49 protein-coding genes and 3 pseudogenes (2 of these 52 running past the window's edge) are annotated in these 57671 nt (G+C 66.3%); 23 read left to right on the forward strand and 29 right to left on the reverse strand.

Translation table 11 applies throughout. From position 1 onward, the window contains the following. The 3 genes from LG391_RS20870 to LG391_RS20880 all read right to left on the reverse strand — a co-directional run. Positions 1–652, reverse strand: partial view of an ABC transporter ATP-binding protein gene (locus LG391_RS20870; RefSeq protein ID WP_304608532.1) — the 5' portion only. It extends 365 nt beyond the left edge of the window; only the first 652 of its 1017 coding nucleotides appear in the window; it begins with the start codon at positions 650–652; its stop codon lies beyond the left edge, outside the window. Positions 653–663: 11 nt separating this feature from the next. Then, positions 664–2565, reverse strand: coding sequence for an ABC transporter permease subunit (locus LG391_RS20875; RefSeq protein WP_225769975.1), 1902 nt, complete (start codon positions 2563–2565; stop codon positions 664–666). A 70-nt stretch (positions 2566–2635) separates the two neighbouring features. After that, positions 2636–3949 carry an ABC transporter substrate-binding protein gene (locus LG391_RS20880; RefSeq protein WP_225769976.1) on the reverse strand — a complete coding sequence of 438 codons (1314 nt, stop codon included), beginning with the start codon at positions 3947–3949 and terminating at the stop codon, positions 2636–2638. A 229-nt stretch (positions 3950–4178) separates the two neighbouring features. Here LG391_RS20880 and LG391_RS20885 point away from each other — a divergent pair, with 229 nt between their 5' ends. After that, positions 4179–5450, forward strand: a complete 1272-nt coding sequence (locus LG391_RS20885) for an ROK family transcriptional regulator (protein WP_225769977.1) — start codon at positions 4179–4181, stop codon at positions 5448–5450. A 52-nt stretch (positions 5451–5502) separates the two neighbouring features. On the opposite strand, the gene LG391_RS20890 is transcribed toward LG391_RS20885, so the two are convergent. Then, positions 5503–6501, reverse strand: coding sequence for a Gfo/Idh/MocA family protein (locus tag LG391_RS20890; protein WP_225769978.1), 999 nt, complete (start codon positions 6499–6501; stop codon positions 5503–5505). Then, positions 6498–7475: a Gfo/Idh/MocA family protein gene (locus LG391_RS20895; RefSeq protein ID WP_225769979.1), complete on the reverse strand. Its 978-nt coding sequence runs from the start codon at positions 7473–7475 to the stop codon at positions 6498–6500. Before LG391_RS20895 ends, LG391_RS20890 begins: the two co-directional genes overlap by 4 nt. Positions 7476–7575: 100 nt before the next feature. Here LG391_RS20895 and LG391_RS20900 point away from each other — a divergent pair, with 100 nt between their 5' ends. The 9 genes from LG391_RS20900 (at position 7576) to LG391_RS35070 (ending at position 16351) form a co-directional block, all read left to right on the forward strand. Next, positions 7576–8292, forward strand: a complete 717-nt coding sequence (locus tag LG391_RS20900) for a FadR/GntR family transcriptional regulator (protein WP_225769980.1) — start codon at positions 7576–7578, stop codon at positions 8290–8292. Between the two features lie 25 nt (positions 8293–8317). After that, positions 8318–9895, forward strand: a complete 1578-nt coding sequence (locus LG391_RS20905) for an ABC transporter substrate-binding protein (protein ID WP_225769981.1) — start codon at positions 8318–8320, stop codon at positions 9893–9895. Between the two features lie 61 nt (positions 9896–9956). Beyond that, entirely contained in the window at positions 9957–10916 is a 960-nt protein-coding gene (locus LG391_RS20910) for an ABC transporter permease (protein ID WP_225769982.1), read from the forward strand. A gap of 1 nt (position 10917) precedes the next feature. Continuing rightward, positions 10918–11802 carry an ABC transporter permease gene (locus LG391_RS20915; protein ID WP_225769983.1) on the forward strand — a complete coding sequence of 295 codons (885 nt, stop codon included), beginning with the start codon at positions 10918–10920 and terminating at the stop codon, positions 11800–11802. Positions 11803–11816: 14 nt separating this feature from the next. Then, positions 11817–12743 (forward strand): dihydrodipicolinate synthase family protein, encoded by a 927-nt coding sequence (locus LG391_RS20920; protein WP_225769984.1) that lies wholly within the window; start codon positions 11817–11819, stop codon positions 12741–12743. Between the two features lie 7 nt (positions 12744–12750). Then, complete coding sequence (locus LG391_RS20925; RefSeq protein WP_225769985.1) at positions 12751–13767, forward strand: ABC transporter ATP-binding protein; 1017 nt, start codon at positions 12751–12753, stop codon at positions 13765–13767. A 2-nt stretch (positions 13768–13769) separates the two neighbouring features. Continuing rightward, entirely contained in the window at positions 13770–14738 is a 969-nt protein-coding gene (locus tag LG391_RS20930) for an ABC transporter ATP-binding protein (protein ID WP_304608533.1), read from the forward strand. Next, positions 14735–15670 (forward strand): dihydrodipicolinate synthase family protein, encoded by a 936-nt coding sequence (locus LG391_RS20935; protein WP_225769986.1) that lies wholly within the window; start codon positions 14735–14737, stop codon positions 15668–15670. Before LG391_RS20930 ends, LG391_RS20935 begins: the two co-directional genes overlap by 4 nt. Before the next feature lie 390 nt (positions 15671–16060). Then, a complete protein-coding gene (locus LG391_RS35070; RefSeq protein ID WP_225770210.1) occupies positions 16061–16351 on the forward strand; it encodes a cyclophilin-like fold protein in 291 nt (96 codons plus the stop codon). Positions 16352–16804: 453 nt separating this feature from the next. Here the strand turns inward: LG391_RS35070 and LG391_RS20950 are convergent. The 7 genes and pseudogenes from LG391_RS20950 to LG391_RS20980 form a co-directional block, all read right to left on the reverse strand. Beyond that, positions 16805–17757: pseudogene (locus LG391_RS20950) on the reverse strand (IS481 family transposase). Between the two features lie 83 nt (positions 17758–17840). Continuing rightward, positions 17841–19955: a beta-galactosidase gene (locus LG391_RS20955; RefSeq protein WP_225769987.1), complete on the reverse strand. Its 2115-nt coding sequence runs from the start codon at positions 19953–19955 to the stop codon at positions 17841–17843. 88 nt (positions 19956–20043) lie between these two features. After that, complete coding sequence (locus LG391_RS20960; RefSeq protein ID WP_225769988.1) at positions 20044–21792, reverse strand: ABC transporter ATP-binding protein; 1749 nt, start codon at positions 21790–21792, stop codon at positions 20044–20046. An 11-nt stretch (positions 21793–21803) separates the two neighbouring features. Further along, complete coding sequence (locus tag LG391_RS20965; RefSeq protein WP_225769989.1) at positions 21804–22979, reverse strand: ABC transporter permease; 1176 nt, start codon at positions 22977–22979, stop codon at positions 21804–21806. Further along, a complete protein-coding gene (locus tag LG391_RS20970) occupies positions 22979–23965 on the reverse strand; it encodes an ABC transporter permease (RefSeq protein ID WP_225769990.1) in 987 nt (328 codons plus the stop codon). Before LG391_RS20970 ends, LG391_RS20965 begins: the two co-directional genes overlap by 1 nt. A gap of 32 nt (positions 23966–23997) precedes the next feature. Next, the gene (locus LG391_RS20975; RefSeq protein ID WP_225769991.1) at positions 23998–26106 is read right to left on the reverse strand and encodes an alpha-amylase family protein; all 2109 of its coding nucleotides are present in this window, start codon (positions 26104–26106) and stop codon (positions 23998–24000) included. 79 nt (positions 26107–26185) lie between these two features. Then, on the reverse strand, positions 26186–28114 hold the full coding sequence (locus LG391_RS20980; RefSeq protein ID WP_225769992.1) for an ABC transporter substrate-binding protein: 1929 nt from the start codon (positions 28112–28114) through the stop codon (positions 26186–26188). A gap of 240 nt (positions 28115–28354) precedes the next feature. On the opposite strand from LG391_RS20980, the gene LG391_RS20985 reads away from it, so the two are divergent. After that, complete coding sequence (locus tag LG391_RS20985; protein WP_225769993.1) at positions 28355–29371, forward strand: LacI family DNA-binding transcriptional regulator; 1017 nt, start codon at positions 28355–28357, stop codon at positions 29369–29371. Positions 29372–30512: 1141 nt separating this feature from the next. Here the strand turns inward: LG391_RS20985 and LG391_RS20990 are convergent. Further along, positions 30513–31418, reverse strand: a complete 906-nt coding sequence (locus LG391_RS20990; protein ID WP_225769994.1) for an AraC family transcriptional regulator — start codon at positions 31416–31418, stop codon at positions 30513–30515. A 99-nt stretch (positions 31419–31517) separates the two neighbouring features. On the opposite strand from LG391_RS20990, the gene LG391_RS20995 reads away from it, so the two are divergent. Then, entirely contained in the window at positions 31518–32267 is a 750-nt protein-coding gene (locus tag LG391_RS20995) for an SDR family oxidoreductase (protein WP_225769995.1), read from the forward strand. 153 nt (positions 32268–32420) lie between these two features. On the opposite strand, the pseudogene LG391_RS34745 reads toward LG391_RS20995, so the two are convergent. The 3 genes and pseudogenes from LG391_RS34745 to LG391_RS21010 all read right to left on the reverse strand — a co-directional run. Beyond that, positions 32421–32489, reverse strand: a pseudogene (locus LG391_RS34745) (hypothetical protein); the annotation flags it as partial. Between the two features lie 26 nt (positions 32490–32515). Then, positions 32516–32956 carry an SgcJ/EcaC family oxidoreductase gene (locus LG391_RS21005; protein WP_225769996.1) on the reverse strand — a complete coding sequence of 147 codons (441 nt, stop codon included), beginning with the start codon at positions 32954–32956 and terminating at the stop codon, positions 32516–32518. A 52-nt stretch (positions 32957–33008) separates the two neighbouring features. Beyond that, positions 33009–33659 (reverse strand): hydrolase, encoded by a 651-nt coding sequence (locus LG391_RS21010; protein WP_225769997.1) that lies wholly within the window; start codon positions 33657–33659, stop codon positions 33009–33011. Positions 33660–33800: 141 nt separating this feature from the next. Here LG391_RS21010 and LG391_RS21015 point away from each other — a divergent pair, with 141 nt between their 5' ends. Then, positions 33801–34694, forward strand: a complete 894-nt coding sequence (locus LG391_RS21015) for a LysR family transcriptional regulator (RefSeq protein ID WP_225769998.1) — start codon at positions 33801–33803, stop codon at positions 34692–34694. A 532-nt stretch (positions 34695–35226) separates the two neighbouring features. On the opposite strand, the gene LG391_RS21020 is transcribed toward LG391_RS21015, so the two are convergent. Together LG391_RS21020 and LG391_RS21025 are read right to left on the reverse strand one after the other, a co-directional pair. Then, positions 35227–36138: a LysR family transcriptional regulator gene (locus LG391_RS21020; RefSeq protein ID WP_225769999.1), complete on the reverse strand. Its 912-nt coding sequence runs from the start codon at positions 36136–36138 to the stop codon at positions 35227–35229. A gap of 168 nt (positions 36139–36306) precedes the next feature. Continuing rightward, positions 36307–36543, reverse strand: a complete 237-nt coding sequence (locus LG391_RS21025) for a hypothetical protein (protein WP_225770000.1) — start codon at positions 36541–36543, stop codon at positions 36307–36309. Between the two features lie 99 nt (positions 36544–36642). Here LG391_RS21025 and LG391_RS21030 point away from each other — a divergent pair, with 99 nt between their 5' ends. Together LG391_RS21030 and LG391_RS21035 are read left to right on the forward strand one after the other, a co-directional pair. Further along, positions 36643–38121 carry an aldehyde dehydrogenase family protein gene (locus tag LG391_RS21030; protein ID WP_225770001.1) on the forward strand — a complete coding sequence of 493 codons (1479 nt, stop codon included), beginning with the start codon at positions 36643–36645 and terminating at the stop codon, positions 38119–38121. A gap of 40 nt (positions 38122–38161) precedes the next feature. After that, positions 38162–38677 carry a nuclear transport factor 2 family protein gene (locus LG391_RS21035; RefSeq protein WP_225770002.1) on the forward strand — a complete coding sequence of 172 codons (516 nt, stop codon included), beginning with the start codon at positions 38162–38164 and terminating at the stop codon, positions 38675–38677. Between the two features lie 28 nt (positions 38678–38705). On the opposite strand, the gene LG391_RS21040 is transcribed toward LG391_RS21035, so the two are convergent. After that, complete coding sequence (locus tag LG391_RS21040; RefSeq protein ID WP_225770003.1) at positions 38706–38879, reverse strand: hypothetical protein; 174 nt, start codon at positions 38877–38879, stop codon at positions 38706–38708. 233 nt (positions 38880–39112) lie between these two features. Between LG391_RS21040 and LG391_RS21045 the strand changes: the two genes are divergently transcribed. Further along, the gene (locus tag LG391_RS21045) at positions 39113–39853 is read left to right on the forward strand and encodes an SDR family NAD(P)-dependent oxidoreductase (protein ID WP_225770004.1); all 741 of its coding nucleotides are present in this window, start codon (positions 39113–39115) and stop codon (positions 39851–39853) included. Between the two features lie 302 nt (positions 39854–40155). Next, positions 40156–40554, forward strand: coding sequence for a RidA family protein (locus LG391_RS21050; protein ID WP_225770005.1), 399 nt, complete (start codon positions 40156–40158; stop codon positions 40552–40554). Between the two features lie 636 nt (positions 40555–41190). Here LG391_RS21050 and LG391_RS21055 read toward each other — a convergent pair. Together LG391_RS21055 and LG391_RS21060 are read right to left on the reverse strand one after the other, a co-directional pair. Continuing rightward, positions 41191–41424, reverse strand: coding sequence for a hypothetical protein (locus LG391_RS21055; RefSeq protein ID WP_225770006.1), 234 nt, complete (start codon positions 41422–41424; stop codon positions 41191–41193). A gap of 166 nt (positions 41425–41590) precedes the next feature. Next, positions 41591–42580, reverse strand: coding sequence for an alpha/beta fold hydrolase (locus LG391_RS21060; RefSeq protein ID WP_225770007.1), 990 nt, complete (start codon positions 42578–42580; stop codon positions 41591–41593). A gap of 114 nt (positions 42581–42694) precedes the next feature. Between LG391_RS21060 and LG391_RS21065 the strand changes: the two genes are divergently transcribed. Together LG391_RS21065 and LG391_RS21070 are read left to right on the forward strand one after the other, a co-directional pair. Then, the gene (locus LG391_RS21065; protein ID WP_225770008.1) at positions 42695–43609 is read left to right on the forward strand and encodes a LysR family transcriptional regulator; all 915 of its coding nucleotides are present in this window, start codon (positions 42695–42697) and stop codon (positions 43607–43609) included. A gap of 1045 nt (positions 43610–44654) precedes the next feature. Continuing rightward, positions 44655–45551 carry a LysR family transcriptional regulator gene (locus LG391_RS21070; protein WP_225770009.1) on the forward strand — a complete coding sequence of 299 codons (897 nt, stop codon included), beginning with the start codon at positions 44655–44657 and terminating at the stop codon, positions 45549–45551. A 20-nt stretch (positions 45552–45571) separates the two neighbouring features. Here LG391_RS21070 and LG391_RS21075 read toward each other — a convergent pair whose 3' ends face one another. From LG391_RS21075 to LG391_RS21085, 3 genes are read right to left on the reverse strand one after another with little or no spacing between them, the layout of a single operon-like run. Then, positions 45572–45958 (reverse strand): cytochrome c family protein, encoded by a 387-nt coding sequence (locus LG391_RS21075; RefSeq protein ID WP_225770010.1) that lies wholly within the window; start codon positions 45956–45958, stop codon positions 45572–45574. Between the two features lie 33 nt (positions 45959–45991). Further along, positions 45992–48139 carry a xanthine dehydrogenase family protein molybdopterin-binding subunit gene (locus LG391_RS21080; protein ID WP_225770011.1) on the reverse strand — a complete coding sequence of 716 codons (2148 nt, stop codon included), beginning with the start codon at positions 48137–48139 and terminating at the stop codon, positions 45992–45994. 23 nt (positions 48140–48162) lie between these two features. Then, complete coding sequence (locus LG391_RS21085; RefSeq protein WP_225770012.1) at positions 48163–48645, reverse strand: (2Fe-2S)-binding protein; 483 nt, start codon at positions 48643–48645, stop codon at positions 48163–48165. A 1591-nt stretch (positions 48646–50236) separates the two neighbouring features. On the opposite strand from LG391_RS21085, the gene LG391_RS21090 reads away from it, so the two are divergent. The 4 genes and pseudogenes from LG391_RS21090 to LG391_RS21100 form a co-directional block, all read left to right on the forward strand. Further along, positions 50237–51145 (forward strand): alpha/beta fold hydrolase, encoded by a 909-nt coding sequence (locus tag LG391_RS21090; protein ID WP_225770013.1) that lies wholly within the window; start codon positions 50237–50239, stop codon positions 51143–51145. A 137-nt stretch (positions 51146–51282) separates the two neighbouring features. Continuing rightward, positions 51283–51408 (forward strand): hypothetical protein, encoded by a 126-nt coding sequence (locus LG391_RS34750; protein ID WP_255646781.1) that lies wholly within the window; start codon positions 51283–51285, stop codon positions 51406–51408. Next, a complete protein-coding gene (locus tag LG391_RS21095) occupies positions 51405–51791 on the forward strand; it encodes an SDR family oxidoreductase (RefSeq protein WP_225770014.1) in 387 nt (128 codons plus the stop codon). The genes LG391_RS34750 and LG391_RS21095 overlap by 4 nt, the downstream gene beginning before the upstream one ends. Before the next feature lie 44 nt (positions 51792–51835). Then, a pseudogene (locus LG391_RS21100) lies at positions 51836–52223 on the forward strand (transposase); the annotation flags it as partial. A 452-nt stretch (positions 52224–52675) separates the two neighbouring features. Here LG391_RS21100 and LG391_RS21105 read toward each other — a convergent pair. The 5 genes from LG391_RS21105 to LG391_RS21125 form a co-directional block, all read right to left on the reverse strand. Continuing rightward, entirely contained in the window at positions 52676–54328 is a 1653-nt protein-coding gene (locus tag LG391_RS21105; RefSeq protein WP_225770015.1) for an NAD-dependent malic enzyme, read from the reverse strand. 267 nt (positions 54329–54595) lie between these two features. Continuing rightward, positions 54596–55417, reverse strand: a complete 822-nt coding sequence (locus LG391_RS21110; RefSeq protein ID WP_225770016.1) for a sugar phosphate isomerase/epimerase — start codon at positions 55415–55417, stop codon at positions 54596–54598. A gap of 61 nt (positions 55418–55478) precedes the next feature. Next, the gene (locus tag LG391_RS21115; RefSeq protein ID WP_225770017.1) at positions 55479–56342 is read right to left on the reverse strand and encodes an alpha/beta fold hydrolase; all 864 of its coding nucleotides are present in this window, start codon (positions 56340–56342) and stop codon (positions 55479–55481) included. Further along, on the reverse strand, positions 56339–57262 hold the full coding sequence (locus LG391_RS21120; RefSeq protein ID WP_225770018.1) for an alpha/beta fold hydrolase: 924 nt from the start codon (positions 57260–57262) through the stop codon (positions 56339–56341). Before LG391_RS21120 ends, LG391_RS21115 begins: the two co-directional genes overlap by 4 nt. Positions 57263–57502: 240 nt before the next feature. Further along, positions 57503–57671 carry the end of an MFS transporter gene (locus LG391_RS21125; protein WP_225770019.1) on the reverse strand. Its footprint extends 1190 nt past the window's final position, so the window shows 169 of its 1359 coding nt (coding positions 1191–1359); its start codon lies beyond the right edge, outside the window; its stop codon occupies positions 57503–57505.

A 57671-nucleotide genomic window follows, 5' to 3' on the forward strand; every position in this document is an offset into this window, starting at 1 on the left:
GGTCGGCGAATTGCTGCAGCACGCCGTCATGCATCACGGCGATCCGGTCCGACAGGACCATCGCCTCCTCCTGGTCATGGGTGACGAAGATCGTGGTCACCGCCAGTTCCCGCTGCAGCCGCTTGATCTCGGTGCGCATCCGCACCCGCAGGCTGGCGTCGAGGTTGGACAGCGGCTCGTCCATCAAGAGGGCCGCCGGGTTGCGGACGATGGCGCGGCCGACCGCCACGCGCTGGCGCTGGCCGCCCGACAGCTCGGCCGGCGACCGGTCCAGCAGTTCCTCCAGCCCCAGCAGTTCCGCCGCCCAGGCCACCTGGCGCCTGATGTCCTCCGCCGCCACTTTCTGCTGGCGCAGCGGGAAGGCCATGTTGTCGCGCACCGCCATGTGCGGGTAGAGGGCGTAGTCCTGGAACACCAGGGCGATGTTGCGGTCGCGCGGCGCCAGGCCGCTGATGTCGCGCCCGTCGAACAGGATGCTGCCGGTGGTGATCTCCTCCAGCCCGGCGATGCAGTAGAGCAGCGTGCTCTTGCCGCAGCCGGAGGGGCCGAGGAAGGAGATGAACTCGCCGTCGGCGATGTCGAGGTCGAGCCCCTTCAGCACCCGGTGCTGGGCGTAGCTCTTGGACACGGCGCGGATGTTGATCGAGGTCATGGGGCCTCCCGCTAGCCCTTGACGGCGCCGGAGAGCGCGCCCTGGACGAGGTAGCGTTGGAACAGGAAGGCGACGAGCACCGGCGGGGCGATCGACAGCACGCTGGCGGCGAACATCGGCCCGTATTCGTAGAAGCGCGCCTGGCTGAGGAAGCCCGACAGCACCACCGGGATGGTCTGCGCGTTGGGCGTCGAGGTCAGGATCAGCGCGAACAGGAACTCGTTCCAGCTGACCAGGAAGCAGAAGATCGCGGCGGCGATGATGCCCGGCCGGGCCACCGGCAGCAGGATCTTCCACAGCATCTTCAGCCGCGAGCAGCCGTCGATCAGCGCCGCCCGGTCCAGGCTGGCGGGGATGCCCTCGAAATAGCTCTTCATCATCCAGGCGCTGAGCGGCAGCAGGATGCTGCTGTAGGCGATCACCAGCCCGGTGCGGGTGTCGATCAGCCCCAGGGTGCGGAAGATGACGAAGAAGGGCAGCACCAGCGTCAGCGCCGGGGTCATCCGGGTCAGCAGCAGGCCCCACAGGCTGATCCGGAAGAAGCGGGCCTTGCCGTGCCGGGCGAAGGCGTAGCCGGCCAGGGTGCCGAGCGCGACGCTGATCGTCACCACCACCACGCCGACGACGAAGCTGTTCAGCAGCGACAGCGGCACCCGCTTGGCCTGGACGCTGGTCTCGTTGCCGCTGGCCAGCTCCGGCGCCAGGACTGCGGTGAAGTTCTGCAGGGTGAAGCCGCTGGGCACGACGGTGGGAGGCATGCGGATCAGGTCCGAGGCCGGGGTGATGCTCATCAGCACCAGCGCGATCACCGGCAGGGCCGACCACAGGAAGATCAGCAGCGCGGCGAAGGCGAAGCCGAAGCGGGCCAGGGCGGCCTCGACCCGCCGGGGCAGCCGTGCCCGCGGCCGATAGGGCGGCAGCGTCACCATGGCGTGCCGCCGGCCGGCACCGACGCGGCCGCCGTCCGTGCCTTCGGATACAACAGCGGCGCGGCGGCGCTGCCGCGGCCCGAGCACCAGGAAATAGAGGATCGCCAGGACGAAGCTGAGGATGGTGAGACCGTAGAGGATCGCCGCCCCTTCCCCGAACTTCAGGAACTGGAAGGAATAGAGGTAGCCGAGCCAGGCGAAGACCGTGGTGGCGGCTCCGGGCCCGCCGCGGGTCATGATCCACAGGATGTCGAAGGCCATCAGCGAGTTGATCGTGGCGATGATGGCGATGAACAGTAGGTTGGGCTTCAGCCATGGCAGCGTGATGGCGAAGAAGCGGGCGACCGGACCGGCGCCGTCCAGCATCGCCGCCCGGTGCAGGTTCCCCGGCATCGACTGCAACCCGGCCAGCAGTAGCAGGGCCGTCAGTGGCGCCTGGTTCCAAACCTGGGTCAGGGCGACGAGGTTCAGCGCGCGAAAGCCGTCGCCGAGCCAGGGCGTGACCAGGGATCCGAGGCCGAGATCGGTCAGCAGGCCGTTCAGCGTGCCGTAGTCGCCGGCATAGACGAAGGACCACAGCACGCCGACCGAGACCGGCGCCATCGCCCAGGGCACCAGCATGACGCTGCGCAGGACGCCGCGGCCGGCAAAGCGTTCGTTCAGCACGAGGGCCATGGCCATGCCGATCAGCGTGGTGCCGATCACCGAGAAGGCGGCGAAATAGGCGGTGCGGCCCAGCGCCGCCCAGAACTCGGCATTGCCGAGCATGCCGGCATAGTTGTCGAGCCCGACGAAGATCCAGCGCTTGGTGATCGGGTTGGTGCGGTGCAGGCTGAGATACAGGCTGTAGGCCAGCGGCAGGCCGACGACAGCGATGACGATCGCCAGCGTCGGCGCCACCGCGCCATAGGCGAAGCCCGGAATCCGGCCGATGCGGCGGCGCGGACGGTCCAGGACGGGTGCTTGCGGAATGGTGATCGACACCGGGCCGCCCCTCCGACGAATGGCTCGCGAAGGACGATCGCGGCGATGCCGCGATCGCCGTTCCTGCTGGCTACTGGTACTGCTGCTTCAGCTCGGCCACCTTCTTGCCGAGCTCGTCGACGATCTGGTCGGTCGACATGGAACCGCGGATGTATTCCTGGACCCGCTGCATCATGAACAGGTCCCATTCCGGGAACCAGATCTGCTTGGCGACGTCGCGGGAGGTGGCGAGCTCGAGCTGCTTGTTGGTCACGGCGAGGTCGCGCCACCGGCCGAAGCTGGCGACGACTTCGGGGTCCGCCATCACCTCCTTGTAGGCGGAGCCGAGGCCGAATTCGAGCGCCCAGCGCTTGATCACATGGTACTGGCCGTCCTTGGACTTGCCGCCGAAGAAGCGCAGCAGGTTCCAGGTGCGGTCGACGTCGCTCGGCTGCGCCCCCATCATGTAGACGGCGGTCCAGGCGAAGGTCGATTTGGTCCTGCCCGGCATCAAGGCGTTCTTCACCTTGCCGGCGGCCTTGGAGAGCTTGGGATCGTTGGCGACCTTCTGGTCGTAGTCGTGCAGCACCATGAAGGTGTGGCGGCCGGTGGCGTAGCTGGGCACGCCTTCATTCGGCAGCGTCATGATGTCGGCGGCCACCAGCTGTTCCTTGTACAGGGCCCGGTGCGTCTCCAGCACCTTGCGCAGGGCGGCGTCGTCGACGAAGTCGTTCTTCTCGTCGAAGACCGGCGCGCCTTCGGCGTACCAGCAGGCGAAGATGCTCCAGGACAGCTCCGGCCATTTCTGGCCCCAGGCGCTGTTGTACGGCGCATCCGACACGCCGTCCTTCTTCAGCTTGCGGCAGGCGTCCAGCAGCGAATCCCAGCTGTCGGGCACCGAGAGGCCGGCCTTCTGCAGATGCTCCTCGTTGTAGATGAAGGCGTTGTGCCCGGCGTAGTAGGGCAGCCCCGCCAGCCGGCCGTCGGGCAGCGACATCGATTTGACGCTGACCGGGAACATGCCGGCCTTCACCTCGTCGACGCCGTCCAGGCCCTCCAGGTCGCGCGTCCACTCCGCCGCGCACCAGCGGGCGATGTGGTCCTCCTCGGCATACAGCATGTCGATGCGCTGGCCGCCGGTCAGCTTGGTCTCGACCACCGGGTGATAGTCGCCGGTCACCAGCTCGTAATTGACGGCCTCGTCGTACAGCGACTTGAAGGTGTTGACGTTCTCTTCGACGATCTGCGGCTGGAACTGCCAGCCGATGAAGCTCAGCGGCGTGGCCGGCGCGGCACGGGCCCACCGGCTGCCGAGGCCCGTGGCGGCGGCCCCCGCCCCCAGGGCGGCGCCCTGCAGCACACGCCTGCGGGACATCAGATAACGACCCAGCAGATCCTTATCCATTCGCCTCTCCTGTGATTTTTTGGGCTTGCTTCCACCGGCAGCGACGGTCGCGGGACGGGCTCGCTTCATTGGTATGTTTGTTATATTTCCAAACAAACTTGCCGTCAACGCGGAAGGCGTGCCACAGAACGTGCATCCGAGGAGGCGCGAGGATCGTTCCGCACCGCGCGCCCCCGCCGATAGAATGTCAGGAGGTCGGGCCCTGCCCGGCTCGTGGGAAGAGCAGGTGATGTCGACTGGAAAGATGTCAGGCCGGGTGATCGGCGCCGTCGAGGAGGACGCCCTGCCGTCACTCGGCACGCCGGCCGAGGGGGCGAAGCCACGCCCCCCCTCCCTGCTGTCCCCGTCCAGGATGGGCGATCTCAACCGCGGCCGGCTGCTGCAGTCGCTGTTCGACCTCGGGCCGACCAGCCGCGCCGACCTGGCCCGCCATATCGGCGTCAACCGCGCCACCATCACCGGCATCGTCCAGCCGCTGATCGACGACGGCATCCTGGTGGAGGGCGAGCCCGCCTCGTCCGGCGGCGCCGGCGGCAAGCCGGCCCGGCCGCTGCAGTTCTCGCGCGACGCGCCGCAGATCGGGGCGGTGGCGCTGAGCCACGGCTCGGTGCGCACCGCGCTGGTGTCCTGGACCGGCGAGATCTCCGCCCTCGAACGCGCGGCGTTCCCGACCGACGGCGGCGATCCCGGCCAGGCGGTCGCGGCCGTCGCCGGCGCCCTGGCGCACACCCTGTCGGCCGCCCGGCAACCGCCGCTGGGCATCGGCGTTGCCGCGGCCGGCATGATCGACCGCGACCGCGGCGTCATCGTCAAGGTCAACCTGGCGCCGGTCCTGTCCGGCCTGGCCCTCGGCGCGGAGTTGGAGGAGCGGACCGGCCTGCCGGTCTATCTCGACCACCATCCGCGGGCGCTGCTGCTGGCCGACCGCTGGTTCGGCACCGGCCGCAGCCTGCGGACCTTCGCGGTGCTGTACCTGTCCGACGTGATCGGCGGCGCCCTGCAGCTGGACGGGCATCTGCAGAGCGGGCCGGCCGGGGCGGGCGGCGAGCTGGGCCACACCTTCGTCCAGATCGACGGCGAGATCTGCGCCTGCGGCCGCCGCGGCTGCTGGGAGACGGTGGCGACCATCGGCTGGCTGCGGCGCCAGGCGCAGGCCGCCGGCCTGCCCGGGGCCGAGGAGATGACCCCTGCCCTGCTGGCCGGGCTGGCCGAAGCGGGCTCCGGGGCGGCGGAGCGGCTGCTGGACCTCTATGCCCGCAACATCGCGGTCGGCATTGCCAACCTGCAGCAGACGCTGGCGCCCAACCACTTCGTGCTGCACGGCGAGGTGGTCGAGGCCGGGGAACGGCTGCGGGCCGCGATCGAGGCGCATGTCGGCCTGCTGGTGCCGCCGCGGCCCGGCAGCGAGCCCCGCGTCCTGCTGACCGACCAGAGGGGCCTCGCCACCCTGCGCGGGGCGGCGGGCATCGTGCTGTCACGCCGGCTTCAGTTCCAGCTGTAGCATTGGGGCGTCCGGCCCGCCTCAATACCCTCTCGGGACAGATGCGGGTGCCTCAGCCCCGTGCCGAGGCGACGGCGACTTCGCGGCGCGACCGTTCCGCCTGCATCGCCGCCTCGATGCAGGCGATGATGTGCCGGGCATAGCCGCCATCCACCGGGTTCGCCGCGTCGCCCTGGATCAGGGCGATCATCGCCCGCCATTCGCGCTCGACCGCGCGCTGCATCCAGTCCGGCTCGATCGAGTTCGGCACCGGGGCCCAGGCCCCGCCCCGGCCGATCGAGACGCCTTGGCCGAAGTCGATCCGCAGGGTCCCGGCCTCGCAGACCAGGTCCATGGCGAAGCCGACGCCGCCGTCGCGATAGCCGACGCTCGCCACCTGGCCGATCCGGCCGTCGGCGAAGCGCAGCAGCATCAGCGCCGTGTCGTCGGCCTCCTGGTCGTGGAAATGGGTGCCGGCCATGGCAGAGACCGCCGCCACATCGCCATCCATCAACCAGACCAGCCGGTCGAGCGCATGGATCCCCGCGGTCAGCAGCATGCCGCCGCCGGTCTTCGGCGACAGGTGCCAGGCTTGGCGGTTCGCCTCCATCCACAGCTTGATCAGCCAGCTGCTGCCGAGGACCGGCCGGCCGATCCGGCCGCTGCCGACGATCTCACGGGCGGCGAGACAGGGCAGCGCGAAATGCATGACGTGGCCGATCATGAGACGGACACCGGCCTCTGCCACCGCGGCGTTGATCGCGTCGCATTCGGCGACGGTCGGCGCCATCGGTTTTTCGAGCAGGATGTGCTTGCCCGCCCGCGCCGCGGCGATCGCCATGTCGGCATGCAGGTGGTGCGGCGTGGCGATCAGCACCGTGTCGACCGACGGGTCGTCGAGCAGCGCCTGCCAATGGTTATAGGGGCTGCCGCCATGCTCCCGAGCGAAGGCCCGGGCGGCGGCGATGTCCTGGCGGCAGACCGCCGCGACCCGCGCCCCCGGCACGGCGGCGATGGCCCGCGCATGGATCGCGCCGAAATAGCCGGCGCCGATGATGCCGATGCCGATCATGCTGCAGCCTCCTCATAAGCCCGGTCGATCAGGCGCATGGTCCGCAGATAGTCCGCGATCCCGACCGACGGCGCCGCGCCGCGCTCGAGGCGGTCCAATGTGTCCGTCATGAAGGCCTTGTAGCGATCCGCCGGCAGGATCGGCGCCAGATCGCGCGTCCGTCCGTCGTCGAGCGTGGCGACGCGGCAGGCATCGCCGCGATCGAGCAGATAGGCGTTGCGGGCCGAGACGCGCCATTCGAAGTCGCCGCCCGGCGCCATCGAGGCATAGGTGTATCCCGCCTCCACCGTTGCGATCATGCCGTCCGGCGCCCGCAGGACGACGATAGCGTATTCCTCCACCGCCTCGCCATGCAGGCGCCGGTCGACCGAGGCCGAGACGACGGCGAGATCGGCGCCGCCGGACAGGGCCAGCGCGGCGTCGATGCCGTGGATGCCGAGATTGCGCAGGGCCCCGCCGCCGCCGATCGCCGGGTCGAGCACCCAGGGCACCCCGTCCAGCCGGTAGCGGTCCGGTGGGCCGTTCACGATCCGGAACTGCGCGTGCGAGACCGGGCCGAGCCGGCCGGCGGCCTTCAGCGCCTCGATCTCGGCCCAGATCGGGCCGCAGCGGTTCGGCAGGGGAATCGCGACGAACAGGCCGCGGCGCCGCGCCGCCTCCGCCAGCGGCTCGAGGGCGGCGGTCGAGACCGCAGCCGGCTTCTCCAGCACGATCGGCAGGCCTGCCTCGATGCAGGCCAGGGCCAGCGCCGGCACCTGGTCCGGCCGGCCCATGACGACGGTCAGGTCAGGCTTCATGGCGATGACGGCTTCGACCGAGGGATGATGGGGAATGCCGTGCGCCGTAGCGAATCCGGCTGCCACCGCGGGCTCCGGATCCCAGGCGGCGACCACCTCCGCACCAGCCGACCGGGCCGCCTCCCAATGCATCCCCGCATGCCAATGCCCCACGCCCGCCAAGGCCACCCGGGCCATTCCGTCCTCCCTTTTTCGGCTTATGGTCTTGACAGATATCCTACAAGTCAGCAACCATCAAGCCATGGTGATCCCGCGGCGGGGGTGGAAGGTGTCGACGATGAAGGAGATCAAGCCGCTCGCCCGGCCGCCCCTGCTCCACGTCTCGGTGCAGGAGAGCCTGAAGAGCTATATCGACGACAACGCCCTGGCCCCCGGCGCGCCGCTGCCGCCGGAGAACGACTTGGCGCAACAGCTCGGGGTCAGCCGCAACTCGGTGCGCGAGGCGATCAAGGCGCTGGAATCGCTCGGCATCCTGGAAACGCGGCGCGGCATCGGCGTGTTCGTGAAGGCGTTCTCGTTCGAGCCGCTGCTGGCGAACCTGGCCTACGGGCTGGGCGGCGCGCTGCGCGAGGTCGAGGAGGTGCTGGAGATCCGCCGCGTGCTGGAGGTCGGGCTGATCGGCAAGACCATCCAGCTGATCGGCGAGGCGGACCTGGCGGAGCTGAAGGACACGGTCGAGCGCATGCGCTGCCGGGCCGAGCGCAACGAGAGCTTCGCCGAGGAGGACCAGCAGTTCCACCACCTGCTGTTCCGCTGCCAGAACAACCGCATGCTGACCAGCCTGATCGATGTGTTCTGGATGGCCTTCTACAAGGCGTCCGACTTCGTGAACCTGGCCAATGTCGACCCGATGGCCACCTGGCGCGACCACCAGGAGATCTGTGCCGCGATCGAGGCGCGCGACGTGACCGCGGCCCGCAGCCGGCTCGACCAGCACTATGACGGGATCGCCCGTCTCCTCGCGACCCGGAAGGGCGCGAAGACAGAAAACTGACAGGGAGGACATGATGAGATTCGGGATGCTGGCATCCGCGCTGGCGCTCGCCGCCGCCATGGCGGCCTGGGCACCGGGCGCCATGACGCCCGCCGTGGCGCAGGAGCCGTCGACGATCACCGGCGGGTTCGACGTCGGGCCGGGTGGCTTCCAGGGCAACTTCAACCCGCTCGCCGCCACCGGCGGCTTCACCTGGCTCAGCCTGTATTTCGAGCCGCTGGTGATCTACGACGCCAAGCTGGAGAGCATCGTCGGCGACCTCGCCTCCAGCTACGAGGTCAGCGCCGACAAGCTGCAATACACCTTCAAGCTGGCCGATGCGAAATGGCATGACGGCCAGCCCTTCACCTCGGCCGACGTCAAGTTCACCATCGAGACCGCGAAGAACGGCGCCACCGGCACGGTGTTCGCCGCCCGGCTCGGCGCCATCGCCTCGGTCGAGACGCCGGACGCGAAGACCGTGGTGCTGAAGCTGTCGGCGCCGAATGCCGGCCTGCTGGCGACGCTGACCCAGCTGATGATGCTGCCGCAACATGCGCTGAAGGACATCCCGGCGAATGCGCTGGCCAAGCACGAATGGTGGTCGAAATCGCCGATCGGCACAGGGCCTTACAAGTTCTCGCGCTACGTCACCGACCAGTATGTCGAGCTGGTGGCCAACCCGGACTATCGCGGCGGCCAGCCGGTGACCGACCGGATCATCAACCGCTACTTCGCCAACACCGCGGCGGCGGTGGCGGCGCTGCGCTCCGGCGAGATCGCCTTCAGCTATGTCGAGGCCGACGACGTCGCCACCTTCCAGGGCAACGACGCCTTCAAGGTGATCGAGGGCAACTCCTACGTCGTCAACTACCTGGGCTTCAACCAGGAGGTGCCGCTGTGGAAGGACGTGCGCGTCCGCCAGGCGGTGATGCATGCGATCAACCGCGATGCGATCGTGCAGAGCCTGTACAAGGGCGCGGCCGAGATCGCCAATTGCGGCTATGTCGCCGACCACCTGCTGCCGTCCGGGATCGACAGCTACGCCTATGATCCGGAGAAGGCGAAGCAGCTGCTGGCCGAGGCCGGCTGGGACAAGATCAACGGCAGCAAGCCGATCCCGCTGCTGACCTACTACAACACGCCGCTGGCCTCGAACGTGCTGGCCGCGGTGCAGGCGATGCTGGCGCAGGTCGGCATCAACGTGGTGCCGCGGACGGTCGACACGCCGACCTACAACGCCACCATCTACGCCCAGAACCCGGACTGGTCGCAGTTCCCGCTGGTCTATGCCGGGCTGCAGAACGGGCCGGACCCGAGCGCCATCAACATCGGCCTGAACGAGAAGCAGATCCCGCCGGCCGGCGCCAACTTCCTGCGCATCCGCATGCCAGAGGTGACCGGCGCATTCGACGCCGCCATGAACGAGACCGACGACAGCAAGCGGGCGGAGCGCTACCAGGCGGTCTGCAAGGCGATGAACGCCAACCTGCCCTGGGCCACCATGTGGGTGGCCAAGCGCTACGGCGTCGTCTCCAGCAAGCTGAAGGACTTCGTCTGGACCCCGGCCCCGGCCGGCGGCCCCTTCGCCGCCCATCCGGAGAAGTGGGCGATCGGCAACTGAGGCCTTCCATGGGACAGGGCGGCGCGGCCGGCCGGGCCGCGCCGTTCCACCGGGACATGACATGCTGAACTACTGCCTTCGTCGCCTCGCGGTCGGGGTCGGCATGCTGATCGCCCTCAGCCTGCTGATCTTCATCCTGCTCCGGCTCGCGCCCGGCGACCCGATCGACGCCTACATCAACCCGAATGTGGCGATGTCGCAGGAAGAGATGGCCGCGGTGCGCGCCCGTCTCGGCCTCGACCAGCCGCTGCCGGTGCAGTACCTGGCCTGGCTCGGCGGCGCGCTGCGTGGCGATCTCGGCTTCTCCCTCCAGCGCAACGGCGAGACCGTGCTGGGCCTGGTGGCGCAGCGGATCGGCCCGACCCTGCTGCTGATGGGAACCGGCCTCGCGATCGCCATCGTGGCCGGGATCGGCGCCGGCATCATCGGCGCCGTCCGCCGCAACTCCGCCACCGATCTCGGCCTTTCGGTCGCCGCCTTTCTCGGCATCTCCAGCCCGGCCTTCCTGACCGCGCTGGTCGGTCTCTACGTCTTCTCCGTGCTGCTGCGCTGGGCACCGTCGGGCGGCATGCTGACCCCCGGCGCGCCCTTCTCGCTGGGCGATCTCCTCAGCCACCTGATCCTGCCGGCTCTCTTGCTCTCGATCGGCCACGCCGCGCTGATCATGCGCTACATGCGCGCCTCGCTGCTGGAGGTGCTGAACCAGGACTATGTCCGCTCGGCCCGCGCCAAGGGGGTCAAGGAGTTCTGGGTGGTGGTGAAGCACGCGCTGCGCAACGCGCTGCTGCCGGTCGTCACCCTGATCGGGTCGACCATCGGCATCGCGGTCGGCGGCGCCATCTTCCTCGAGAGCGTCTTCAACTGGCCAGGCATGGGCCTGCTGCTGGTCAATGCGGTGGAGACCCGGGACTATCCGGTGATCATGGGCGCAACCCTCGTGGTCGGCGCCTGCGTGATCCTGGCCAACCTGCTGACCGACATCGCCTATGCGGCGATCGACCCGCGGATCCAGGTGGCCTGACATGGCGATCGCAGAAACGCCCCATCCCCGCGGCGGCAACGGCCCGCTGGCCCGCGCCTTCCGCCGTTTTGCCGCCAACGGCGCGGCGCTGGCCGGCATCGCCATCCTGGTGCCGATGCTGGTGCTGATCGTCTGCTATCCGCTGATCCTCGGGCACAAGCCGAACGACATCGACCTGCTGGCCCTCAACAAGGGCCCCAGCGCCGCGCATTGGCTGGGCACCGACGGCGTCGGCCGCGACATCCTGGCCCGGGTGCTGCAGGGCGGGCGCATCTCGTTGCTGGTCGCCGTGGTGTCGGTCGCGATCTCGGTGGTGATCGGATTCCTGGTCGGCTCGATCGCCGCCATGGCCGGCCGCTTCGCCGATGCCGCGATCATGCGCTTCGTCGACCTCGCCATGACCCTGCCGCCGGTGATCTCGCTGCTGGTCCTGGCCTCGATCACCGGCGCCGGCATCGTGCCGACCATCATCGTCATCTCGCTGCTGTCCTGGCCGGTGCTGGCGCGCATGGTCCGCGCCCGGCTGATGGAGCTGCGCGAGCGCGACTTCGTGGTGGCGTCGCGCGGCATGGGGGCCGGCCTCGGCCACCTGCTGTGGCGGCACGGCCTGCCGAACTCGATCGACATCCTCGTCGTCTACGCCACGCTGCAGATCGCCGCCGCCATCCTGCTCGAGGCCGGCCTGTCCTTCCTCGGCCTCGGCGTGCCGCCGCCGGAGGCGAGCTGGGGCAACATGCTGAACGCCGCCCGCAGCACCGTGGTGCTGGAGCAGTACCCCTGGCAGTGGCTGTTCCCGGGCGTCGCCCTGGTGATCACCGTGCTCGCCATCAACTTCGTCGGCGACGGATTGCGCGACGCCTTCGACCCCCGTTCCGAACTCAACTGACCGAAAAGACCATCATGGCCTCAGCCCCCGCTTTCCAGGGCGTCGTCCCGCCCGTCGTCACCCCGCTGACCGCGGATTTCCAGGTCGACTACCCGTCCTTCACCCGCGTGCTCGAGCATCTGATCGACGGCGGCGTGCACGGGCTGTTCGTGCTCGGCTCCACCAGCGAGGTGGTGTTTCATGACGAGGCGACGCGCCGGCGGATCCTGGAGCATGCGGTCAAGGTCGCGAATGGCCGGGTGCCCGTGCTGGCCGGCGTGATCGACCCGACCACCGACCGCGTCATCGGCCATGCCAAGGTGGCGCAGTCGATCGGCGTCGCCGCCGTGGTGGTGACCGCGCCCTTCTATGCCCGCACCAGCCAGCCGGAGATTGTCGACCATTTCCGCTATGTGCGTGAGGCCATCGACGTGCCGGTCATCGCCTACGACATCCCGGTCTGCGTCCACGTCAAGCTGGACCGGGCGAGCGTGGTGACGCTGGCGCGCGAGGGCACCATCGCCGGGCTGAAGGATTCCAGCGGCGACGACGGCAACTTCCGCTTCGCCCTGATGGACCTGGCCGACAGGCCGGAGATCGCGATGATGACGGGATCGGAGATCGTCTGCGATTCCGCCCTGGCCGCCGGTGCGCACGGCATCGTGCCCGGCCTCGCCAATGTCGACCCGCATGGCTATGTCCGCCTGTACGACCTGTGCCGCCAGGGCGACTGGGCGGCGGCGCGGGCGGAGCAGGAGCGGCTGTGCCGCCTGTTCGAGATCGTCTGGGTCAGCCTGCCGCGCACCAGCGCCGGGTCGGCCGGCGTCGGCGGCTTCAAGACCGCGATGCGCCGCCTCGGCATCATCGACACCAATGTCATGGCCCGGCCGCAGCGGGCGCTGAACGACGCCGAGGCCGCGAAGGTCGAGGCGATCCTCAAGGCGACCGGCCTCTTGGCCTGAGGACCCGATGGCAGAGGCTCAGCACCCCATCCTCGACGTCAGCGGCTTGCGGACCGTGTTCCGCATCCGCGGGCGCGAGGTGACCGCGGTGGCGGATCTCGACCTCGCCATCCGGCCGGCGGAGACGGTCGCGCTGGTGGGCGAGTCCGGCTCCGGCAAGTCGGTGACGAGCCTCTCCATCATGGGGCTGCTGCCGGCCAAGGCCGGGCGCGTGGCCGCGGGGTCGATCCGGTTCCGCGGCAAGGACGGGCAAGGCCGGGACCTGGCGACGCTGGACGGGGAGGCGCGGCGCCGCATCCGCGGCAACGACATCGGCATGGTGTTCCAGGAGCCGATGACCAGCCTCAACCCGGTCTACACCATCGGCGACCAGATCGCCGAGCCGATCCGCATCCATCTCGGCCGCGACCGCAGATCGGCCTGGGCGGCGGCGGTCGACCTGCTCGACAGCGTCGGCATCCCCGATCCGAAGCGGCGGGCCGGGCAGTATCCGCACGAGCTGTCGGGCGGCATGCGCCAGCGTGCCACCATCGCCATGGCGCTGGCCTGCGACCCCACGCTGCTGCTGGCCGACGAGCCGACGACCGCGCTGGACGTCACCATCCAGGCGCAGATCCTCGACCTGCTGCGCCGGCTGCAGGACCAGCGCGGCATGGGGGTGCTGTTCGTGACCCACAATCTCGGCGTGGTGGCCGAGATCGCCCACCGCGTGGCGGTGATGTATGCCGGCCGGATCGTCGAGACCGGGCCGGTGCGCGAGGTGTTCCGGCACCCGCGCCACCCCTACACCATCGGCCTCCTGGCCTCTGTGCCCAAACTGGGCGAGGCGACGCGGCTGAAGGCGGCGGGCGCCAAGCTGGCCACCATTCCCGGCACGGTGCCGAGCCTGGCCGCCATGCCGCCTGGCTGCGCCTTCGCCTCGCGCTGCCCGCATGCGGTCGACGCCTGCCGCGCCGCCGTGCCGGCGCTGGCCGAGGTCGGCCCCGGCCACACCAGCCGCTGCATCCGCTGGCAGGAGCTCTGACCATGGCCGAACCGCTTCTCGTCGTGCGCGGCCTGGCCAAGCATTTCGGCCCCGGCGCCTTCGGCCGCGGCCCGCTGGTGCGCGCGCTCGACGACATCAGCTTCGAGGTCGGCCGCGGCGAGGTGGTCGGCCTCGTCGGCGAATCCGGCTCGGGCAAGACCACGATCGGCCGGTCGGTGCTGCGGCTGATCGAGCCGACGGCCGGGAAGGTCGTGTTCGACGGCAGGGATCTGACCAGGCTGTCCAGCGGCGAGATGCGCCGGCAGCGGCGGCGGATGCAGTACATCTTCCAGGACCCCTTCGCCAGCCTGTCGCCGCGCATGACGATCGGCGAGATCCTGACCGAAGGCCTCGCCATCCAGGGCATCGGCACCGGCCGCGAGCGGCTGGCCAGGGCGCGGGCGGCGCTGGAGGCGGTGGAGCTGCCGGCCGACGCGGTCGAGCGCTACGCCCATGAGTTCTCCGGCGGCCAGCGGCAGCGCATCGGCATCGCCCGGGCCCTGGCGCTGGAGCCGGAGTTCCTGGTGGCGGACGAGCCGGTCTCGGCGCTGGACGTCTCGGTCCAGGCGCAGATCGTCAACCTGCTGCGCGACCTGCAGCTGCGCCTCGGCCTGACCATGCTGTTCATCTCCCACGACCTCGCGGTGGTGGAGTACATCTGCGACCGGGTGATCGTGCTGTATCTCGGCCGGATCATGGAGATCGCGCCGAGCGAGCGGCTCTACGCCGCGCCGAAGCACCCCTATACCCGCGCGCTCCTCTCGGCGATCCCGGAGCCGGACCCCGACCGGCCGCGCCAGCGCCAGATCCTGACGGGCGACATCCCCAGCCCGGCCAACCCGCCCTCGGGCTGCGTCTTCCGCACCCGCTGCCCGCACGCGGTCGAGGCCTGCGCCAGGGTGGTCCCGCCACTGGAGGAGGTGGAGCCGGGACATTTCAAGGCGTGCATCAGACAGGACGTCAGCCGATGACGGGGAGGGACACCGTGCTGCGCGGCAACTGGGCGACGCTGCTGCTGCCGATCGCCGAAGATGACAGCATCGATTTCGGCCGGCTGGCCGAGGAGATCGACCTGCTGGTCACGGCGCGGGTCGACGGCATCTATTCCAACGGCACGGCCGGCGAGCTGCACAACCAGACCGAGGCGGAATACGCCGCGATACAGAGGCTGCTGGCCGAGAAGTGCCGGGCCGCCGGCATGCCCTTCGTCATCGGCGCCTGCCAGCCGGACCCGAGCCTGGCGCGGGAGCGGGTGCGGCTGGCGCGGGATCTCGGCCCCGCGGCGATCCAGGTGGTGCTGCCGGACTGGTGGCCGGTGACCGAGCCCGAGGCCGTCGACTTCCTGGAGCTGATGACGGAGGCCGCCGGCGGAGTGCCGCTGATCCTCTATAACCCGCCACACGCCAAGCGGGTGCTGCCGCCGGACGAGCTCGGCCGGCTGGTGCGCGCCGTGCCGGCGGTGACCGGCATCAAGCTGGCGGATGGCGACGCTGCCTGGTACGCGGCGGCGAAGCAGCATCTCTCCGGCATCGCGCTCTTCGTCCCCGGCCATCATCTGGCGACGGGGATGAAGCACGGCGTCGCCGCCGGCGCCTTCTCCAACGTCGCCTGCTTCAGCCCGTCGGGCGCCCAGGCCTGGACCGACCGGATGGCCGCCGACATCGAGGGCGCGCTCGACCTGGAGCGCCGGATCTGCCGCTTCATGGACGAGCATGTCGTGCCGTTCCGCAGCCTGCACGGATACTCCAATGCCGCCTTGGACAAGCTGCTGGCGGCGGTCGGCGGCTGGGGGCCGATCGGGCCCAGGCTGCGGCGCCCCTATCGCTGGATCGACGACGCAGAGGCCGCACGCCTCCGCCCGATCGCGCGGTCGATGATGCCGGAGCTGTTCTCTGCCCCATGATGCGCCTCCGCCCTGGTGGAGGCCGGCATCTCGCCATCGCCAACAGCACAACAGGAACAGGCCGCCCTCCGCATGCGCCCGGTCGAACTCCCGCCGGAAGATCGACAGCACCGTCTCGAGGTCGGTGTAGGGTCACAGGGCCTGGAACCGGTTCATGTTGAAATAGACGTCGTCGTCGCGGATCCACTCGACCGGTAGCTCGACCATGCCGGTCGGCTCCCCGGAGCGTGGCGTCCGAGAAATCCCAGGACAGAGTCCGCATGCCCACGGGCCGCACCCGGTGATGCGCTCCAGCGTGTCGGCGGCGCGGAAATGCAGGTCGCGCTCGGCCTCCAGCGGTACCGCGGTGTTCAGCTCGTGGATCCAGCCATGAGAGCTCTCACGTGACGCCTGAACCCCGATCGCTCGGGCGCCGAGCCCTCCTGGGGACCATCCCCATCGGCGCCGCCACCCGCACGCGGAGAAGATCGCCTATCTGCCGCGGAGGCTCACCGAGGGGGCAGCGGGCCGTTCGCTCCGGGCGACTTCTGCTATTACGCCCCCTGGGGCAACCTGGCGTTCTTCTACGCCGGCTACCGCTATTCGAGGGACCTTGCGTCGATGCTGGTGTTTGCGTGGAACAGCAAAAAGCCGTCCCTGATGGGGGACGGCTTGGTGCCAGGATCGTTGGTTGCGGGATAGGCAACCAACGATTCTTGCGGTTGGTGGAGGGGCTGGCCCGCGTCTCGCCGCGTTGCCCTATCCTTCGCCGCCAGTTCGGTGAGGCTGCGCGGGCACGGGCGAAGCTGGTCCTCGAACGGCCGCCCCTGCTCTGCGATCCGGCGTGCTTCTTTTCACAGGGGCCAAATCGGAGGGCCGAGCACCCGAATTTTCGCAAAGCGTTCGGCCCGCGTCTTGAAGCTGGAATCTTTTCTCCAGGATCGTGTCCTGGGGAGTAGTGTAGCGGGCGAAGCGAGCCGCTGGTGATAGCGGCGGGTGGTCATCTGCGATTCTCCGGTAGGGTCGGGTTGCTGACACCAACCTGAGACCGAGGAACCGAAGATGACCGAGGACATGATGGCCCTGCGCGGGCTGATGGAGAAGAGCGCCGATGCCGATCTGCTGCGGGAGATGATCGGGTTCGCGGCACAGCGGCTAGCTGTGGAGGATCAACAGGTTGTCCTCGGAGAGGCCGAGGCGGCTGATGGGTGTGTGGCATTTTATTCCGCCGTGAGGCCGATGCCAGTTGTATCGGTGGAGCCAGGCAGGCATCTCGGCGGTGCGATGATTTGAGGTCGGATAGGGCTTGGCGTAGGCCCATTCGCGCAGGGCGGTCTGGATGAAGCGCTCGGCCTTGCCGTTGGTCTTCGGCGTGTAGGGTTTGGTGCGGATGTGCTTCAGGCCGAGCTTGCGGCATGCCTTGGCGAAAGCATTGGAGACATAGCAGGATCCGTTGTCGGTCATCACTCGGGCGACGGTGACGCCGAGGCTCGCATAGTAGGCCACGGCGGCCTTGAGGAAGGCGACGGCGCATTCCTTCTTCTCGTTGGGCATGACCCGGCTGAAGGCCACCCGGGAGGCGTCATCGATGCAGACATGGACGAACTCCCAGCCGATGCCGCGGCTGTTGCTCTGGCCGGTCCTGTCGCCGGTGATGCGGTGGCCGACCCGTTCGAAGTGGCCGAGCTTCTTGATGTCAGGTGGATCAGCTCGCCGGGCTTGTCGTGCTGGTAGCGCACGACCGGTTTGGGCGGCTGCAGATCCCGCATCCGGCTGAGCCGTGCCGCTCGCAGGATGCGGCTCACCGTCGTTGGTGAGACGCCGGCCTCGCGGGCGATCTGCTGGCCGGTGAAGCGCTGGTGCCGGAGGGCGATGATGCGCTCGACCGTCTCGGCCGGCGTCGGCCTGTGCAGCCGCTTGGGCCTGGAGGACCGGTCCTCCACGCCTGCAGGCCCTTCGGCCTGGTAGCGGTCGACCCACTTCTTCACCGTCTTTGCGGTTGTGGCCAAGGCTGCCGCCACCGCACTGGGGCGTTCGCCCCGCAGCACCCGACGGACCATCTCGCCTCGACCCTTCGGCGTCAGTCGGGCATTCTTGTGCACGTCCACTCGGTCCTCCTGGGAACACTGAAGCTTCGCAACCTCAGCTTCCTCGGCCCGGACCGAGTGGACAACCTATTGAAAGCTCATAGCTAGCCCAGCCTGGCCACCAGGACGTCGCGCGGCGGCACCACCACCTCGGCCTCCTGGATCCGGGCACCCTCCCCCGCCCAATGCGCCTGGCCGATCCTCAGCGTCCCGTGCCGCGCGGCGACGGCCACGGTCGAGCGCTGGGCCTCGCGCGTCGGGTTCACCACCCAGAGCACCTTGCCGCCTTCGCCATCATGGAGCCTGGCCTGCAATGCGCTGTTCGAGAGGCGCACATGCTGCTCCCGGCCGGTCCAGGCGAAGACCCCGGCGAAATAGCTCCGGTTCGCCTCGCCCGAGGTCTTGAAATAGCCGACTCCCGGATGGGTGCCGACCAGCAGCGTCCGCCCGCGGCCGTAGGTATTCTCGACCACCGCGAGCCGCCCGTCGGCGAACCGGCCGCGCTCGGTCCCGCCCGCCGGCGTATAGCTCTGCAGGAAGCCGCCGCCCGTCACGGTGTGGCCGTCATAGGCGAAGCGGATGCGGTCGCCGATGTCGGGCATGAACTCGACCTCGTCCTCGCGCACCCCGAAGACGCGGTCCAACCCGTGGTTCGGCTGCACGACGCCGACCGTGCCGCGGTCGCCGAAATAGCCGATGCAGGCCTCGCTGATCAGCGTGCCGCCCGCCTCCACCCAGCGGGCCAGCCTCTCCGCATGCGCCGCCGTCAGCATGATCGGGTACGGTGCGTAGATCGTGTCATGGGAATCGATGTCGTCGACATGCAGCCAGTCGGCCTGGATGCCGTTGTCGAAGAAGCCGCGATAGGCGCCCCACATCGCCTCGGCATAGGTCTCCGGACAGTGGCGGTGGTTGAGCAGCAGGTCCCAGGCCTGGGCTTCCGGGACGACCAGCAGGCCGATATCGCCCTTCACCGGCCGCGCCGCGAACACATCCTTCTGCTCCGGCGCGTTCGCCCATTTGGCGATGGCGCTCGCCATGTCCGAGCGCGGCGTGCGCGAGCCGTCCATGGCGTAGGAGCCGAAGGCGCCGAACAGCGGGCCGTCGAGCAGCGGCCGCCAGCGCAGGTTGAGAACGCCGGTCGCCCCAGCGGCGAAGGAGGTCATGGTCCAGACGCGGATGTCCTCCGGCTCGGCGACGCGGCCATCCTCCTTGTCGCGGCCCAGCACCTGCGGCTGCAGCCAGAGCGGGCCGCCCTGCCGCTCCGCATGCCAGAAGGGCTTGCCGCGGGCGGCGGCGCGGGTCATGTCGGCGCCGTAGAAGTTGCGCCAGGGCTGGTTGCCCTTGCGCGCCGGGACCCAGGTCATGCCGTAGATCTCGACCTTGGACGCCGCCAGCCAGTCGTCGCAGCCATTGGCGGCCATGTTCGGGATGGCGCCGGCGATGCCGTGCGCGGCGATCAGGCAGTCCCGGTCCACTGCGCGGATGGTGTCGATGCGCCATTGCATCTGGCCGTAGAAATTGTCCCGCCGGAATTCGATCCAGTCGAGGCCCTCCGGATAGGCGGCGATCTCGGCCGGCGGCTCGATGTCCTCCCATTCGGCGTAGGAGTAGCGGTGCCAGGCCTGGGCCAGCGTCTCGAGGTCGCCGTATTTCCGCTTCAGCCAGTCGCGGAAGGCGGCCTTGGCGTGGCTCGAATAATCGACATCGGCGGCGTAGTTGACCTCGTTCCAGACGTCGTAGCCGAGCAGCGCCGGATGCCCCTTGTAGCGGGTGGCGAGCGCGGTCAGGAAGGCGCCGGCCGCCTCCTTCACCTCGGGGCAGTTCATGGTCAGCGCCCCTGCCCCGCCGCCATTGTTGGCGAAACCGCCGACGGCGGCGCTGACGCCCATATTCGAGGTCAGCGGCCGTCCATCCATGCGAACCTGCCGGGCATGGGAGAATTTGCGATAGGCCCAGTCGGGCACCGTGTGGGTCAGTTCGGCGATGATGGTCTTGAGGCCGTTCTCGGCCGCCAGGTCCATCTGCCGGTCATAGTCGTCCCAATCATAGACGCCAGGCCGGCGCTCGATGACGCTCCACATGAACCAGTGGCGGAAGATGTTGAGCCCGTCCTCCGCTGCCGTCCGGTAGTCCCGCGCCCAATCCTCGCGCGGCGGGTTGGACTTGCGGAAATAGACCGCTCCGAACGGGATCTGCGGGACCTTGTCCGTGGCCATGGGGCGCTCCTTTCGCGCAATGCTCGTCCTTCGGCGGGCGCGGCCTGCGCCCGCCGCGTCAACCGGCGGCGTGATGATCCCTCGGGCGCTAGCTCGTCCTGCGGGCCGAGGCCTCCTCGGGGGTGAAACGGGTTCGGTGCATCATCCGCTTGCGGCGGGGATCGGGGTTAGGCACGGCCGAGATCAGGCTGCGGGTATAGGGCTCGCGCGGCGCGGTGCAGATCTCCTCGGCCGGGCCCATCTCCACCAGCCGGCCGCGGTGCATCACCGCGACCCGATCGCAGAAATAGCGGACCACCGAAATGTCGTGCGAGATGAAGACGAAGCTCAGGCGCAGCCGCCGCTGCAGGTCCAGCAGCAGGTCGAGGATCTGCGAGCGGATCGAGACGTCGAGCGCCGCCGTCGCCTCGTCGGCGATGACGATGCGCGGGTCGAGCGCGAGGGCGCGGGCGATGCCGATGCGCTGCCTCTGCCCGCCGGAGAAGGCGTGCGGATAGCGCTCCATCGCGAGCGGGTCGAGCCCGACCAGCTCCATCAGCTCGGCGACCCGCCTGGTCAGGGCCGCACCGCGCGCCGTCCCGCTCACATACAGCGGATCGCCGATGATCTGCTTCACCGTCATGCGCGGGTTCAGCGAGGCGAAGGGATCCTGGAATACCAGCCGGACATCGCGATGGAACGCCTTGAGTCCCGGCTTGCCGAGCGCCGTCACCTCCACCGGCCGCCCGGCGCCGTCGACATAGGTGATGCGGCCGGCGCTGGGCTCGACCGTCCGCAGGATCAGCCGGCCGAGCGTGGTCTTGCCCGAGCCGCTCTCACCGACGATGCCAAGGTTCTCGCCGGGGAGGAGATCGAGGCTGACATCGTCGACCGCCGTGATGGCATGGTCGCCGCGGCCATAGACCTTCGACACGTTGCGCAGCGACAGCACCGGCGAGACCTCGCCGAGTTCGGTGCTCGCCGGCCTGGTGAGCGCGCGCCGGTTCTGCTCCAGCTTCACGGTCGCGTTCAGGAGCGCGCGGGTGTAGGGGTGCCGCGGGTCGTGGAAGATGGCGTCGGCGCTGCCGCGCTCGACGATCCGGCCGTAATGCATCACCGCCACCTCGTCGGCGATCTCGGCGACCAGCCCCATATCGTGGGTGATCAGCAGCATCGCCATGCCGCGGCTGTCCTGCAGCCGCTTGATCAGGTCGAGGATCTCCGCCTGGGTGGTGACGTCGAGCGCCGTCGTCGGCTCGTCGGCGATCAGGATATCGGGGTCGCAGGCCAGCGCCATGGCGATCATCGCCCGCTGGCGCATCCCGCCCGAGAACTCGAAGGTGTAGCGGTCGACCATCCGGTCGGGATGCGGGATCTCGACCTGGCGCAGCAGGTCGATGGCCGTCTCGCGCGCGGCCTTCTTGCCGAGCCGGCGGTGCAGCCGCAGCGCCTCCACGATCTGCGAGCCGATGGTGTGCACCGGCGACAGCGAGCTCATCGGCTCCTGGAAGATCAGGCCGATCCGGCCGCCGCGGATCTTCAGGAGGTCCGGGCTGCGTTCCGCAAGCCCGGCGATGTCGATCTCGCTGCCGTTGCCGCGCAGCAGGATGCGGCCGCCGACGATCCGGCCGTTGCGGTCGATGATGCGCAGCAGCGCCCGCGCCGTCACGCTCTTGCCCGAGCCGCTCTCGCCGACGAGGCCGAGGGTCCGGCCGCGCTTCAGCTCGAAGCTCACCTCCCGCGCCGCGTGGAGGATATGGGTGCGCAGGTTGAAGTCGAGGCTGAGCCCTTCGACCCGCAGCACCACGTCGGCCGTGTCGGCAGCCGAGGCGGGCCGGTCCGCCGTGATGAGTCCCATCGCCGCCCCCGTCATGAATCGTAGGGGTCGGCGGCGTCACGCAGGCCGTCGCCGAGGAAGTTGAAGGCCAGCACCGCCAGGACAACCGCGCCGGCCGGCCAGACCAGGAGCCATGGTGCGCCGGCGATGGTGCGCACATTCTGCGCCTCCTGCAGCAGCACGCCCCAGGAGACCACCGGCGGCTTCAGCCCGATACCGAGGAAGGACAGCGCCGTCTCCGCCACGATCATGGTGGGGACCGCGAGCGTCACCACCGCGAGGATGTGGCTGGTGAGCGAGGGCAGGATGTGCCGGAAGATCAGCCGCCGCTCGCCCGACCCGTCCAGCCGGGCGGCGGTCACGAAATCCTCGCCCCGCAAGGCGTAGAACCGGCCGCGCACCTCGCGCGCCAGCCCGGTCCAGCCGAACAGCGAGACGATGAGCGTGATGACGAAATAGACCTGAAGCGGCGACCAGGTGAGCGGGATCGCCGCCGCCAGCCCCAGCCAGAGCGGGATGGTGGGCATCGAGCTGATCACCTCGATGATGCGCTGGATCACCATGTCCACCGCGCCGCCATAGAAGCCGGAGAGGCTGCCGAGCGTGACGCCGAGCAGCAGGCTGATGCAGACGCCGATGAGCCCGATCGACATCGAGACCCGGGTGCCGTAGATCAGCCGGCTCAACAGATCCCGGCCGAGCTTGTCGGTGCCCAGCAGATACATGGTGTCGCCCGGCCGCACCGGCCCGACGAGATGCCGGTCCATCGGGATCAGGCCCCACAGCCGGTAGGCCGGGCCCTTCACGAAGAGGCCGATCGGCACGACCTTGGCCTCGTCCGTGACATAGCTGCGGCGCAGCGACGCCTGGTCCACCTGCATGGAATAGCCGGTGACATGCGGCAGGAAGCGCGAGCCGCCATCGGGGTCGGCCGCGAAGAAGCGGATCTTCTGGGGCGGCGCGTTGGTGAATTGCGGCCGCGCGGCATCGGGCAGCGCCGGGGCCAGGAACTCCGCGAAGGCGCCGATCAGATAGAACAGCAGGATGACGACGCCCGACGCGACCGCCACCTTGTTGCGGGCGAAGCGCCGCCAGATCAGCGCCCACTGCCCGGCCGCGGCGATCTCGCCCGACTTGGTCCCGGGCTTCAGGAGGGTGATGGCGGGTGCCGTCTCCGCCGGCCCGTCGATGAAGATGTGCTCGCTCATCAGGTGAACCGGATCCGGGGGTCGAGCAACGCGAGGAGGATGTCGGAGACCAGCATCCCGATCAGCGTCAGCACGCCCATCAGCAGGATAAAGCTGCCGGCCAGGTACATGTCCTGCGAGATCAGGGCCCGCAGCAGCAGCGGCCCGGCCGTCGGCAGGTTGAGCACGATGGCCGTGATCGTGGCGCCCGAGATCAGCTCCGGCAGCACCCAGCCGAGGGCGGAGACGAAGGGGTTGAGCGCGATGCGCACGGGATAGCGCAGCACCGCGCGGTGTTCGGGCAGGCCTTTGGCCTTGGCGGTGATCACATAGGGCTTGTTCAGCTCGTCGCTGAGATTGGCGCGCAGGATCCGGATCAGCGCCGCGGTGCCGTGCGTGCCGATGATGATGATCGGGATCCAAAGATGGGCGAGGAGGTCGCCGGCCTTGGCCCAGGACCATGGCGCGTCGACATACTCGGGGGAGTAGAGCCCGCCGACGCTCTGGCCGAAATACCTGTAGGAGAGATACATCAGCGTCAGCGCCAGGATGAAGTTCGGCACTGCGAGACCGAGAAAGCCGAGGAAGGTGAAGCCGTAGTCGCCGACCGAATGGCGGCGCATGGCCGAATAGATGCCGATCGGCAGCGATACGGCCCAGACGAAGAGCAGCGAGGCGAGCGAGATCGCCAGCGTCGAGCCCATCCGCTCCCAGATCAGGTCGGCGACCGGCCGGTTCCATTCGAAGGAATAGCCGAAGTCGCCGCGGAACAGGATGCCGCTCATCCACTTCCAGTACTGCAGCCAGACGGGATCGTCGAAGCCGTAGATCTCCCTGAGCCGCGCCACCTGCGCCGGATCCACGTTCTGGCCGGAATCCGTCATCATGGCGATCATCGAGGTGAGATAATCGCCCGGCGGCAGCTGGATGATCAGGAACGCGATGATCGACATGCCGAGCAGCGTCGGCACCATGTAGATCAGGCGTTTGATGACGTAGCGCAGCATGGCCGCCCGCGTCTCCTTCCCCTGTTTCTTCTTCAGGCCCAGGTGATGTGCACCGCCTCGACTAGGTCGATCTTCGGCACGATCACGGTCACCCGGCCCGCCTTCACCTTCGCCTCCGCCATCTCCCCGGCGACGAGCAGCCGCGCCCCGGCGAAGGAGCGGCCGGTGGGGATGGCCACCGAGACCTCCTGCCGCCCCACGGGATGGATCTCCCGCGTCGGCCCCTTCATCATCATCGGGTTGGTCAGGTTCTGCAGCGCGACCACCAGTTGGTCCTCGCCCTCGCGCACGGCGACATCCAGCACCGACCGGCCGGTCACCTCGACATCCGGCCGCTTGCTCAGCGCCCAGCGCACGGCGTTGGCGATCAGCCGCTGGTGGTCGGCGGCCAGCACCTCCCAGAAGATGCCGCCGATGTTCCAGGGGATGTAGACCGTCCGTCCACCGCCCGGGTGCCGGCGCGCCACCACCGCGGCGCCCCGCGGCTCCTCGCGCGGATAGACCTCCTCCATCGGCAGGTCGGGGAAATCCGGGACATACAGGAACGGCACCTCGGCATCGGCCGCGGCCTCGACGCCGATCAGGCGGGTGCCGCCGATGATGCGCGCGGCGCCGTCATAGCCCTCCGCGATCGGATGGCGGCCGTTCAGCGCCACATAGCTGTTCTGGACGCCCGCCCGCGGCGGCCTGGTCACCGTCACGCCCAGCAGGTCGGCCAGCGCCAGGGTTCCGCGCGGACGGTTGTCCTCATCGCGCATCGAGGTCTCATGGGCCGCGACCACGCTGCCGCCGCGGGCGACATACGCTTCCAGCGCGGCGCATTGCGCGTCGGACAGGCAGGTCGCATTGGCCAGGATCACGACCTTGAAGCGGTCGAGCCGCTCCGGCGTCATCGCCTGGTCCGACAGCATCTCGAAGGGCAGCTTCTCCTCGACCAGCGCCTGGTAGAAGCCGAGATCGTCGGCCTCCGCCGCCTTGCGCGTGTCCGGCCCGTGATGGCGCAGCGTGGTGGCCGGATCGATGATCGCGATCTCCGCCGCCGGCACGGTCGCCGCGAACACCGGCTCCAGCGCGGCGTGCAGCCCGAAGCCGTCGACCACCGGCTCGACCCAGCGCCTGTCCGGCACCGTGCCGTTGAACTTGGTGAACCAGGGCAGCATGCCCTGCACCACGCCGTCGAGCATCCACGACCGGATCTCCGGCCCGGTCGTCACCGCATCCTTCCAGCGATATTTCTCCTCCGGCCCGATCGAGGTGATCAGCACCACCGGCCGGTCGCGGAAGGTCGCCCGCATGCGCTTGCCGTTGCGGCCCGACAGCCAGACCGGTTCGGTGCCGCGCCGGCCCTGGTCGTCCACGACCAGGAACGGGCAATGCTTTTCGATCAGCTTCAGATCGAACTCCATCAGCGACACGCCGCCCATGTTCGGGATGAAGCTGGTGTTCGGCTTGATCGCCTTCATCGCCTCGTCCCATTCGACCACGAGGCGGCTCAGCACCGTACGCCGCCAGGCCGTCCAGGCCAGCCAGGCCGGATCCTCGGGATCGGCGTCGCGCGGCAGGTCGTGGCCGGACGCGTCGCGGAAGTTCCGCCGGCAGGTCTCGCAATAGCAGACGCCGTGCCCCTGCCAGCGATTGGCGAAGATCGCATCGATGTCGTAGTCGCGGGTGATCTCGCGCACCACCTGCGGCATGAACTCGAAATTGTAGTCGCTGTAGGCGCAGGTGACCCAGACGCTGGGATAGGCCCAATGCCGGCGCCGGTTGCCGTCCCTGTCGACGGCGATCCATTCCGGATGGGCGTCGGCCGCGTCCTGGTGGATGGCATGCGGATCGACTCGCGCCATGACATGCATGCCGAGCCGGCGAGCCCCCTCCACCAACGTGCCGAAGGGGTCGGTGTCGCCCAGATATTGGCTCACATAGTGGAACGGCACCTTGGAAGGGTAATAGGCGATGTACCCCCCGGCGCTGAGGCAGGTCGCGTTCGACTTGCTGCGCCGGAACAGGTCGATCCAGAACTCCGGATCGAAGCGGATCGGGTCGTCCTCGGCGAGGGTGAGTTGCGCCCAGCGCGTCGCCGACCGGTACCAGTCGGCTGTCCTCAGGCCCCCGGCCGATGGCGCAACGGTGTCCGGCATGTCTCGCTCTCTGTCTTTCGGTCGAGGGATCCGGTGCCGTCCCATGGGCGGATCCGGAAGCGATCAGGGACGTGGCCGGTCAGGCCTTGAAGAACTGCTCCGGCCGCGCCGGGCCGGGGGTCGGCCAGCCGAAGGAGTTCGGCATGGTCTTCGGCACATTGACCATGTTGGTCTTGACGATGCCGTAGCTGTCCGGCGGCAGGCTGACACCGAAGGTCATGAACAGGTCCGCAGCCTTTTCGAGGATCTGCCGCATCAGCGTCTTCTGCTGCTCGGGGTCACCGGTGGCCAGCAGCTTCGTGTAGAGATCCTGCTGTGCCTTGATCTCCGCCGGCGGCTCGATCGCGTCCGGGTTCTTCGGGTCGAGATAGTAGAGCGACCAGCCCGGGGCATAGAGCGAGTTGGTCGAGAACGGCACGAAGTAGCGGGCATCGAGCATCGCGGCGATGCCGCTGTTCGCCCCGAACTGATGCGCCGTCGCATCGAAGTCGCGCCCGCGGCGCACCCGCGTCTCCCATAGCGAGCGGTCCATGCTGCGCACCTGGGCGTCGATGCCCACGGCCTGGAACATGGGAACCACCAGCTGGAACATGTCGAGGAAGGTGGTGCGGGTCTGGTCGAGCTCGAAGATGACCGTCCCCCGCCGGCCGCTCTCGTCGGTCCGGTAATTGTCGCCGTCCCGGTTCGGGATCAGCTTGTCCAGCATCGCATTGGCGGCGTCCGGATCATACTGCGTGAAGTCCTTGGCCAGCCGCTCGACATAGAGCGGGTCGTCCGGCCGGATCGAGGCCTGCGCCGGCTGGCCCTGCCCGACGAACACGGCGTCGATCAGCGCCGGGCGGTCGATCGCGATGGACAACGCCTGGCGGAACTCCCTGGTGTTGAACAGCTTGTTCTTCACCGGGTCGGTGTGGTTCAGGTTCAACTGGAAGACCATCACATTGGCCGCGGTCTCCTTCAACGTGTAGAAGCCGTAGCCGCCCTTTTCCTGGCCGTCGAACAGCACCGGCTTGTTCGCCGGCGTGGCGATGTACTGGTCCATCATGTCGATCTCGCCCTGCAGCACCTTCAGCAGCAGGACTTCGGGATCGGCCACCATCTGGTAGACGATGCGGTCGAAATAGGGCAGCTGCGTGCCCTCCGGATCGACCTTGAAGTAATAGGGGTTGCGGACTGCTAGCGCCTGCTCGGTGCTCTGCCCCGGCGCGACCGTGAACATCCAGGCGTTGAGCGTCGGCCGGCTCGGGTTCTGGAAGAAGGTGTTGTCGTCGGACAGGCCGATCTCACGCTGGAACAGCGCGATCCAGCTTTGCAGCCCCTTCTCCTTGGCCAGCTTGTCGGCATCCGGGTTGTAGCGGGCGTGGAACTGCTGCAGGTAATGCTTCGGCGTGCGCGTCAGCTGGTCCTGCTGCGCCCAGGCGAGGTTCTGCACGAAGAAGCCGTTCGGCGACGGGAAAACGACCTTGAACGTCGTCTCATCGACCACCTCGATGCGCGCCGGCTTGCCGTCGGCATACCACCAGCTGTTGCCGCCAGTATTGGTGTCCTTGTCGGTGAAAAAGGCGTCGTACCAGAACTGGACATCCTCGGTCGTGAACGGATGCCCGTCCGACCACCTGTGACCCTTGCGCAAGCGGAAGGTGTATTCGGTGGCGTCGGCATTGACGCTCCAGGACTCCGCCGTGTTCTCGACCAGGCCGGACCAGTCGGGGTTGAAGCGGACCAGGGGCTCGTAGCCCTGATAGCGCACCACCATGGACAGCGACCCGCCGCCGACCAGCGCGTGCTTCCAGTCGCCGCCCTGTTGGCCGGCGCGCTCCAGCGGCGTGATCACCAGCGGGTTCGCCGGCAGCCGCTGCGCGACGGGCGGCAGCGTGCCCGCCGCCACCTGGTCCTTCAGGAAGGCTGATTCCTTGATCTCGGCGGCGCGGCCCAGCCCGGGCAGCGCGAAAGACGCGGCTGTGGCGGATGTGGCGGCGATGAAAGCCCTGCGGCTCAGCTTCACCATGGGTCTCCTCCCCAATGTCCGGCCTGTTATGATCAGCCGTTGCAATGAGATGCTTGCATGGACGATTTTGTTAGGTAAAGCGTTATGATAGAGAAATTTCACCACCGCGAATCGGATCCAAAACGGCATGAAATGATGAGATCAACCGATACCGCACCATCGATGCACATTCAGACAAAACTTTTTTGAACCGTTATGGGCCGATGCTAGAAGGGATCGGGCCTGGAAAGAGGATCAGCAATGGCCAAGGTCACGCTGGCGACGATCGCGCAACGCACGGGCCTGTCGAAATTCGCGGTGTCGCGCTCCCTGTCCGGCAAGGACGGCGTCTCTGACGAGACGCGCCGTCGCGTCCAGGAGGCGGCGGCCGAGCTGGGCTACGCGCGCCCGAGCCCGGAGCCGGAGCTGCTGACCCTCGGGGTGATCTTCCACGACACCGATCTGATCAACAGCGAGCTTCACCTGCTGATCCAGAACGGGGCCCAGTCCGAGGCCGAGAGGCTGGGCTACCGCCTCAACATGCGCTGGACCCATGAGCCCGACGAGATCCAGGCGATCGTGCGATCCTGCAGCGGCGCGGTCCTGGTCGGACCGCATGACCGCGAGACCTTCGCCCGCGTCCGGGCGCTGGGCAAGCCGATCGTGCGGCAGGGCTGGCTGGAGCCCCTCGAGCAGGCCGACCATGTCGGCGGCACCGACCACGAGGCCGGATCCGCCGTCGCCAACTACCTCCTGGCCCTCGGCCACCGCCGCATCGTCTATGTCCACGGGACCCCGGGCTTCCGCGGCCGCGTCGAGCGCTTCTACGGCGTGCGGGAAGTGCTGGAGAAGCAGGCCGATGTGGAGTTCCGCGAGATGAGGTTCCAGGCGGACTCGCGCTTCACCGAGCATCTCCGCGCCGCGCATGCCGAGGGATTTCACCCCACCGCCTTCTTCTGCGCCCATGACGGGCTGGCGCTGACCGTGGTCTCCGAGCTCCTGCGGCTCGGCTACCGGATTCCGGAGAACGCTTCGGTGGTCGGATTCGGGGACTATTCCGCCGCGACCCAGATCTCGCCGCAGCTGACGACCGTCAAGGTCTTCGGCCAGCAGATGGGGGCTGCCTGCGTGCGCCTGCTCGACGACCGGATCCAGGGGCGAATCCCGTCCGATATCCCTGTGCGCGTGCAGATCACCAGCCGCATCATCGAACGCGCCTCCTGCGGCCCGAGAAGCCTGTCGGAGGCTGCCGCTCCGATCTTGCCGGCCCTGGGCTAGGCAGGTTTCGGGCGAGACATCCCATCGCGCCCCAGTAAGCCGACGTGCGATCGTGCACGCCATCCAGAGCGGGCGGGACCGGAGGACGCACGTTCAAGCCATTGCGCCGCGGGCGGCGACTGGCCACAGGCTTTCGACCCGTCCAGACCGGATGCCGACATACCAGTCCAGCGGTCGATCGTCGAATCGCAATGGCCGGGCAACAGGCGCAGTTCTCGCCGAGCTTAAGCCGGGCGGCGCCGGGCTCGACCGCCAGCCTTCCATGCTTGTCCAACGGCCCTTCGTGGCGGATGCCGTCGCGGCCCCAGACCGTGAATGCCGCAGAACGCGGAGAGCCCCGCCTTTTTGGGGCGGGGCTGTGTCTCAGATGTCGATCTGGATGGAGTTATAAAGAGGTGGTTGCGGGGACAGGATTGACCGCCTTCGGCGTTGCCTTCCGGCTCGCGTTGCGAGCCTGCAGGCCGAACCGACAGGATCATTCACCGATCCCCACAGTCAGATAGCCAGACGCCCCGTCCGGAGAACGGGGCGTCTGGCTATCTGGTTGCGGGGACACGCAACCACCTACGCTCATGCCCTCTGGTGTACGATCATCGGACCGCCAGCCCGGCCACAGCGACGGTCAACCCCTCGATACAAGCCGACTGCGCGGACTGATGAGTTCAGCGCCGACGTTGCCCTTAATGCCATGTCGGGAAGCCGGCAGCGAACGGCTTCTAAGTAGGCCCAATGGCACAGTGACGGCCCCTGCCCCACGGCTGCAAAGGGTGAAAAGCAGACAAGAGCTCGATCGCTGAGAAAAGGCCGGTCGGTCGCGGCGGCGTTGAGAGGGCAACCCGAAGCAAGGTACGGAGGGTGCCCCGCTTGATCGAATGACGTTTCGAAGACGACCGATCCCCTTCGAAGGGAGCCTTCACCTTTTCGATCGGCCAGACTCGGCGGATCGACGCGCTGTCGGGCGGGAAGGACTTGGCGCTCGACTACGAGGCGCTCAACGATCGCCTCGTCCTCGCGCTCGCGGCCCGGGATGCGGGCTGTGCACCCGCGACATGACGGTTTCGATCCGCGAGCAGGTGCGGCGGCGGCCCGGTTCGCTAGGACGTTGATGCCGGGCGCAGGCCTAGAAAGCTCTCCGCCGCCGCTATACCGCGAGCATCTCCCGGGCATATCGCGTCGGCGGCACCCCGACATGGCGGGTGAACGCGGTGCTGAACGTGCTCGCAGAGCCGTAGCCGACTTGCGCGGCGACATGCTCGATCGCCATCTCTCGCGTGCGTAGCAGCCGCTTGGCGAGCGCCATGCGCCAGGTCAGCAGGTATTCGATCGGCGGCAACCCGACGATGCGACTGAAGCGCGCGAAGAAGGCGGACCGCGACATCGCCGCCTCGGCGGCGAGATCGGCCACGGTCCAGCCGTGCGCGGGCCGCGCATGCATGGCCCGCAAGGCGGATACCAGGCGATCGTCCGACAGCCCCCGCGCGAGGCTCGGCACCGATAGGATGTCTGCCCCGCACCGCAGCGCCTCGATGAGCAGGACCTCGAGCAGCCGCTCCAGCACCAGCTCCCGCGCCGGGCGGGCGTGGCGCGTCTCGTCGCCCACCAGCTGAAGCAGCAGGGCAAGCCGCGGCTCTTCGCGGGCAACGATCATCGCTGGCAGCAGCGAGACGAGCAGGGCTGCATCGGGCGAGGCGAAGCTGCAGACCCCGACCTGCATCCTGAGATTGACCGGCTCGCCGGGCCGCCCGACCCGAAATCGCCCCTCACCGATCTCCGTCGGCGTCATCCCGATCCCGTGCGGCGGTGCCTCGATGCTCTCGACGACATGATCCTTGGTCACGGGCGACAGCACGAAATCGCCCTTGCGCACGATGATCGGCGGCCGGGCGGACGATACGACCCGACATTCGCCCTCTAGTACCGCGAAGAACACCGGCTTGCCCTCGATGTCGCGGCGGAGGCGCCACCGGCCGGCATATTCGACGAGCTTGGAATAGCTGGCCGAGGGTTGGAGCAAGGTGACGATCTCGGCAAGCGGGTCAATGGTCATAACAGGACTATCGCAAATGTATCACGGACTCTTGACCATAGGTGGTCTCACGGCCTTTCGCCATATCCCGGTGACCGCCAACCAACTCGGAGTGCTTCCATGCCCACCGTCCTCATCACCGGTTGCTCCTCGGGCTTCGGCCTCGAAACCGCGAAACTGTTTTTCGAGAAGGGCTGGAAGGTCGTCGCCACGATGCGCCAGCCCAAAGCCGACATCCTGCCCGCATCCGCCAATCTCGTCGTCCTGCCGCTGGACGTCACTGATCGGGGCAGCATCGCACGCGCGCTCGGACAGGCCGGTGAGATCGACGTGCTGGTCAACAATGCGGGGTTCGGCGCCGCCGTGCCGATCGAGTTGATCGAGCCGGAAACGGCGCGGCAGCTATTCGAGACCAATACGCTCGGCACGCTGACGATGCTGCAGGCGATCCTGCCCGGCTTTCGCGAGCGCCGTCGCGGAGTGGTCATCAATGTCACGTCGACGGTGACGCTCAAGCCGCTGCCGCTGGTCAGCGTCTATCGAGCGAGCAAGGCGGCGATGAACGCGCTTACCGAGAGCCTCGCGGTCGAGATGGAGCCGTTCGGCGTGCGTGTGCATATCGTGCTCCCCGGCCGCTCGCCGGAAACGAACTTCGGCAACAACGCCATGCCGCATTTGCGCGGGCTCGATAATCCCGACTACAAGCCGCTGATCGAAGGCATGATCGCCCGTTTCCGCGACGACAACGGTCCGGTCACCCGTGCCGCCGATGTGGCTGCGGCGGTCTGGCGGGCCGCCACCGACCCGCACGCGCCGCTCAGGATCCCGGCCGGCGAGGACGCGGTGCAGTGGATGGCCGAGGCTGGATAAGCACGGCCCGGCGTAGAGTGCCCACCGCAACGGCACGCTCAATGATCCCGAAGCCCTCGAAGATCTCCTGAGTGCGGGGCTGGACGCTTTGCCGTGAGAACCGGCAAAAGATTCCGCCAGCTTATCGATCAGGCGGCAGGACACGCCCCGGCGGGCAAGGTCGATGGCAAGTGTGAGGCCTGCCCTCCCGGCGCCGCAGATCAGGACATCCACTTCACCCACCTGAGCGGCCGGTCACATGGGCGCCGTCACCGAGGCGGCGGGAGCGTCGACGCAAAGGAGTAACGGGCTATCTTCCACTGGTCGTCATCGCCCTTCTTGAAGACGAACAGTTCGTGGTTCGCGTCGGGCACGCGCTGCTTGATGGAATGTACAGTCACGAATCCACTCGAGTTTGTGCGCACGAACGCCCAGTCCGACGCGAGCTGCACGATCTCCGCCACCGTCAGTTCGGTCTCGAAGGCGATGGCCTGGAATATGCCGTTGTAGGCGGCCCGGATGGCATCGGTTCCAACCGCCGAGGGGCTGTTCGGGGCCATGAAGACGCCGTCCGCCGTGAACACGGTTGACACCGTGTCGACATCCGAGCCGTTCAGCGCAGTCTCGTATGTTTGCAGTGCGTCTTCGATCTCAGCTTGCGCATCAGCAACGCCTGCGAGCTGCCCTGTCGTTTTCGAGAGCCTTTTCATATGGTTGCGTGCTCCTGCATTTCGGACGATCTCGTCTTGTCACCCAATTCGGTCAGCCTGCCTGGCCGACTGGAGTGTTGAGCAGCTGCTGCTCCCACAGATAGGCCATACCCGCGCCACCACAGTGGTCGACCAGGATGTCCGGCAGAAGCGCGGCCGTGTCGAGGCGCGCCCAGTCGCGCTGCCACTCCGAACCCACCGCCATCCACGTCATCATGTTCACGCCGCCCGCGATCATGCGCTGGATCGCAACCTGGTGCGCCTCGACTGACGCGCCACCGCAGGCGTCGGTGACCACCGTCACGTCCCAGCCTTCGCCGGCCGCATGGATCGCCGGCATCGCGACGCAGACCTCAGTCCACAGACCGGCGATGATCAGCTGCTTGCGGCCGGTCGCCTTGACCGCATCGACAGTCGGCTTGTCCTCCCAGGTGTTGATGAAGGTGCGGTCGATGACCTTCTGATCGGGGAAAAGGTCAGTCAGCTGCTTGAAAAGCAAGCCGCCACGACCCGCGATGACGCTGGTGAGGATCGTGGGGACCTTGAAGGCCTTGGCCATCTTCGCAAGCGCCACTGTGTTGTTCACCACCGCCTGCGGGTCGTGGCTATTCACGTTCGCGAGCTGATAGGGCTGGTGATCAATCAGGACGAGCACCGAGTCCTCGGGTCGAAGGAGCGAGTCAAGGCCGTTGCGGAAGGTCATGGCGTTTCTCTGCTGGATTGTTACGGAGATCTTGAGGGATTTCGGCTGGGTCGAAGTCACCGACCGAGGTGTTGCCATTCCTTCTTCCGGCGCGGTAGCGTCGCTTGCCGAGGTGCTGTGTCGCAGATTGGGGAACGCCGAGTGGACATCGATGATCTTCGGACGTTCGTCGAAGTGGCTGATGCAGGCGGGGTCACGCCCGCCGCCCGCAGGCTCGGCGTATCCAAATCGATGGTCAGCCGGCGGCTCGTCCGGCTCGAGGCGGAACTGAGCGTCCAACTTCTCGCCCGGTCGACACGCGGCGCGTCACTTACCGAAGCGGGAGCGACGTTCCGGGACCATGCCGCGCGCGTGGTCGCCGATATCGACGCCGCCAGGGAAACAATCCTCCCGGCGGGCGAGTTGCGTGGGCGCCTGCGCATCGCGGCGCCGCTGTCATTCGGGCCGACGCATTTCGCGTCCGTCCTCGCCGAGGTGGCGAAGCGCCATCCCGAGCTGCAGGTGCATGCGAGCTATACGGACCGTTTTGTCGACCTCATCGCCGAGGGGTTCGACTGCGCGATCCGAGTGGGCAAGCTGACCGACTCGAACCTGATCGCGCGGAAGATCGGCCCGCTCCATGCCAAGTACGTCGCGACGCCGGCCTACATCGAGAAGCACGGATCGCCGGAGACGCCCGAGGAACTTGTGAAGCACGAGGCGTTGATGCAGGGCACGGAGACATGGCCCGCCCTGGACGGCGACCGGGTCATCGCAATCAGGCCGCGAGGACGGTTCAAGGCCGACAACGGCGCCGCCCTCGTCGCTGCCGCGCTCGCCGGGATCGGCGTCGCAATTCTTCCCGTCAAGCTTATCCAGGAGCATCTGGACTCGGGCGCGCTGGTGGAAGTGATGCCACGGTATCCCGTTCCCGCGCTAGGCATATACGTCGTCCGCCCCCCTGGACTTCCGTCGCGCAAAATCCGGGTGCTCATCGAGATGCTGATCGAATGCTTCGGACACCACTCGGAAGAGGCGAAAACCGCGCAGGCCTGAGCTCAGGTGCGTCGCGCGCCATTGCAGTTCGCTAGGTCAGGTTGTTCCGGCGAGAGCCTGGGAAGGGGCTCGTTCGTGGAGGCTACAATGGGCGCGCTGGAGTTTGTACCAGGTGATCCATCGTGGCAGGTCGGCAGCTCTGCGCTGGAACGGTCTCGATCCTGGATACCCTGGTATGACGGATCTCACGTCAGTCCGCTTTCCGCCCATCGCGGCCGGCCGGGCTGACGGCTGGGCGCGCGAATGCGGTCGTCGACCTCCTCGCTACAAATCGGCGACCGCCCTGACCTGAGGGCCGTCTCCGGCTCGCACCGGACGGGGCCACTCTGGGTGGCGCCGGTCGATCACGAAGGCGAGCTCATGACGATGCCCGCCCGCGACGTGGACCGCGTCCGCAAGATGCGGGTCGTCCAGGGCCAAGTCCTCATGCACATGCTCGAGGTGTCCGGATCGCTGGTGGGCCAGACCCGGGCCGCGAGCAGGGTGGCGGCGGCTGCGATGGAGTATGGACGCCAACTCTTGGCAAGCCTGCTCAGTATAATTTCTCGAAGACTCGCTCAGCGATAAAGTCGATGAATGCACGAACTTTCGGAAGCCGCGCCGACTTTGGAGGCCAAACAAGCGAAACACTGCCGCGTTCGTCCGTGTAATCCGCAAGGACGGTCTGAAGACGCCCCGCCGCGATGTCCTCTCTTACGAGATAGCTTGGCGCCTGAATAATCCCCAACCCACCAAGTGCAGCGGATGCGAGTGCCTCGCCATCGTTCAAAATGATGGCAGGCTTGATCGGCTTCGTCTGGTGTGAATTCTTAAACGCCCATATCTCAGGCCGACCGGTCGTAGGAAAACGATATTGTATACAACAATGCTCATGGAGCTCTGCTGGACTTTGAGGGATCCCGTGCTGAGCAAGATATTCAGGCGAGGCGCACGTGATGAACGTGTGCGGCCCGATCCTTCGCGCGCGCAGCGTCGAATCGTCCAGTTCACCAAGTCGTAGCACCACGTCATATCCACCTTCGATGATATCGACCTTTACGTCATCGAGGCTGACGTCGGTCGTCACGTCAGGAAAGCGCGTCTGAAAATCGCGAAGTGCAGGCATAATGACTTTGCGTCCTAACACCGTAGGCACGCTTATCTTGAGGCGACCTCGCGGTGCTTTCTGGAGAAGATGAAGCTCTTGCTCTGCATCTTGTAGATCTTTCAAAATTCGCGCGACATATCGATACAGGACGTCGCCTTCGCCGGTCACGGCTAGCGATCGGGTTGTACGGTTCAGTAATCGCAGACCTAGACGCGATTCAAGCCGCTCCACCGCTTTGCCAACGGCTGATGCGGATAGCCCAAGCCTTCTCCCTGCGGCCGCAAAACTTCCGGTCTCCACGGCCACCGAAAAGGCGACGAGAGCGCTGAGGGACTCAATTGAAAGGATTGCCGACATTATGTCCGGTATGATGCGACTGATACCCCCGTTTCGTCAATTGCCGCGATCCTCCACAAAGAGAGTCAAGAACGCGCTGACGCAGATCATCGCCGAATCGTCGAGCTAAGCTTCGGGGAAGTTACCCATGTCCCACACTCACTCAGATGTCCTTCCATCGTTGATCGCTCAGCGCGTCGGATAACGGGTCAAGCGGGCAATGGCATGGGTGCGGCAGGCGATATCTGAACGCTTGAAAAAGACGGTGACGGTTTGGCTCGCCGTCTTTCCCATCGTCCTCCTGGTTGTCTCACTTACGGGCGACTGCATGAAGGGCTGGCCACTGCCGCTACGGGCGCTCGGCGCAACGCTCATGATAGTGCCGATCGTCACCAATATCAGCGAGCCTGCTGTCCGGACGGCCATCGGGATATTCCAACAGTCCCGTCTGCGGCGGGAATCGAGAGCACGGCCAAGATCTCATCGCCTTGAGACGGTCGCCCACAAATTCAAGGAAACAGAGATATGACGATGGTGCCTGACAGCGCGGCAAGCCGCAAAGCTTTCAACTGGATCGACGGCTCTCAGCGCCGCGAGGGCCTGTCCAAAGTCTCAATCGACCCCGCGACATATGATGTCATTGGACACTATCCGGACCAGGGCTTGGAGGCGGCGAGATCGGCAGTGACGGCAGCCTCCAAAGCCTTCCGTGAAACCATGTGGGCGCATGATCACGAATTGCGAGCTCGCGTGCTCGAGCAACTAGCGCGCGCCTTCGAGCGCAATCGAGACAAACTAATTGAAATTTTGTCGTTGGAGAACGGCAAGGTGAAGGGCGAGGCCGCGTTCGAATTGGACATGGTTCCGAGCAAACTTCGCTACTCGGCTGCGACTGCTCTGGTCGAAGGCGGGAGGGCAATGACACCAAAGCCTGGCAGCATCTCCTTGATCCTTCGGCAACCGATGGGGGTCGCGGCGGTCATCGCACCTTGGAACTCTCCGGTAATTCTGACGATCCGATCGCTTGCCCCCGCGCTTGCTGCCGGTTGCACCACGATCATCAAGCTTCCAGGGCAAGTGGCGCAGACGGCGAGCGTCATGGCGGAGGTCATGGCCGAAGCAGAAGACCTGCCCAACGGCGTGATTAATCTCTTTTTTGAAAGCGGCCCGGAAGGCTCTGCGTATCTCGTGGACTCACCGGAGGTGCCGGTTGTCAGTTTCACCGGCTCAACCCGTACCGGCCGCGCCATCAGCAGCACCGGCGCGAGGTATCTCAAGCGCTTCGGAATGGAGCTCGGCGGTAAGACGCCAATGATCGTCTTTGACGACGCAGATCTCGATGCCGCCTTGCCAATTCTGGAAAAGGCGCTGACCGTGTTCGGTGGCCAGTTCTGCATGACGGGATCTCGATTGCTCGTGCAGGATGGAAAATATGAGGCCGTTCGTGACGGCGTGGCTGAGCGGTTACGCAATGTCAAGGTCGGCCCAGCCGCAGATCCCTCCAGCGACATGGGGCCTTTGATCGATCGGGCTAACGTCGAGCGAGTCGATCGTGTCGTCGAGGTTGCGATCGCAGCCGGAGCCAAGGTGGTCGAACGTGGCGGTCCCATCAAAGTCGGCTCGCTTGCAAATGGAGCCTTCTTTCGTCCAGCCCTTCTGGAAGTCTCTGACAATAGTCTCACCATCATCCAAGAGGAGACCTTTGGTCCGGTGCTGACGATCCAGCGATTTTCTGATGAGGCGGACGCGATTCAACTCGCCAATGACAATGAGTACGGATTATCGGCTAGCGTTTGGACTCGCGATGTAGATAGATCGTTGCGCGTCGCGCAGGCGCTTGAAGCTGGCTCGGTGTGGATCAATGACTGGGCGAAGGTCTACGACAGTACCGAGGAAGGCGGATTCAAGCAGTCCGGCCTTGGCCGTCTGAATGGCTTGGCGGCTCTGGAGGATTTCATCGAGCGCAAGCACATCGCGCTCAGGCCGGGCCTGACGCAACGCTGACACCTGAATTCCTAGAATTGCCCAAAAGGAGAAACCTGCAATGGCCACTCGTGCGCACGCTCTTGCCCAGAAGTCGTCTACAGCCGAACCCGCATCGACGGCATCGCCTCTGGCGGTACTGCGGTCGATCTTGTCGAACCCGACCGATCTGGATTTCGTCAAACAATTTACGACTGATGATTTCATATATGTATCGCTCAACTATGAGAACGCAGAGTTGAAGCAGATCATGCCTTGGGCCGGAACCAACGAAGGAGCCGAAGGACTGGTTCGGACCTTTATCGACGTCAACCGTTATTGGAAGGTAGACGACTTCCAAATTCAAGACAGCTTTGAAAATAAGGATGGCGCGGCAATCTTCGGATTCTTTACTTATACATCAAACATCTTGGGCAATACGGTGACATCACCCTTCGCGGTTCTGGCGCGCGGCGAGAACGGCAAGCTGTCATACGTGCAGTTTATGGAAGATACTTTTGCAACCGTCCGCAGTTTTAGAGAAAGCGGCGAGTATCTGATCAAAGCAAGTCCAGACGGATCGGAAACCAGCATCTGAAAGTAAGGTAAGATCCGACCGGGATAAGTCAGGCGACGAGACCGTCCGCCGCCGCAGCGCCGATCGGAATCACCGAGCCGAATGTGATGACGGTCGGCTGCGGCCTGCTGCGCGAGTTCAAGATGGTATGCGCATCTACCTGCTCGCGCTGAAGCTGCTTGGCGAAGAATCCGGCGATACAGGTTTTCGCGCACGTTCGCATCGGTCTTCCCCGTTCTGCTGAAGCAGCAGTATCGGGTCGTCGATCACCCGCTGTCCTCAAGCCGTCCGATCGCGGCGTTCCATTCCCTGCAACACAGCTTGGCAGGTTTCGCCACTAAGCAAGGCGGACACCCCACCCCAAAACATGTCGAGCATATCGTCGTGATCCCGTCGCGGCTTCACGCGCTCCGGCTGGACCGGTCGACTTCAGGAATGGCAGAAAAGGAAAAGAGAATGATCGATCTGAATGGAAGGCGGGCCCTCGTGGCCGGTGGATCACGGGGAATCGGTGCCGCGATCGCGCTGGCGCTTGCCGAGAACGGCGCCGACGTCGCGTTCACCTATCAGAACTCCGCCGAGAAGGCCCAGGCGGTAGCTGCGTCGATCGAGGCGACCGGACGTCGTGCCGTCGCCATCCAGGCCGACAGCGCCGATCCCGAGGCGATCACGCGCGCCGTGGACAAGGCGGTGACCGAGCTTGGCGGCATCGACATCCTCATCAACAGCGCGGGGATCGGCTACTATGGGCCGCTCGCCGAGTTGGACCTCGGCGAGTACCAGAAGCTGATGGACGTAAACGTTCGCGCGCCGATGCTGTTCGCCAAGGCTGTCATCCCGCACCTTCGCGCAGGGGGCCGCATCGTCACCATCGGCTCCGGTCTCGCCGAGCGCGTTCCGTTTCCGGGCGTGACGGCCTACGCCGTCTCGAAGGCGGCGCTGACCTCGTTCACCCGCGGCCTGTCGCGTGAGCTCGGGCCGAGCGGCATCACTGTCAACCTGGTGCAGCCCGGCTCGACCGACACCGATGCGAACCCCGCGGACGGCGACGCGGCCGACTTCCAGCGGGGCATGACGTCGCTGGGGCGCTACGCCGAGCCGCGCGAGATCGCCAATGCGGTCGTTTTCCTGGCGAGCCCGGCCGCGAGCGTGATCACCGGCACGATCCTCAACGCCGACGCCGGCGCGCTCGCCTAGGCTTCGACACCGCGCCGGCGGGTCGGCCAAGTGCAGTCTGCCCGCACCATCGCCTTCCAGGCCTACTTCTGCGAACACCGCCCGCCGCTCCTGGTGGCATGGGGCCGTCACGATCCTGCGTTCGTTCTCGCAGGAGCGCTCGCCTAAGGGCGGGACCTGCCGCATGCCGAGGTGCACCTGCTCGACGCGGGCCACTTCGCACTGGAGACGCACCATCGGGAGATAGCCGTCATCATCCGCGACTTTCTGCAGCGCTCACTCGGAACGTGACGCGACCTGTCCACCGCACATAGGAGATCCCGATGTCTACACGTGAGCCGATCTTCCCGGCCCAGCGCCACGCCCTCTATGACGAGCATCGCTACTCGGCGGCGATCAGGTCCGGCGACCTGCTGTTCGTGTCCGGGCAGGTTGGGAGTCGCGAAGACGGCTCGCCCGAACCGGTGTTCGAGAAACAAGTCCGGCGTGCCTTCGCTAATCTCAGGTCTGTTCTGGCAGCGGCCGGTTGCACGCTCGATGACGTGGTCGACGTGACCACCTTCCACACCGATCCCGAAGTGCAGTTCAAAACGGCTATGAAGGTCCGATCTGCCGAGATCGGCGATCCGCCTTTCCCGAACTGGACGGCGGTCGGCGTGACATGGCTGGCCGGCTTCGATTTTGAGATCAAGGTGATTGCCCGCATTCCAAGTCAGCCTTGAGCGGCCGCTGACGGTTTCAAGCGTTGGGCGAGCACCAGTATCCCGGAACTTCGCTGGCAGAGCTGCTGGGGATCTAGACCGGCATGCAGTCGTGGCAGCGGCTTCCCGGTGCTGCTGCGTCAGGGCCGGGACCGGTCCCCCCTTTCTCGGGCGGTCAGGTCGAGTGACGGATGCCCTGAAGCGGCCTTCACGTCCGATGCCGGAAGGTGGACATGGCCCGATTCGATCTATCCGGGTCGGCCCAGGCCGAATGACGGGCGCCAGGAGCGGCAATCGCCTCGCCGCCGAAAAGCAATACTGACCCGATTCGAACCACAACGGCTCTGCCCACTTTCGGGCCGGGTAGGATCGCCGGACATGTCCGCTTCAAGGAAGCCAGGAAGGCGATCAACCGTCTGCAACGAGCCGTGTGCGGTCATGGCGCGTGTCCTGCGGCAGACCTCGAATGGCGAAGTGGGCAGCGCCTACCGCTACGGCGCCAACCGGCCTGGCCCCGCCCCTCCGACGGTGAAGGCGTGGTCGGGCGTGCGACGTGCGCTACTCCTGTCCTGGCCTCGGTACTCGGGGCCGGTTTAGCCTTCCGTTTGTGAGCGCCGCGGAACGCAGAAAGCCCCGCCTTTCGGGCGGGGCTCTGGGTCAGACCTCGATATCGAGGGAGTTATAACAAAGGTGGTTGCGGGACTCGCAACCATCTACGCTCATGCCCGCTGGTGTACGATCATCGGACTGCCAGCCCGGGCACGGCGGCGGTGAGCTCCTCAATTTAGGCGCCCCGCGCGGACTGATCGCTTCAGCGCCGATGTTGCCTTCGATCTGCATGTCGAGGGACCCGGCAGCGATCGGAATCAGGTCAACGAAATAGCCCATCATCAGCCCCCCTCCTCCCCGGCCGCAAAGGTTGAGAAGCGGCCCTGTGCACGGATTTCCGCTGGCTGTATAAGCGTGCTGCCGATACTACAGTCGCTATGGCAAGCGTGGTCTGAAAGCGATCTGGTTTCCACCATTTTCGGGCCCCATAATTAATAAATTCTCGGACCTAGCCCAGCTTGCGGCCAAGGAAATCGCGGATATAGCTGGCGATCTCTCGATAATGGGTCTCGAGTGCAAAGTGCCCCGTATCTAGCAGATGGACCTCCGCGTCCGGCAGATCGCGCTTGTAGGCCAACGCGCCGGCCGGAAGAAACGCGGGATCATGGCGGCCCCAGACCGCTAGCACCGGCGGACGATGCGTTCGAAAATAGGCCTGAAAATCAGGATAGAGCGCGACATTGCTGCGATAGTCGAGGATCAGGTCGAGCTGGATTTCCTCAGCACCGGGTCGCGCCATATAGGCGATGTCCAGCTCATAGCCATCGGGCGAGAGCAGGGCAGGATCAGCGCCGGTGCCATATTGCCAGTTGCGGATTGTGTCGGGCGCCAGCGATGGGCGACAGGCCTCGCGATTTTCGGGCGTCGGGTCGCGCCAATAGGCCTCCCACGGCCCCCATTCGTCGCTGAAGCCTTCAAGATAGGCATTGCCGTTTTGTGAGATGATTGCGGTGACCCGCTCGGGCCGCGCCATCGCAAGCCGCAGCCCCGTTGGTGCGCCATAATCGAAGATGTAGAGTGCATAGTGTTGCAATCCGATCGCGTCGACGAAGCCGCCGATGACATTGGCCAGCGCATCGAAGCTGTAGGTGAACTCGCCGCGCGGCGGCGTCTTTGTCTGCCCGAAGCCGGGCAGGTCAGGCGCAATGACACGGAAGCGGTCCGCAAGCTGGGGAATGAGATCGCGGAACATGTGGCTGGCTGTCGGAAACCCGTGAAGCAGCAGGATGACGGGCGCATCAGCCGGCCCCGCCTCTCGGTAGAAGACCTCGACATCGCCGACCTGCTGTTTGCAGTAGTGAACGGAAGACATTGGATTCCCCTTGAGCTTTGGACGGGCCGCCGCCGGTGTCGGCAGAGGCAAAACCGTCGCCATCGTGCCCGCAGCAATCATCGCCAGTGTCGAGCGGCGCGAGAAAACCTCGATTCTTTGGCTCATACATTGCCTCCTTGCGGGTTCCCGTCAAAAATAATGAATTCCCTATCTCGATATGAAGGCTATACTCCGGTCGACTGAATTTCAGAATCTGAAACAATGGATCGATTGGACGCGATGGCGCTGTTTGTGGCAGCGGTGGAGGCAGGTTCGCTTGCCGCCTCCGCCAGACGCTACGGGCGTTCCCCTGCGGCCGCGACCCGAGCCGTCGCGTTGCTGGAGCAGGAAGCGGGCGAGACGTTGCTATTGCGATCCACGCGCAAGCTCAGCCTAACCCCGGCCGGCGATCGCCATCTCGCTGTATGGCGAGAGGTTCTGGCTAAACTGCGGGAGCTCACGCCGGACGAGGCAGGAAACCCGCTTCAGGGAGAAATCGTGCTCACGGCGCCCGAACTGTTCGGCCGACTGAAGGTGATGCCGTTGGTCGAGACGTTCCTACGAGAGCATACTCAAGTCTCCGCCCGGGTACTGACGGTCAATCGCGTCGTTAACCTAGTCGGCGAGGGGGTGGACCTCGCGGTACGTCTTGCGCCACTGCCCGATTCCAACCTCACGGCCATTAAAGTTGGTATGGTGCGAACTTTGCTCTGCGCGTCCCCCGCCTATCTAGCCGCCGCCGGAACGCTGGCGAGTTTGAAAGACCTCGACCGCCATGACTGCATCGGCCTGAATGCGGAAAGCGGCGGAGAATTGTGGACCTTCGCCAGGGCGGACGAGCGGGGTGCCCGAACACGGTCCATTCGGGTTCGAACGCGGCTGAGCGTCAATAGCGCGGCCGCTTCCATCGACGCGGCGCTTCGCGGGTACGGCATCATCCGTCCCCGATCGTATCAGGTGGCTGAGCACATTGCAGCAGGCCGTCTCGTACGCCTGCTCGTCGACTATGAAGCACCGATTCCGGTTCATGTTGTGTTCCCTGCGGATCGCGCGCGCAGAGGTGTCGTGAGAGCCTTCATCGACCATGTCGTGCCCACTTTGAGGCGCGACCTCACGGCCATCGAGAAGAGCGCACCATCACCGAAGGCCAGCTGATCGGAAATTTTTTGAAGAACAGCGTCCTGTAATAAGGCGGCATAGTACTTCCCCACCGCCGTCCAGCATTGGGTAAGCGGTGTCCGGGAAGCACTGGAAGCGGCCGCTCAGCGGCCCTGTGGGATCAACCCTGGTTCTGACGATGACGCTCGGCGTGAGGCGTTCGGCTTCGCTGAGGGCGAGAGCTTTGGATTGGAACGGCCCGATGTCGTGCTCCTCGGTGTCGGGCAGCCAAGCCGACAGGGACCATCAGCCACCCGGCCGATTGTAGCCTTTGCTGCTCCTCACCGATCCGATGCCCTCGGCGATGAACCAGCCGGGATCAATCCCGTTCTGGCGCCATGTCGCGGTCTGCTTGGTCATCGTCATCACCCCTCGCCGGCGGAGAACTTTTGTGCCAACGGTGTTGTGCTTGTGGAACGACGCAGCGATAAGGCTGCGCTAGCTGCTGGCGGTTGCCTGATGGGCCGTCAATTTCGGAGCAGCGGGGGCGGCAGACCATCGAACATCGGCGCTCGCTTCACCAAAGGCTCGCCGCATGACATCCCCCCAGACGAGGCCCGCCCTCCGCTAATTACACTGCGAGTTGTGCCAAATCTTCTGACGACGGACACAGGAAGACAAATGAGTGGCCAGAAACGCGGATTGACGCTGCAGCAGCGGTCCACTCCGTTCCCGACATCGATCAGCGCCGAAGCGCGAGCAGCGCTCGAATACCTCGTGCGCGAGGACGGGACTGCCATCAACGCTCCATATGCCATGCCTGTTCCTGGAGCCTATGACGCTTGGATGAGCATCAGGAGATAGAGCTTCAGGAAATCATGGGTGCCTTGCCGAAAGGCTGTCGAACTCGACACCGAGGGTTCTGCTCGAGGCGCTCGCCAGCCGCGTCACCACTGCAACCACCGCAAGCTGGAGATGCTCATCCCTCCGCAACCGTCAAGTGCCAATATCGGGCATGCTGAGGCATAGTTGTGCAGGATGTAGGCGACGCCCTTATACGAGTCCTCATCTCAATTGCCGGCAGGCTTGACAGGAGTGACGGATGGATCGGCTGAAGGCGATGGAGACATTCGTCCGCGTGGTGGAGACCGGAAGCCTCTCCAGGGCGGCGAAGGCGCTCAGCCTGCCTCGCTCCTCCGTCACCATGACGATGCAGCGCCTGGAGCATCATCTGGGCGTGCGGCTTCTGCATCGCAGCACGCGGCGGCTTAGCCTGACAGAGGAAGGAGAACTCTATGTCGAGCGCTGCCGTGCCATTCTGCTCGATATACAGGGTGCGGAAGACAGCCTGCGTCCGGACGGGCGCGTCAGTGGGCGTCTGCGAGTCGACATGCCGCCGGTTATCGGTCGCTCGATTGTCCTGCCGGCGTTGAGTTCGTTCCGCGAGCGCTATCCCGATGTCGACATCGCGATCGGCATGAATGAGCGACTGATCGACCTCGTCCAGGAAGGCGTCGACTGCGTCATCCGCACCGGAATGCTTCCCGATTCCAGCCTGATCACCCGGCGCGTCGGCAGCTATCGCTGGGTGGTGTGCGCCTCGCCCGACTACCTGGAACGCCATGGCGAGCCGCAGGACGTTGCGGCGCTTGCCGGACACGTGCTGCTGGGCTATTCCTCGGCGCATAATGGCCGTCCCGACAAGTGGGTGATGACCGAAGGCGACGTCTCCCACGCAATCGAGCCGCGTGGAGGCTTGGTGGTCGACGAGACCTTCGCGCTGCTGGATCTCGCCCTAGAAGGTTTCGGGCTGGCCCGCCTGTCGGATTTCATCACGGCCGACGATACCGCCAAAGGGCGTTTGCGCGAGGTGCTCGCCCATTGCCGCTCCGACCATGTGCCGATCTCCCTGCTCTTTCCACCGTCGCGGCAGGCTTCACCTCCCGTCCGGGCATTCATCGACTGGGCGACGGCGGTGTTTGCCAGCCGCGGCTTATGAGGCACTGCCACTCGTCGCGACTATGGCGCGGCAAGTGTCGAGGCCAGTGTCATCAGATATGCAATGACGTCCTGACGATCGTCAGCCTTCGGCAAGGCGATGGTCATTCGTGTGCCGGGCACGAGCCTGGTCGGCGCCTCGAGAAACCGGTCGAGCGTGGCTTCGTCCCAAGTGAGGCCGCTCGCTGCCAGCGCCGGCGAATATTTGTAGCCGACGACAGAGCCGGCCGGCCGCCCGATGACGCCGGCGAGGCCGGGCCCGACCCGGTTCTGGATCGTTGCCGCGTGGCAGGCGGTGCATCGCTTGAACACGCTCTCCCCTCTTGCGGGATCGCCGTCGGCTCGGGTGGGCTGGATCGTCGAGACAAACAGAAGGGTGGCGGCGAGCACGCCGGTGATTGATCGCATGGGACACCTGCGGAACGAGACAAAGATCGAGGGTTAACCGCCGAGCGCTTCCGGCGTGATCGGCAGATGCCGGAGGCGTTTTCCGGTCGCCGCAAAGACGGCGTTGGCGACGGCCGGCCCAATGCCGGACGTGCCGGCCTCGCCGACGCCGAAGGGAGCGGCACCGCTTTCGACAATGTGCACGGTGATCCGCGGCGCCTCGTCCATCCGCACGGCGGGGTAGCTATCGAAATTTCCCTGTTCGACGCGCCCGTCCGCAAAGGTGATTTCACCATAGAGCGCGGAGATGCCGAAGATCGCACCGCCCTGGATCTGGGCGGCGATGGTATCCGGGTTGATGACCCTGCCGCAGTCGACGACGGAGGTGACCTTCGTCACCCGCGTAGAACCCCGTTTGTCGACGGCCACCTCGGCGACATGCACCAGGATGGTGCCGCCGAAATCCTGGATGAGGCTGACGCCGCGGCCCGTTCGCTCGCCCGCCCTGGCATCCGGCAACGGCGTCCCCCACCCCGATTTCTCTGCCGCCAGGTCGAGCACGGCGCGCAGCCGCGGATCGTCCGCGAGATGCATGCGGCGGAACGCCAGCGGATCGATGCGCGCCGCGGCGGCGAGCTCGTCCATGAAGCTTTCGACCACGAAGGCATTGTGCGTGGTGCCGACACCGCGCCAGAAGCCGGATCGATAGGCCTGGCTTTCGCGGCGCACATATTCAACCCGCACGTTATCGAAGACATAGGGGCCGACCGCGCTGGTGATCGCGTCGGGATCGAGGCCGTCGCTGCGGATCGCGGCTGGCAGCCAGCGCGTCAGCGGCGAGGGGCCGACGACGCGATGCGCCCAGCTGGTGATCCGGCCGGAGGCATCGAGGCCCGCCTTCAGCAGGTTCAGATAAGCCGGGCGATAGAAATCGTGCTGAGTGTCCTCCTCGCGGCTCCACACGATCTTCAGGGGATGATCGACCTGTCGGGCGAACAGCACCGCCTGGGTGATGTTGTCGGATTCCGCCCGCCGGCCGAAAGAGCCGCCGAGATACTGGTTGTGAATCTCCACCTTTTCGATGGGCAGGCCGGCGGCCGTGGCGGCCGCTGCCTGCGCGCGCGTCGCCGCCTGGGTGCCGATCCACACCTCGCACCTTCCGTCGTGGAAATGGACCGTGCAGTTCAGCGGCTCCATCGGAGCATGGGCGATCATCGGCAGGCGGTACGAAGCCTCGATGATGTGTGCCGAGCGGGCGAGGCCGGCCGCCACGTCGCCGGCGGACGGGCCGGGGACGGCAACGTCCGACGCGGCCGTCTCCAGATCCGCGAACAGCGCCGTCGTCGAGAAACCGGCGTTCGGACCGTCATCCCAGGCCACCACCAGGGCATCGAGTCCTTTCCTGGCAGCGGCCCAGTGATCGGCAACGACCGCGACCGCATCGTCGATGCGCAGCACATTGCGCACGCCGCCGACCTTTCGTGCGGCCCTATCGTCCAACGTAGCGAGCCGTCCCCCGAGCACCGGCGAGGCCATGACAGCCGCGACCTTCATGCCGGGAAGCCGCACGTCGATGCCATACTGGGCGGCGCCCTGTACCTTCGCGGCCGAGTCCAGCCGCCGGTGCGGCGTGCCGATGAGGCGGAAGCCTCCCGTCTTCAGCGGGACATCATGCGGGACCGGCAGCGTCGCGGCGCGCTCGACGAGATCGCCATAGCCGATCCGCCGCGCGGTTGGCATGTGGACGACGGCGCCGTCGCGGGCCTGGCACGAGGTGGCGTCCACGTCCCACACTGATGCCGCGGCAGCGATCAGCATCTGACGCGCGGTTGCGCCGGCCCGTCGCATCGGTTCCCAGGCCGCCCGCACCGAGAGCGAGCCGTCGGTCTCCTGATCGCCCATGATCGGGTTGGCGTAGAGCGCGTCATTTGCCGGAGCATGCGCGATGGTGACGGCGTCGAGGTCGATCTCGAGCTCCTCGGCGATCAACATCGGAATCGAGGTATAGGTCCCCTGGCCCATCTCCACATAAGGTACGACCAGGGTCACTGCGCCGTCGCGGGCGATGCGCAGAAAGGCATCGGGCGCGAAGACGGCGGGGCCGGGGGACTGCGCGGCAGCGGAATTGGCTGCGAGTGGCACGCCAATCATCAGCGCGCCTGCAGCGGCCGCTCCGGTGGCCAGAAAGGCGCGGCGGGACATGTCAGCGTGCGACATAGGCTTCGTCACTGCCGGCCCTCCCGAACCGCATGACGTCCAGCCGCCACCTGACGGATCGCATCCTTGATCCGGTTATAGGTGCCGCAGCGGCACAGATTGCCGGACATCGCCGCGTCGATGTCATCATCGGTGGGATGGGGATTCTCGGTGAGCAGCGCCGTTGCCGACATGATCTGCCCGGGCTGGCAGTAGCCGCACTGGACCACTTCCATGTCGAGCCAGGCCTGCTGGACGCGCCGGCCGGTCTCGGATGCCGCGACGCCCTCGATAGTGGTGATCCGCGACGCGCCGACTGAGTCGATCGGCGTTTGGCAGGCGCGCGTCGCCGCGCCGTCGACATGGACGGTGCAGCAGCCGCACAGGCCGGCGCCGCAGCCGAACTTGGTGCCGCTCATTCCCAATATGTCGCGCAGCGCCCAGAGCAGAGGCGTGTCGGGATCCGCCTCCACCCGCCGGATCGCGCCATTGACGATGAGGTCGTAGGTCATGTTCCCGTCCCGCAATCGTGAGTGTCGCCGCGAGCTCCACGAAGAACGCGCCAGGTGATCCGCGGCGCGCTCGTGCCGGGGCTTCGGCCCCGCTCACTAAATTGTTCGGACCTTCATTCGGAAGACTTCCGATGCCGGCGGGCGTGTTCATGTAATGTGAACAATGTCTGATTATGCCACTCTCCCGGCCTCGTCGTCAGCGAGGCGGCGCATCGGCGCAGGACTTTGTGGATCTATATTGAGGCCGGCTCCGCTTTCAGACTGGAGCGCCTGAAGGAGCAACAGAATACCTTAGCACCTACCGAGTCCGACTGAGCTCATGCGGATAAGGAAGGCCGCGCCACGTCAGGCAACCTGCTCGTGATCCCCTTCCGCTGTATTGGCCCACGGCTAGGCTGAAACGGCACCTGGTGCGGGCTCGATCTTTCTGTTCCCGCCCCGCGCCCGGGATCAGTTCGCCTTTCTTCGGCGAGCTTACTCCTCTCGTCGGACCTGCAACATCCGCCGCGCACCTCGAGCGCGCGGCATCGCCCCTGCTCGAGCCGCCGGAAGAGCTGGTTGAGCACTTTGAGCGCCCGCGGCATCTTGAGACGAACGAGTATCCTGGAGATGCGGTCGAGCGCGGAGGCGGCCTCCGGCAGGCCGGCAATGCCGGCCTCGGGCGAGCCGCTGGGCGACATATTCGCTATAGCCGAGCCACTGCGTCAGCGCCGCCCCGGCCCACGCGATACGGACCTGCGTCCACCCGGCACGATCCGATCGGCACCGGGGCGATCGGCTTCGCGGAAATCCACGGCGCGCTGGGTGAGATGGGCTATGAGGAGGGAGTCGTGATCGAGGCGATCAGCGACGACACGCTGAACGACCTCGTCGCCTCGCGACAGTGTCTCGAGGAGGCTGGTTGGCGGTTCGGGCCCGGTTGAGCCCGAACTTGCTCTCATCCGCGCCGGGCGACCGCTCGGGTCCGTCGGTCCCGTGCACCGGGCAGAGTCTGATAGCGATCACCATGATGCACAGAGGTACGTATATGGATCACACACACCGCCGCATCTTGCTCCCAGCCGCAATATTCGTGGCCCACCGGGCTGAGAACACCTTGGTCGAGCGTAGATCCAGGGCCTCGGCAGGAGTCAACATGTTCATGGCCGAGCGGCACGCCGCCACGACTCCTGATTTCCTTGATCCGGATCTGAGCCGGAGCGGCAAAACTCACTGCAGCGGCCCACCTGCAGCGCACCCGGGTCTGCAGGAGCGAGCTAACTGATAGTTCTTGCTCATGAAGAAGTTCCTTTATAGAAACGGAGGGATCGGCGCCTGAGCGGTGGCGTTGCGCGCGTGTCGAGATGGCGCGGGCTCGGATTTCGCAGCAACTGAGCCGTCGAAAGATCACGTCCCAACACCCTCGATCCACGCGGGAGGACGCCAATATTGAGCCTGTTCCTCGACCGGCAATTCGGAACGTTCCACAAGCCAGACCGGACCGAGATGCAGCTTAGAGGATGAAGGTGAACGGGACGGACGACGCTCCGATGCACATGTGCAGGACGCTTGAGGACGAAGGATCATCGCAGGCGAGATGAATACCGGCGGCATGGCGACTTTCTATCCCGAGTTCCGGACGCTCGATGTCGAGGTGGCTGGAGTGCGGTTCGCTGGGGTGGTGGGCGGCAGTGGACCACCTGTGCTTCTGTTGCACGGCTATCCGCAGACGCATGTTGCCTGGCGGAAGATCGCACCCGCGCTGGCAGGTTCGCACAATGTCGTGATCCCGGACCTGCCGGGTTACGGCGCGAGCCGCCCGGGCGCCATGCAGCCACGCTGGACCAAGAGACGCGCGGCGGAGGCGCTCCTCTCGCTTATGCAGGCTTGCGGCCACCAGCGCTTCGCCGTCGTCGGGCACGACCGGGGCGCACGCGTGGGCTATCGGCTCGCGCTCGACCATCCCGAAGCGGTCGCGGCTTACATGTCCCTCACCGTCGTTCCGACGCTCGACGCGATGGCGGCTGTCGATGCTCGCTTCGCAGCGAAGAACTTCCATTGGTTCTTCTTCGCCCAGGAGGCGGACCTGCCCGAGCGCCTCCTCGCGGCCGCGCCGGACGCTTTCCTGGATCGGGCGATCGCCACCATGGCGGGTGACCTCGACAAGGTCGAACCGGCCGCGCTCGAGGCGTATCGCCGGGCCTTTCGCGACCCCGCGGTCCGTCACGCTGTCTGCGAGGACTACCGCGCCGCGCTGTGCGAGGACCTGGCGCTCGACACAGCGGACCGCGCACAAGGACGCAAACTCTCCTGTCCGGTTCGGGTGCTCTGGCCGGCAACGGAGGCGAGGTCCGATCATCCGACGCCAATCGAAGTTTGGTCACGCTGGGCCGACGATGTTACGGGAAGTGCCACCAGTGGCGGCCACCTGCTGCCGGAGGAAGCGCCCGACGAAGTGCTGGCGGCCCTGCAGCCGTTCCTTCGCGAACACCTCGCGGGGGACCGGGCGGGAAGCCATTGATCTCGCCAACCGAACATTACTGTTTGGACCGATGTTTGACAGTGATTGACCATCTACCGACTAGAAGGTAGCCATGAATATGAGCAGCCTATCGACGCGCCATCGCGGAGCTTCTGCACGCCCGCGGCGCCAAGGTGGTGGCTGAAGACATCAGTCCCGGCGTCGAACGCCTCGCGAGGCCGGGCATCGTGCCGCTGGTGGCCGACGTCTCGAAGGAGGACAGCGCCCAAAAAGCCGTGGCGCTCGCTGTCGAGAGGCGATGAAGGCGATGATCCCGAACCGCAGCGGCGCGATCGTCAACATCGCCTCCTACGCAGCCTACTTCGCTTTCCCGCAGATCGCGGCCTACACCGCCTCGAAGGGCGCCCTGGTGCAGCTGACGCGCACCCTGGCCTTGGAGGCGATCGAGCACGGCATCCGTGTCAATGCGGTCGGCTCCGGCGACGTGGTCACCAACATCTGGGCCGGCAAGATGGACAACGGGTCGGAGTTCCTGGCCGATCACGGCCGCAAGGCCCCGATCGGCCGCGCGGCGCGAGCCGAGGAGATCGCCGAGGTCGTCGCCTTCCTGGCGTCGGACCGCGCCAGCTTCATGGTCGGCTCGGTGGTGATGGCCGATGGCGGGATGAGCGTGAAGATCGGCTGAAGGCCATTCGCCGGGGGCCGCGTCAGCTCATCCCTATGCAAAGGGTAGATCCGGAGCTGATGATCCGGATGCTGCTCATCGGGTACTGCTTGGGCATCCGCTCGGAGCGGCGGCTGTGCGAGGAGGTGCATCTGAACCTCGCCTATCGCTCGTTCTGCCGGCTCGGCCTGGAGAGTGCCGTGCCGGACCATTCGATCTTCTCGAAGAACCGCCACGGCCGCTTCCGCGACAGCGATCTGCTGCGCGAGCTGTCCGAGACGACGGTGCGGCGCTGCATCGAGGCCGGGCTGGCCGGCGGCAACGGCTTCGCCACCGACGCCAGCCTGATCCGGGCGGACGCGAACAAGCAGCGCTCGGCGGAGGGGTCAGAGAAGGTCGACTGGGAAGCGAGCGATGGCGGCGACCCGCCGCTCGGTCCGTGAGTACCTCGACACGCCGAAATCATTGGTCACGCTGCCGATCGCGATCACCAGCGTGTCGTAGCCGACCGACCGTAGCGGCGTGATCTGGCGCCCCTCGTCGTCACAGATGGCGGCGAGATGCACCTCCTTCGCGGCGCGGTCGAGCCCGATCATCTCTCCGAGGCGATAGCGAAACCCGTGCCAATGCGCCTGGGCGAGATAGTTCAGCTCGTATTCGCCGGGGTCGAGCTGCCCGCCGCCACCGCGTGCAGCAGCCGTTTCCACAATGGGCCCGGGCGCATTCCACCAGGATGACCGATGCTCGCGAGCGGCGGCCGAGGCGATCGCCGAGGCGGGGGGCGAGTTCCAGCCCCGCCGCGCCGCCGCCCACGACGACAACGCGGGGCGGCGCCGCCTCCGTACGCGGGGCCGGGGGCGCCACGTCGTGCTCGGGCTCCCGATGCGATACCTCGGCCATCCGCTTCACTCCTGGTAGACCGGGCTGTAGACGCGGGTGCGGATCAGCGCGCCGATATCGTCCGGCCGCGGCACCCCCGCCAACCCTTGATCGAAGATGCAGGCGGCGATCCGCTCGGCGACATGGAGCGAGGCCTCGAGGATGCGGCTCTGCGGCGGGTAGATCAGTCCGATCGCGAGGTCCTTCTCGGTCACCTGCTCGGCAACCGCCTGCGCCGCGACGATGAACATCTCGTCTGTCACCCGCGTCGCCTCGGTCGCGAACAGCGCCATGCCCATCGCCGGGAAGATGTAGACATTGTTGCCCTGGCCCGGCACGAAGTGCCGGCCGGCGATCTCGACCGGCGGGAACGGGCTGCCGCTGGCGAAGACTGCCCGGCCGTCGGACCAGCGATAGGCCTCCTCGGCGGTGCATTCGGAGCGCGAGGTCGGGTTCGAATACGGAAAGATGATCGGCCGCTCGTTGATCCGCGCCATTGCCGCGATCACCTCGCGGGTGAACAGCTTCGGCACGGTGCTGACGCCGATGATCCCGGTCGGCCGCACCGCCTCGACCGCCTCGACGAAGGTCGAGACCGGGGTCTGGTTCTGCGCGAACGACTTCTGGAAGTCGGCGAGGTCGGTGCGTGAGGTCACCACCAGGCCGTTGATGTCGAACAGCGCGTTGCGGCGCCGCGCCTCGGTGATGTCCATGCCCTCCCGGGCCATCGCGAGGCTGATCAGCTCGGCGATACCGGTCGCGGCCGCCCCCGCGCCGAGGAACAGGAACCGCTGGTCGGACAGCTTCTGCCCGGTCAGGCGCAGCGCGGCGTAGATGCCGGCCAGCGCCACGCCGGCGGTGCCCTGGATGTCGTCGTTGAAGGTGCAGATCTCGTCGCGATAGCGCGCCAAGATCGGGACGGCATTAATGTTGGCGAAGTCCTCCCACTGGATGCAGCATTTCGGATAGAGCCGCCGCACCGCAGCGACGAATTCCTCGATGAAGGCCAGATAGTCTTCGCCGCGAACCCGCGGCTGGCGCAGGCCGAGATAGAGCGGGTCGTCGAGCAGCGCTTGGTTGTTCGTGCCGACATCGAGCACGACCGGCAGGCAGTGTTGCGGCGGCACGCCGGCGCAGGCGGTATAGAGCGCCAGCTTGCCGATCGGGATACCCATGCCGCCGGCGCCGAGATCGCCCAGGCCCAGGATGCGCTCGCCGTCGGTGACGACGATGAAGCGCACATCCTGTTCCGGCCAGTGGGACAGCAGTTCCTTCAGCCGACCGCGGGCGGTGATCGGCAGATACACTCCGCGCGCCTCGCGGAAGATGTGGCCGAACTTCTGGCATGCCTCGCCCACCGTCGGCGTATAGACCAGCGGCATGTAGGTGGCCGGATCCGACATCAGGACCGCGTAATAGAGGGTCTCGTTGCGCGCCTGCAGATCCGACAGCACGAGGTATTTCTGCAGATCGTCGCCGAGGGCGGCGATCTCGGCATGCCGGCGCGCCACCTGCAACTCGATGTTGATGACGGCGGGGGGCAGCAGGCCCTCGAGGCCCCGGGCACGGCGCTCCGCCTCGGTGAAGGCGGTCCCTTTGTTGAGCCGCGGGTTGCGCAGCAAATCGTAACCAGTGAGATGGTCCGGCGTCGGTGCGCTCATCTTAGCCACTGCGCTCATTGTGATTGCTCCGTCTGTGAGGCCTCGACGGGCCGGGGACGTTCATGTCCGTGCCGCGCCCAACCGTTCGTGCGTCAGCAGGCCTCAAGAGTCACTCTGCTGCGGGTGATGCCCATCCGCTCAAAACCCGCGAATCTTACCTCGGCTTCGTCGCCATCGCTTCAATCAAACTCTGGCTACCCTTTGTCCACGTGACCTAGACCCTGCCCGGTGCACGGGACCGACGGACCCGAGCGGTCGCCTGGCGCGAATGAGAGCAAGTCGGGCTCAACCGGGCCCGAACCGCCAACCAGCTTCCGCGAGATACTGTCGCGAGGCGACGAGGTCGTTCAGCGTGTCGTCGCTGATCGCCTCGATCACGACTCCCTCCTCATAGCCTATCTCACCCAGCGCGCCGTGGATTTCCGCAAAATCGATCGCCCCGGTGCCGATCGGATCGTGCCGCCATTGACCAACCGGCGCGTCCGAGAGATGCACGAGGCGTATGCGGTCGGCAAGGAGACGAATGCCGCTCGCCGGCCGCTCGCCAAGTGCTGCGGCGTTCGTCACGTCGTAGAGGACGTCGACGGCACCGTAATCCTCCTCGTCGAGGAATTTCTTCGCAGCCGGGGCGTCGGCCAGCAGCGTCCCCGGGATATTCTCAAGGAGAATGCGCACGCCGCGCGACTCGGCGGCGCGCACGAGATGCTCCAGGCTCCCACGGAAGACGTCCACCAGCCGGTCGTCTGGCGGCGGCAGTAGCACGTGCTTGCGGCCGGAATTGATCGTAAGCCAGGGTGCGCCGAGTTCGGACGCTATGTCGAGGACGCGAAGGTAGGCCCGGACAGAGACGTCGGCGATTTCCCTGTTGGGGCTGGCGAGATTGGTCTCGCTGCTGGGCAGGTCCACGGCGAGAGTTCGACCGTCCACCTCCGCTACGGCGTCGCGCACCGCCCGAGCCTGCGCCTTCACGTCTGCCCACGGATCAAGATGCTGCGCGCTGGCGAGATATTGGAACTCGCGAAACCCCCGAGCCGCGAGATCGCGGGTCGCAGTGGCCGCGTCGCGGTCCCAGACGAAGCCGAACGTGTGAACGCCGAGATATTTCATCGGGGACGAGCCTCTGCTGCAGAGCTGGGCCGGGTGGTGGTTTGGAGCGCTTCTGTTCTGATCAAGAGATTCTCTCCGAACCCAGGAAATCCAGAAGGGCCCGCGTCAGCTCGAGCGGACGCTCTTCCGGAACCCAATGTGCGCAATCCGCGATGCTGCCGCCGGAGACGTTGGTTGCGAACTCCTGGAGCATTGAGACCATCCTCACGCCATACCGATGCTCGCCACCCAAGGCCAAGACGGGGATCGTCAGAGGGTTTCTCTTCCAGCCGAGACCGTTGGCATGATCAGTCGGAAAGGCGCGATACCATTCCAGTCCGCCGCGAGTTTTGCCGGGTTGCGTCATAGCGCGGGCGAATACTTCGATATCTTCGTGCTCGAATGCTCCATGATTAAATGTTCTGTCAGAGAAGAATGTCGACACATAGTCGAATTCACGCCCCTGAATGAGCCGTTCGGGCAGATCGCGCTTCATGTGGAACGCGAAATGCCAAACCTTCGGGTCTGCGAGATTGGCCTCCCACTGACTCCAACCGGGCAACGGTGCATCAAGGATCGCGAGGTGAGTTACGGCATCACGATGCTTGAACGCGAGTGCGAGCGCGACCATGGCTCCGATGTCATGTCCACACACGTCGTATCGTTGGAATCCAAGGGCCTGCATAGCGCCATGCACGTCGTCCGCCATGGTCGCCTTGTCGTAGCCGGTCTCGGGTGAATCCGAATAGCCAGCGCCGCGTAGATCCAAAGCGATCACGGTATGGCGCTTCCGGAGTTCCGGCATCACCTTGCGCCATTCCCACCAAGTCTGCGGCCATCCGTGCAGGAGGACGAGCGGAGGCCCCTCACCGCCTATCACCGCGTGGATGTTGACGTCTCCGGGCTTCACCAAGCGATGCTCGAAGTTCTCCAGTGTCGTGCTCATACCACTTTCCCTTCCGATCCAAAGAGCTTGTGCATCCGATCACGATCTGGCACGGGGCGTGGCCGTTCGAGGAAGTCCCTTATCGCGGCCGTCAACTCATGCGGGCGCTCCTCGGGCGGATAATGGCCGCAGCGTTCAATGACCATATCTTCGACATCGCTGGCCACACGGCGAAGCGTCTCCGATGACGCGGCGCCGTATCCCCAATCGGCACCGATCGCAAGGGTTGGCATCGGCAGCGGAGTCTCTCCCCAGATACGAGTGTCGCCGCGGTCGGTGGGCAGAGTACGGTAGTAGCTGAAGGAAGATCGCAAGGCGCCAGGACGGGAGAGCGCGCGTGCATAGTGTTCGATATCAGCTACGCTCACCGAGTTCGGATCAAAAAGGCCTACCTTCTCGCGCCGCATGAAGTGATCCACGAAGAGGTATTCTCTGCCCCGCACCAGTTCTTCGGAAATATCGCCGGCCATGTTGAAGCCGAAGTGCCAACTCCCGCCCCTTGCAACGTCCATCGCTTCTTCCTGGCCGAAACACGGCAGACTGCTCTCTATAAAGACGAGATGGCTGACTTCCTCCGGCCATTGCGCGGCATAGGCGTAGGCAACATGTCCGCCCAGGTCGTGGCCGACCAGCGCGATGCGCGACAGTCCCAACGCGTGGACGAATTCCCGGAGGCGCCGGGAGATCGTCTTCTTGTCAAAACCGTTGTCGGGTTTCGACGAATAGCCGAAGCCGGGCAAATCGGGAGTGAGGACGTCGTATCGATCACTGAGCAGGGGCACGACGCGCCGCCAAGCGTACGAGGTCTGCGGCCATCCGTGCAGCAGCACGATGGGATGACCACCGTGACCGGCGCGATTGAAGGCGAACCGCATGTCACTGATCCGCAACGACTCGTATGATTCGATCTCGTCACTCATCTTCACCTCTCCACGGAAGCTCGTCCTCGACGACGTCCCCCGACGCGATAAATCGACCGAACGTTCCAACCATCCATCGATTTCCTGTACAGAGTACCTTCATGCTGCCGTCTCCACCTCGCCCCTGCCGATGCGGAGGCCGTGACGGCTCGAGGAGCCCGTGGTCGCCGGTGACAGTTCCGCCCGGCGCAAGACAGAGCTCGCAGAAACCGGCTTCATGGGGCCACAGGTTCCGTTCGGTTAAGCCTGCAGGGTGGTACGAAGTGACTCCCTCCTTCGGACACCACTTCCTCCCGCGTTTCGCCCCTTCACAGTGATCGTTATGGCGGCGACGAGCGCCGGGACGGCGGCCGCAGCGAACACCGCGTCGAGCCCCCAACCGATATTCAGCAGGTAGCCTCCGACAACC

This window comes from Inquilinus sp. Marseille-Q2685 (assembly GCF_916619195.1).
Lineage (GTDB): Bacteria > Pseudomonadota > Alphaproteobacteria > DSM-16000 > Inquilinaceae > Inquilinus.

Coding starts and splice junctions, on each gene's coding strand:
- LG391_RS21075 (WP_225770010.1), bottom strand. CDS start 45,958: ATGCGATCAATCACCGGCGTGCTCGCCGCCACCCTTCTGTTTGTCTCG.
- LG391_RS21115 (WP_225770017.1), bottom strand. CDS start 56,342: ATGAGCACGACACTGGAGAACTTCGAGCATCGCTTGGTGAAGCCCGGA.
- LG391_RS21055 (WP_225770006.1), bottom strand. CDS start 41,424: ATGATGGGCTATTTCGTTGACCTGATTCCGATCGCTGCCGGGTCCCTC.
- LG391_RS21050 (WP_225770005.1), top strand. CDS start 40,156: ATGTCTACACGTGAGCCGATCTTCCCGGCCCAGCGCCACGCCCTCTAT.
- LG391_RS21025 (WP_225770000.1), bottom strand. CDS start 36,543: ATGGCCGTCCGGACAGCAGGCTCGCTGATATTGGTGACGATCGGCACT.
- LG391_RS21060 (WP_225770007.1), bottom strand. CDS start 42,580: ATGAGCCAAAGAATCGAGGTTTTCTCGCGCCGCTCGACACTGGCGATG.
- LG391_RS20895 (WP_225769979.1), bottom strand. CDS start 7,475: ATGGCCCGGGTGGCCTTGGCGGGCGTGGGGCATTGGCATGCGGGGATG.
- LG391_RS21040 (WP_225770003.1), bottom strand. CDS start 38,879: ATGCGAACGTGCGCGAAAACCTGTATCGCCGGATTCTTCGCCAAGCAG.
- LG391_RS20960 (WP_225769988.1), bottom strand. CDS start 21,792: ATGGGACTCATCACGGCGGACCGGCCCGCCTCGGCTGCCGACACGGCC.
- LG391_RS20890 (WP_225769978.1), bottom strand. CDS start 6,501: ATGATCGGCATCGGCATCATCGGCGCCGGCTATTTCGGCGCGATCCAT.
- LG391_RS20900 (WP_225769980.1), top strand. CDS start 7,576: ATGAAGGAGATCAAGCCGCTCGCCCGGCCGCCCCTGCTCCACGTCTCG.
- LG391_RS20975 (WP_225769991.1), bottom strand. CDS start 26,106: ATGCCGGACACCGTTGCGCCATCGGCCGGGGGCCTGAGGACAGCCGAC.
- LG391_RS21085 (WP_225770012.1), bottom strand. CDS start 48,645: ATGACCTACGACCTCATCGTCAATGGCGCGATCCGGCGGGTGGAGGCG.
- LG391_RS21065 (WP_225770008.1), top strand. CDS start 42,695: ATGGCGCTGTTTGTGGCAGCGGTGGAGGCAGGTTCGCTTGCCGCCTCC.
- LG391_RS20935 (WP_225769986.1), top strand. CDS start 14,735: ATGACGGGGAGGGACACCGTGCTGCGCGGCAACTGGGCGACGCTGCTG.
- LG391_RS21070 (WP_225770009.1), top strand. CDS start 44,655: ATGGATCGGCTGAAGGCGATGGAGACATTCGTCCGCGTGGTGGAGACC.
- LG391_RS20885 (WP_225769977.1), top strand. CDS start 4,179: ATGTCGACTGGAAAGATGTCAGGCCGGGTGATCGGCGCCGTCGAGGAG.
- LG391_RS21005 (WP_225769996.1), bottom strand. CDS start 32,956: ATGAAAAGGCTCTCGAAAACGACAGGGCAGCTCGCAGGCGTTGCTGAT.
- LG391_RS20990 (WP_225769994.1), bottom strand. CDS start 31,418: ATGACCATTGACCCGCTTGCCGAGATCGTCACCTTGCTCCAACCCTCG.
- LG391_RS21045 (WP_225770004.1), top strand. CDS start 39,113: ATGATCGATCTGAATGGAAGGCGGGCCCTCGTGGCCGGTGGATCACGG.
- LG391_RS20915 (WP_225769983.1), top strand. CDS start 10,918: ATGGCGATCGCAGAAACGCCCCATCCCCGCGGCGGCAACGGCCCGCTG.
- LG391_RS21110 (WP_225770016.1), bottom strand. CDS start 55,417: ATGAAATATCTCGGCGTTCACACGTTCGGCTTCGTCTGGGACCGCGAC.
- LG391_RS20905 (WP_225769981.1), top strand. CDS start 8,318: ATGCTGGCATCCGCGCTGGCGCTCGCCGCCGCCATGGCGGCCTGGGCA.
- LG391_RS20880 (WP_225769976.1), bottom strand. CDS start 3,949: ATGGATAAGGATCTGCTGGGTCGTTATCTGATGTCCCGCAGGCGTGTG.
- LG391_RS20920 (WP_225769984.1), top strand. CDS start 11,817: ATGGCCTCAGCCCCCGCTTTCCAGGGCGTCGTCCCGCCCGTCGTCACC.
- LG391_RS21035 (WP_225770002.1), top strand. CDS start 38,162: ATGGCCACTCGTGCGCACGCTCTTGCCCAGAAGTCGTCTACAGCCGAA.
- LG391_RS20995 (WP_225769995.1), top strand. CDS start 31,518: ATGCCCACCGTCCTCATCACCGGTTGCTCCTCGGGCTTCGGCCTCGAA.
- LG391_RS21090 (WP_225770013.1), top strand. CDS start 50,237: ATGGCGACTTTCTATCCCGAGTTCCGGACGCTCGATGTCGAGGTGGCT.
- LG391_RS21080 (WP_225770011.1), bottom strand. CDS start 48,139: ATGTCCCGCCGCGCCTTTCTGGCCACCGGAGCGGCCGCTGCAGGCGCG.
- LG391_RS21030 (WP_225770001.1), top strand. CDS start 36,643: ATGACGATGGTGCCTGACAGCGCGGCAAGCCGCAAAGCTTTCAACTGG.
- LG391_RS20970 (WP_225769990.1), bottom strand. CDS start 23,965: ATGCTGCGCTACGTCATCAAACGCCTGATCTACATGGTGCCGACGCTG.
- LG391_RS20910 (WP_225769982.1), top strand. CDS start 9,957: ATGCTGAACTACTGCCTTCGTCGCCTCGCGGTCGGGGTCGGCATGCTG.
- LG391_RS20965 (WP_225769989.1), bottom strand. CDS start 22,979: ATGAGCGAGCACATCTTCATCGACGGGCCGGCGGAGACGGCACCCGCC.
- LG391_RS20955 (WP_225769987.1), bottom strand. CDS start 19,955: ATGGCCACGGACAAGGTCCCGCAGATCCCGTTCGGAGCGGTCTATTTC.
- LG391_RS21095 (WP_225770014.1), top strand. CDS start 51,405: ATGAAGGCGATGATCCCGAACCGCAGCGGCGCGATCGTCAACATCGCC.
- LG391_RS20985 (WP_225769993.1), top strand. CDS start 28,355: ATGGCCAAGGTCACGCTGGCGACGATCGCGCAACGCACGGGCCTGTCG.
- LG391_RS21120 (WP_225770018.1), bottom strand. CDS start 57,262: ATGAGTGACGAGATCGAATCATACGAGTCGTTGCGGATCAGTGACATG.
- LG391_RS21020 (WP_225769999.1), bottom strand. CDS start 36,138: ATGTCGGCAATCCTTTCAATTGAGTCCCTCAGCGCTCTCGTCGCCTTT.
- LG391_RS20925 (WP_225769985.1), top strand. CDS start 12,751: ATGGCAGAGGCTCAGCACCCCATCCTCGACGTCAGCGGCTTGCGGACC.
- LG391_RS20930 (WP_304608533.1), top strand. CDS start 13,770: ATGGCCGAACCGCTTCTCGTCGTGCGCGGCCTGGCCAAGCATTTCGGC.
- LG391_RS21010 (WP_225769997.1), bottom strand. CDS start 33,659: ATGACCTTCCGCAACGGCCTTGACTCGCTCCTTCGACCCGAGGACTCG.
- LG391_RS20980 (WP_225769992.1), bottom strand. CDS start 28,114: ATGGTGAAGCTGAGCCGCAGGGCTTTCATCGCCGCCACATCCGCCACA.
- LG391_RS21105 (WP_225770015.1), bottom strand. CDS start 54,328: ATGAGCGCAGTGGCTAAGATGAGCGCACCGACGCCGGACCATCTCACT.